44 protein-coding genes and 2 rRNA genes (1 of these 46 running past the window's edge) are annotated in these 57,671 nt (G+C 61.4%); 36 read left to right on the forward strand and 10 right to left on the reverse strand.

The window, feature by feature from the left end; translation table 11 throughout:
• Nucleotides 1–177: 177 nt before the first annotated feature.
• The 3 genes from rrf (AC0IYH_RS07335) to AC0IYH_RS07345 all read left to right on the forward strand — a co-directional run bounded on the left by rrf (AC0IYH_RS07335) (nucleotide 178) and on the right by AC0IYH_RS07345 (nucleotide 2,706).
• Nucleotides 178–293 (forward strand): 5S ribosomal RNA (gene rrf / locus AC0IYH_RS07335).
• 110 nt (nucleotides 294–403) lie between these two features.
• Nucleotides 404–519 (forward strand): 5S ribosomal RNA (gene rrf, locus AC0IYH_RS07340).
• 306 nt (nucleotides 520–825) lie between these two features.
• The gene (locus AC0IYH_RS07345; RefSeq protein WP_471833624.1) at nucleotides 826–2,706 is read left to right on the forward strand and encodes a methyl-accepting chemotaxis protein; all 1,881 of its coding nucleotides are present in this window, start codon (nucleotides 826–828) and stop codon (nucleotides 2,704–2,706) included.
• A gap of 12 nt (nucleotides 2,707–2,718) precedes the next feature.
• On the opposite strand, the gene AC0IYH_RS07350 is transcribed toward AC0IYH_RS07345, so the two are convergent.
• From AC0IYH_RS07350 to AC0IYH_RS07370, 5 genes are all read right to left on the reverse strand, one after another.
• Nucleotides 2,719–3,210, reverse strand: coding sequence for an SRPBCC family protein (locus tag AC0IYH_RS07350; protein ID WP_471833626.1), 492 nt, complete (start codon nucleotides 3,208–3,210; stop codon nucleotides 2,719–2,721).
• A 19-nt stretch (nucleotides 3,211–3,229) separates the two neighbouring features.
• Complete coding sequence (locus AC0IYH_RS07355) at nucleotides 3,230–6,607, reverse strand: amino acid adenylation domain-containing protein (protein WP_471833628.1); 3,378 nt, start codon at nucleotides 6,605–6,607, stop codon at nucleotides 3,230–3,232.
• On the reverse strand, nucleotides 6,604–7,551 hold the full coding sequence (locus AC0IYH_RS07360) for a diiron oxygenase (protein ID WP_116627672.1): 948 nt from the start codon (nucleotides 7,549–7,551) through the stop codon (nucleotides 6,604–6,606). Before AC0IYH_RS07360 ends, AC0IYH_RS07355 begins: the two co-directional genes overlap by 4 nt.
• Nucleotides 7,548–8,300: a DUF3050 domain-containing protein gene (locus tag AC0IYH_RS07365; RefSeq protein ID WP_116627671.1), complete on the reverse strand. Its 753-nt coding sequence runs from the start codon at nucleotides 8,298–8,300 to the stop codon at nucleotides 7,548–7,550. The genes AC0IYH_RS07360 and AC0IYH_RS07365 overlap by 4 nt, the downstream gene beginning before the upstream one ends.
• A gap of 344 nt (nucleotides 8,301–8,644) precedes the next feature.
• Nucleotides 8,645–9,343 (reverse strand): GntR family transcriptional regulator, encoded by a 699-nt coding sequence (locus AC0IYH_RS07370; protein ID WP_116627670.1) that lies wholly within the window; start codon nucleotides 9,341–9,343, stop codon nucleotides 8,645–8,647.
• A gap of 255 nt (nucleotides 9,344–9,598) precedes the next feature.
• Here AC0IYH_RS07370 and AC0IYH_RS07375 point away from each other — a divergent pair, with 255 nt between their 5' ends.
• The 8 genes from AC0IYH_RS07375 (at nucleotide 9,599) to AC0IYH_RS07410 (ending at nucleotide 18,452) form a co-directional block, all read left to right on the forward strand.
• Nucleotides 9,599–10,492 (forward strand): TauD/TfdA dioxygenase family protein, encoded by an 894-nt coding sequence (locus AC0IYH_RS07375; protein ID WP_116627669.1) that lies wholly within the window; start codon nucleotides 9,599–9,601, stop codon nucleotides 10,490–10,492.
• 14 nt (nucleotides 10,493–10,506) lie between these two features.
• Nucleotides 10,507–11,532, forward strand: coding sequence for an ABC transporter substrate-binding protein (locus tag AC0IYH_RS07380; RefSeq protein ID WP_116627668.1), 1,026 nt, complete (start codon nucleotides 10,507–10,509; stop codon nucleotides 11,530–11,532).
• A 1-nt stretch (nucleotide 11,533) separates the two neighbouring features.
• Nucleotides 11,534–12,385: an ABC transporter ATP-binding protein gene (locus AC0IYH_RS07385; protein WP_116627667.1), complete on the forward strand. Its 852-nt coding sequence runs from the start codon at nucleotides 11,534–11,536 to the stop codon at nucleotides 12,383–12,385.
• An 11-nt stretch (nucleotides 12,386–12,396) separates the two neighbouring features.
• A complete protein-coding gene (locus AC0IYH_RS07390; protein ID WP_116627666.1) occupies nucleotides 12,397–13,245 on the forward strand; it encodes an ABC transporter permease in 849 nt (282 codons plus the stop codon).
• A 60-nt stretch (nucleotides 13,246–13,305) separates the two neighbouring features.
• Nucleotides 13,306–14,226, forward strand: coding sequence for a LysR family transcriptional regulator (locus tag AC0IYH_RS07395; protein ID WP_471833632.1), 921 nt, complete (start codon nucleotides 13,306–13,308; stop codon nucleotides 14,224–14,226).
• A gap of 174 nt (nucleotides 14,227–14,400) precedes the next feature.
• On the forward strand, nucleotides 14,401–15,936 hold the full coding sequence (locus AC0IYH_RS07400; RefSeq protein ID WP_471833634.1) for an MFS transporter: 1,536 nt from the start codon (nucleotides 14,401–14,403) through the stop codon (nucleotides 15,934–15,936).
• Nucleotides 15,937–15,951: 15 nt separating this feature from the next.
• Nucleotides 15,952–17,010 (forward strand): HlyD family secretion protein, encoded by a 1,059-nt coding sequence (locus AC0IYH_RS07405; protein ID WP_471833636.1) that lies wholly within the window; start codon nucleotides 15,952–15,954, stop codon nucleotides 17,008–17,010.
• Nucleotides 17,007–18,452, forward strand: coding sequence for an efflux transporter outer membrane subunit (locus AC0IYH_RS07410; RefSeq protein WP_116627661.1), 1,446 nt, complete (start codon nucleotides 17,007–17,009; stop codon nucleotides 18,450–18,452). The genes AC0IYH_RS07405 and AC0IYH_RS07410 overlap by 4 nt, the downstream gene beginning before the upstream one ends.
• A gap of 28 nt (nucleotides 18,453–18,480) precedes the next feature.
• On the opposite strand, the gene AC0IYH_RS07415 is transcribed toward AC0IYH_RS07410, so the two are convergent.
• Both AC0IYH_RS07415 and AC0IYH_RS07420 read right to left on the reverse strand, forming a co-directional pair.
• On the reverse strand, nucleotides 18,481–19,185 hold the full coding sequence (locus tag AC0IYH_RS07415; RefSeq protein ID WP_116627660.1) for a DUF3142 domain-containing protein: 705 nt from the start codon (nucleotides 19,183–19,185) through the stop codon (nucleotides 18,481–18,483).
• On the reverse strand, nucleotides 19,182–21,347 hold the full coding sequence (locus tag AC0IYH_RS07420; protein WP_471833638.1) for a PA5441 family protein: 2,166 nt from the start codon (nucleotides 21,345–21,347) through the stop codon (nucleotides 19,182–19,184). Before AC0IYH_RS07420 ends, AC0IYH_RS07415 begins: the two co-directional genes overlap by 4 nt.
• 179 nt (nucleotides 21,348–21,526) lie before the next feature.
• Between AC0IYH_RS07420 and AC0IYH_RS07425 the strand changes: the two genes are divergently transcribed.
• From AC0IYH_RS07425 to AC0IYH_RS07540, 24 genes are all read left to right on the forward strand, one after another.
• Nucleotides 21,527–23,119 carry a glycosyltransferase family 39 protein gene (locus AC0IYH_RS07425; protein WP_471833640.1) on the forward strand — a complete coding sequence of 531 codons (1,593 nt, stop codon included), beginning with the start codon at nucleotides 21,527–21,529 and terminating at the stop codon, nucleotides 23,117–23,119.
• Between the two features lie 33 nt (nucleotides 23,120–23,152).
• Nucleotides 23,153–23,392 (forward strand): DUF2789 domain-containing protein, encoded by a 240-nt coding sequence (locus tag AC0IYH_RS07430; protein WP_116627657.1) that lies wholly within the window; start codon nucleotides 23,153–23,155, stop codon nucleotides 23,390–23,392.
• A 252-nt stretch (nucleotides 23,393–23,644) separates the two neighbouring features.
• A complete protein-coding gene (locus AC0IYH_RS07435) occupies nucleotides 23,645–24,055 on the forward strand; it encodes a winged helix DNA-binding protein (protein WP_116627656.1) in 411 nt (136 codons plus the stop codon).
• Nucleotides 24,052–26,130 (forward strand): FUSC family protein, encoded by a 2,079-nt coding sequence (locus tag AC0IYH_RS07440; protein WP_471833642.1) that lies wholly within the window; start codon nucleotides 24,052–24,054, stop codon nucleotides 26,128–26,130. Before AC0IYH_RS07435 ends, AC0IYH_RS07440 begins: the two co-directional genes overlap by 4 nt.
• Complete coding sequence (locus AC0IYH_RS07445; RefSeq protein WP_010214247.1) at nucleotides 26,127–26,336, forward strand: DUF1656 domain-containing protein; 210 nt, start codon at nucleotides 26,127–26,129, stop codon at nucleotides 26,334–26,336. Before AC0IYH_RS07440 ends, AC0IYH_RS07445 begins: the two co-directional genes overlap by 4 nt.
• Nucleotides 26,333–27,223 carry an efflux RND transporter periplasmic adaptor subunit gene (locus AC0IYH_RS07450; RefSeq protein WP_122774997.1) on the forward strand — a complete coding sequence of 297 codons (891 nt, stop codon included), beginning with the start codon at nucleotides 26,333–26,335 and terminating at the stop codon, nucleotides 27,221–27,223. The genes AC0IYH_RS07445 and AC0IYH_RS07450 overlap by 4 nt, the downstream gene beginning before the upstream one ends.
• Entirely contained in the window at nucleotides 27,220–28,662 is a 1,443-nt protein-coding gene (locus AC0IYH_RS07455) for an efflux transporter outer membrane subunit (protein ID WP_471833645.1), read from the forward strand. Before AC0IYH_RS07450 ends, AC0IYH_RS07455 begins: the two co-directional genes overlap by 4 nt.
• 81 nt (nucleotides 28,663–28,743) lie before the next feature.
• Nucleotides 28,744–29,376 carry an NADH:ubiquinone oxidoreductase subunit N gene (locus tag AC0IYH_RS07460; RefSeq protein ID WP_116627652.1) on the forward strand — a complete coding sequence of 211 codons (633 nt, stop codon included), beginning with the start codon at nucleotides 28,744–28,746 and terminating at the stop codon, nucleotides 29,374–29,376.
• 148 nt (nucleotides 29,377–29,524) lie between these two features.
• Complete coding sequence (locus AC0IYH_RS07465; protein ID WP_471833647.1) at nucleotides 29,525–31,021, forward strand: YdgA family protein; 1,497 nt, start codon at nucleotides 29,525–29,527, stop codon at nucleotides 31,019–31,021.
• Between the two features lie 298 nt (nucleotides 31,022–31,319).
• Nucleotides 31,320–33,800, forward strand: a complete 2,481-nt coding sequence (gene pgaA, locus AC0IYH_RS07470; protein ID WP_471833649.1) for a poly-beta-1,6 N-acetyl-D-glucosamine export porin PgaA — start codon at nucleotides 31,320–31,322, stop codon at nucleotides 33,798–33,800.
• A gap of 12 nt (nucleotides 33,801–33,812) precedes the next feature.
• Nucleotides 33,813–35,810: a poly-beta-1,6-N-acetyl-D-glucosamine N-deacetylase PgaB gene (gene pgaB / locus AC0IYH_RS07475; protein WP_122774993.1), complete on the forward strand. Its 1,998-nt coding sequence runs from the start codon at nucleotides 33,813–33,815 to the stop codon at nucleotides 35,808–35,810.
• 2 nt (nucleotides 35,811–35,812) lie between these two features.
• Nucleotides 35,813–37,153: a poly-beta-1,6-N-acetyl-D-glucosamine synthase gene (gene pgaC, locus AC0IYH_RS07480; RefSeq protein ID WP_116627648.1), complete on the forward strand. Its 1,341-nt coding sequence runs from the start codon at nucleotides 35,813–35,815 to the stop codon at nucleotides 37,151–37,153.
• Between the two features lie 2 nt (nucleotides 37,154–37,155).
• Nucleotides 37,156–37,638 (forward strand): poly-beta-1,6-N-acetyl-D-glucosamine biosynthesis protein PgaD, encoded by a 483-nt coding sequence (gene pgaD, locus AC0IYH_RS07485; RefSeq protein WP_471833652.1) that lies wholly within the window; start codon nucleotides 37,156–37,158, stop codon nucleotides 37,636–37,638.
• Nucleotides 37,639–38,091: 453 nt separating this feature from the next.
• Nucleotides 38,092–39,816, forward strand: a complete 1,725-nt coding sequence (locus AC0IYH_RS07490) for a ShlB/FhaC/HecB family hemolysin secretion/activation protein (RefSeq protein ID WP_471833654.1) — start codon at nucleotides 38,092–38,094, stop codon at nucleotides 39,814–39,816.
• 30 nt (nucleotides 39,817–39,846) lie between these two features.
• Nucleotides 39,847–48,297, forward strand: coding sequence for a two-partner secretion domain-containing protein (locus AC0IYH_RS07495; RefSeq protein ID WP_471833656.1), 8,451 nt, complete (start codon nucleotides 39,847–39,849; stop codon nucleotides 48,295–48,297).
• On the forward strand, nucleotides 48,297–48,572 hold the full coding sequence (locus AC0IYH_RS07500) for a YrhB domain-containing protein (RefSeq protein WP_116627644.1): 276 nt from the start codon (nucleotides 48,297–48,299) through the stop codon (nucleotides 48,570–48,572). The genes AC0IYH_RS07495 and AC0IYH_RS07500 overlap by 1 nt, the downstream gene beginning before the upstream one ends.
• Nucleotides 48,573–48,774: 202 nt before the next feature.
• On the forward strand, nucleotides 48,775–49,425 hold the full coding sequence (locus AC0IYH_RS07505) for a transposase (RefSeq protein WP_471833658.1): 651 nt from the start codon (nucleotides 48,775–48,777) through the stop codon (nucleotides 49,423–49,425).
• Nucleotides 49,426–49,608: 183 nt separating this feature from the next.
• Nucleotides 49,609–49,884: a hypothetical protein gene (locus tag AC0IYH_RS07510; protein ID WP_471833660.1), complete on the forward strand. Its 276-nt coding sequence runs from the start codon at nucleotides 49,609–49,611 to the stop codon at nucleotides 49,882–49,884.
• Nucleotides 49,884–50,282, forward strand: a complete 399-nt coding sequence (locus tag AC0IYH_RS07515) for an SMI1/KNR4 family protein (protein ID WP_471833662.1) — start codon at nucleotides 49,884–49,886, stop codon at nucleotides 50,280–50,282. The genes AC0IYH_RS07510 and AC0IYH_RS07515 overlap by 1 nt, the downstream gene beginning before the upstream one ends.
• Nucleotides 50,283–50,540: 258 nt before the next feature.
• A complete protein-coding gene (locus tag AC0IYH_RS07520) occupies nucleotides 50,541–50,711 on the forward strand; it encodes a hypothetical protein (protein ID WP_471833664.1) in 171 nt (56 codons plus the stop codon).
• A gap of 66 nt (nucleotides 50,712–50,777) precedes the next feature.
• Complete coding sequence (locus AC0IYH_RS07525; protein WP_471833666.1) at nucleotides 50,778–51,227, forward strand: SMI1/KNR4 family protein; 450 nt, start codon at nucleotides 50,778–50,780, stop codon at nucleotides 51,225–51,227.
• A 226-nt stretch (nucleotides 51,228–51,453) separates the two neighbouring features.
• Nucleotides 51,454–51,672: a hypothetical protein gene (locus tag AC0IYH_RS07530; RefSeq protein WP_116627639.1), complete on the forward strand. Its 219-nt coding sequence runs from the start codon at nucleotides 51,454–51,456 to the stop codon at nucleotides 51,670–51,672.
• A gap of 66 nt (nucleotides 51,673–51,738) precedes the next feature.
• Complete coding sequence (lepB, locus tag AC0IYH_RS07535) at nucleotides 51,739–52,488, forward strand: signal peptidase I (protein WP_471833668.1); 750 nt, start codon at nucleotides 51,739–51,741, stop codon at nucleotides 52,486–52,488.
• Nucleotides 52,489–52,516: 28 nt separating this feature from the next.
• On the forward strand, nucleotides 52,517–52,996 hold the full coding sequence (locus AC0IYH_RS07540; RefSeq protein ID WP_471833670.1) for an RDD family protein: 480 nt from the start codon (nucleotides 52,517–52,519) through the stop codon (nucleotides 52,994–52,996).
• A gap of 25 nt (nucleotides 52,997–53,021) precedes the next feature.
• Here AC0IYH_RS07540 and AC0IYH_RS07545 read toward each other — a convergent pair whose 3' ends face one another.
• From AC0IYH_RS07545 to AC0IYH_RS07555, 3 genes are all read right to left on the reverse strand, one after another.
• A complete protein-coding gene (locus tag AC0IYH_RS07545; protein ID WP_116627636.1) occupies nucleotides 53,022–53,609 on the reverse strand; it encodes a hypothetical protein in 588 nt (195 codons plus the stop codon).
• A 3-nt stretch (nucleotides 53,610–53,612) separates the two neighbouring features.
• Nucleotides 53,613–54,224, reverse strand: coding sequence for a hypothetical protein (locus AC0IYH_RS07550; protein ID WP_122774987.1), 612 nt, complete (start codon nucleotides 54,222–54,224; stop codon nucleotides 53,613–53,615).
• A 91-nt stretch (nucleotides 54,225–54,315) separates the two neighbouring features.
• Nucleotides 54,316–56,130, reverse strand: a complete 1,815-nt coding sequence (locus tag AC0IYH_RS07555; protein WP_471833672.1) for a M10 family metallopeptidase C-terminal domain-containing protein — start codon at nucleotides 56,128–56,130, stop codon at nucleotides 54,316–54,318.
• Nucleotides 56,131–56,455: 325 nt separating this feature from the next.
• On the opposite strand from AC0IYH_RS07555, the gene AC0IYH_RS07560 reads away from it, so the two are divergent.
• Nucleotides 56,456–57,671, forward strand: the 5' portion of a protein-coding gene (locus AC0IYH_RS07560) for a vWA domain-containing protein (RefSeq protein WP_471833674.1). Its footprint extends 431 nt past the window's final position; the window shows 1,216 of its 1,647 coding nt (coding positions 1–1,216); its start codon is at nucleotides 56,456–56,458; its stop codon lies off the right edge, out of view.

The following is a 57,671-nucleotide window of genomic DNA, read 5'->3' on the forward strand; positions in this document are numbered from 1 at the left end:
CTTGACCATATAACACCCAAGCAATTTGATGCTCCTCGTTGAAAAGACGAAAGAGACCAGATTGCGGTGTGTGAAGACGATACGAACCGAAAGTTCGATATCTCACAAAACACCTGGCTATCACATACCCAATTTGCTGAAGCGAGGCCAACTGGTCACGACTCAGTACCCGAATTTCTTGACGACCATAGAGCATTGGAACCACCTGATCCCATCCCGAACTCAGTAGTGAAACGATGCATCGCCGATGGTAGTGTGGGGTTTCCCCATGTGAGAGTAGGTCATCGTCAAGATTAAATTCCAGAACCCCTGTTTGCTAACGCAAACAGGGGTTTTGTTTATGTAGAAGTCCATGAATTTCATCGGCACGTTGCCTGACGCAGCGGTCCGATACACAGAATTTCTTGACGACCATAGAGCATTGGAACCACCTGATCCCATCCCGAACTCAGCAGTGAAACGATGCATCGCCGATGGTAGTGTGGGGTTTCCCCATGTGAGAGTAGGTCATCGTCAAGATTGAATTCCGAAACCCCTGTCTGCTAACGCAGACAGGGGTTTTGTCGTTTAGGGCTGTTATTACGCAGGCGCAGCGTTCAGCTGGATAGCCCGACAGCTCAGGTTCTTGTACGACAACCACTTATCGGTTTCCTACGTAAAATGAGGATCCATCCCACAACTTTCCTAAGTTTTGCCTCGGCTCGGCCGAAAGCCTGATGAGCCATGCGTGCACCGAAATAGAGCGGCCGGAGATGCTGCCTATACCGTTACATGGAATGTTCCACTCGGCACGCTCACCCCCCTTTGGCAAAAGAAGTCGATGAAATGAATCTCAAGTTCAGTCATAAAATTCTGCTGGCCGCGTCAGGCGTCGTGGTTCTAGCCTTCGCGTTATTCACCCTCTACAACGACTATCTGCAGCGCAGCACGATCAAGCAGAATCTGGAGTCGTCTATCCAACAATCCGGTGAACTCACCGCCAGCAGTGTGCAGAACTGGCTCAGTGGCCGAATACTGGTGCTCGAAAGCCTCACGCAAAATGTTGCCCACCAAGGCAGTGCTGCCGACCTCCCAGGGTTGGTTGACCAGCCAGCGTTCACCTCGAACTTCCAGTTCACCTATGTTGGGCAAACCAACGGCGTATTTACCCAGCGTCCGGACGCGAAAATGCCCGACGGCTACGACCCACGCCAGCGCCCTTGGTACAAGCAGGCAGTGACAGCTGACAAGCCCATGCTTACGCCGCCCTATATGGCTGCAGTGGGTGGCCAGATCGTGACCATCGCCATGCCGGTAAAAAAGAACGGCGAATTGCTCGGTGTGGTCGGTGGAGACCTGAGCCTGCAGACCTTGGTGAAGATCATCAATTCGGTGGATTTCGGTGGTATCGGCCATGCGTTCCTGGTCAGCGGCGACGGACAGGTCATCGTCAGCCCGGACCAGGACCAGGTGATGAAGAACCTCAAGGATATCTACCCGGGTACCAATGTCCGTATCGAGAGGGTTAACCAGGACGTCGTCCTCAATGGCCAGGATCGCATCCTGTCATTCACCCCGATCAGCGGCTTGCCAGGTGCAGACTGGTATATCGGCCTGTCGATCGACAAAGACAAAGCCTACGCACCGCTGGGCAAATTCCGTACTTCGGCATTGATTGCCATGTTGATCGCCGTGGTCGTGATTGCCGTGCTGTTGAGCTTGCTGATCCAAGTGTTGCTCCGGCCCCTGACGACCATGGGTGTTGCCATGCAGGATATCGCTCAGGGCGAAGGCGACTTGACCCGGCGCCTGGCTGTCACCAGCAAGGACGAGTTCGGCGAAGTCGGCAGTGCGTTCAATCAGTTCGTGGAACGTATTCACGCGTCGATTTCCGAAGTGTCGTCGGCTACGCGCCAGGTACATGATCTGTCCCAGCGCGTGATGGCTTCTTCGAACGCCTCGATCATCGGCTCCGACGAGCAAAGTGCACGCACCAATAGCGTGGCTGCAGCGATCAACGAGCTGGGAGCCGCCACCCAGGAAATCGCACGTAACGCTGCCGATGCATCGCAACACGCCAGTGGTGCCAGCGAGCAGGCCGATGATGGGCGCAAGGTCGTGGAGCAAACGATCCTGGCGATGTCGGAACTGTCGCAAAAAATCAGCCTGTCCTGCACCCAGATCGAAACCTTGAATGCCAGCACGGATAACATTGGCCATATCCTGGATGTGATCAAAGGTATCTCCCAGCAAACCAACTTGCTCGCGCTCAACGCGGCGATTGAGGCGGCGCGTGCAGGGGAGGCCGGGCGTGGTTTTGCGGTGGTCGCCGATGAGGTGCGCAACCTCGCTCACCGCACCCAGGAGTCTGCTGAAGAAATCCACAAAATGATTACTTCGCTGCAAGTGGGCTCGCGTGAGGCAGTGACGACTATGAATGCCAGCCAAGCCTCCAGCGAGGAAAGCGTAGAGGTCGCCAACCAGGCCGGTGAGCGCTTGGTCAGCGTGACGCAGCGGATCGTCGAGATCGATGGCATGAACCAGTCGGTCGCCGCCGCCACTGAGGAGCAGACAGCCGTGGTGGAAACCCTCAACGTGGATATCAACCAGATCAACCTGCTGAACCAGCAGGGCGTGACCAACCTCAACGAAACCCTGAAAGACTGCGATGCACTGTCGCAGCAGGCCAATCGGTTGAAGCAGCTGGTCGACAGCTTCAAGATCTGACCCGCTGACTGATCAGGCAGGAGCGAGGCGCTTCGCTCCTGCCGCTTGGCCAAGCAGCTGGCGCACATTCTCCAGGGCGCTGTCGGCAAAATTCTGCACAAACTGTTCAAACCCTGCCTGTGCCGCGTCTACGGGCTCGGCAATGATGGTCCAGGTCACCCTGGATCGCTGTGCTCCCAGTGCCTGCACGTGGATGGCTGCCCACAATCTCGCCACGCCGAGCGTGTTGTAGATTGTGGTCCAGGTCATGTGCATGGCCTGTTCGTCGTAGCTATTGAGTTGCTCCACGACACAGTTGCCATCGTGGAAAAATTTCGTGCGCAGGGCGCCCACGCCGCTACCGGTCATTTCGATACGCTTGAGGGTAGGAATGAACGCATCGAAGCCCGAGAACTTTCCTACCATGCTCCACAGGCGGGCAGCAGGGCAGCTGACCTCAACAGAGGCCATTATCGGCACGCCGTTAGGGTTGCGGATTAACGTATCGGGTTGCAGTGGTTTCATGAAATTGTCCTGAGGCGTTTCAAAGGAAGCCGATGGTCTTGAGGTAGCTACAGCCTTTGCTCAACAACGCTGGGTCTTTTCTGGGGTACTCCTCCCCCATCTGCTGAACACCCCGTCGCGCGTTGTCATGGCGGATTTTCGAGGTATCGCCGATGTCTTCATCCAGGTGATCGAGATAGAAGCCGAGTACGCCAAACAGGGCGTTGTCCTCGCCCACTGTGCGCAGCGCCTGTTGCCACTGCGCCAGGCTCACCCGCTCGAACCTGTGGCCGGCCTGGCTGAAGGCATCCAGGTAGTTATCCCAGCTCAGAGGTTGTGGGTTATGCAGGTTGAACACGCTGCTCTCGGCTCGAAAGCTGGCGCAGTGGAACGCAATGAAACCCGCCAGGAAGTCCACCGGCATCAGGTCGAAGTTCAACTCCAGGCGAGGTAGCAGGCCCAATTGCAACGAGCCCTTGAGCATCAGCATCAGGCGGTTTTTCTTCGGCTGGCAGACACCGTTGCGGCGGTTGAAGCTGATGTTGCCGGGACGATGGATATTCACCCAGGCGCCTTGTTTCACTGCATGGGTCAACTGTTGCTCGGCAACCCATTTGGAGAGGTTGTAACCATTCTTGATGTACAGCGGCAACGTGGCTGCAGCAGGCGCCTCAAGCACATAGCCCAACGAGTCGATGCTGCTTGCGGCCGACAGCGTCGAGACAAAATTGAAGACTTTTTTGCGCCGGCTCTCACACAAACGCAGGCACTCGAGTATGGGATCGACGTTGTCCCTGGCCAGTGTGGCGTACTCCATTACGTGGTTGACCCGCGCCGCGTTGTGCACCAGTACGCCATAGCCTTCGGCCAGGGTGTCATACACGTCGTTGGCCAAGCCCAATCGCGGCCGGCTGATATCGGCAGCGACAACCCGTACCCGGCGCATGTCCAGGTGTTGCAGGCGATACTCACTGAGTGCCTGGTTAAACCGCGCCATCGCCGTGTACCCCGGCGCCTCACGCACCAGGCACGCCACCTCAGTTGCACCCGCGGCCAGTAATGCTTCGACGATGTGCACACCGACGAAGCTATTGGCCCCCGTCACGATCACCCGCTGTGGGTCGCCGGCGCGGCCTTCGGGCAGTGTCGCGATTGTCCAGTCCGGTTGAGCATCCCGAATGGCCTGGGTGTAACGTGCGTTGGGCCGTTCGCCGTGCTCAAGAAGTGTTGCGAGCGCCCTGATCGTGGGCGCCTCAATAAAATGGCTCAATGCGAAACTGCGGCCGAATTGCTCGCGCACACGCAGTAACAGGGCCGACAGCAAAATCGAATGGCCGCCCAGTTCGAAGAAACCGGCATCAATGCACAGCGCATCCAGCGGCAGCGCCAACAGCTCGCTCCACAGCTGCATCAGACGTACTTCAAGCGCTGTGTGTGCCGTGTTGCGGGCGGGCTGCAATGCCGGCGGCGACGGTATCGCCAGCAGTGCCTCGCGGTCGACCTTGCCATTGCCGGAGTAGGGCATGCAGGGCAATTCGTTCCAGAAGCCCGGGCGCATGTAATCCGGCAGCTGTTGCCGGGCGTGCTGCTGCAGGGCCGCCAGTGTGGCGCCCGGTGCGGCCTGGGCGACAAAGCCGCGGATGCCGCCGTCGCGGTCGATAACCACCGCCGCCTGACGATACAGCCGGCTTTCGCGCAAGCATTGCTCGATTTCCCCTGGCTCCACCCGAAACCCTCGGATTTTTACCTGATCATCGCGCCGCCCGCCCAGCACGATGCCCTGCGCCGTCCACTTGGCCAGGTCACCGCTGCGGTAGGCCCGAAGGTTCTGGCCGCCAGGCACTACCAGTTCGACAAAAGGGCTGGGCGTCTGTTGCGGCGTGTTTACATACCCCAGGCTTACGCCTGGACCCACGATGTAAACCTCGCCCATCACCTGTTCATCCACCGGTTGCAGGGTGTCATCGAGGATCAGCACCTGGCTGTTCGCGATGGGTTGGCCAAGGTTGCGATTGCTGTCGCCGGGGCGCCACGTTCGGTGGGTGACCAGCACCGTGGCCTCCGTGGGGCCGTAGAGGTTGTGGAACTGGCACTGGCCCGCCAGTTGTTCGATCACACAGGGTTCGCAGACATCGCCACCGGTGAGCAGGTGCGTCAAACCCAGGGGTTGATCAAGTGGCAGGATGCTGAGCAGGGCGGGGGGTAAAAAGGCATGTGTGACGCGTTGCCGGCAGAGCAGGTCCAGCAGTTGCCGAGGGTCGCGCCGCTGTTCTTCGCTGGGGACGATCAGTTCTGCTCCGGCTATCAAGGCAGGGAAAATATCGACCAGTGAAGAGTCGAAGCTCAATGGCGAAAACTGCAGGACCCGGCTTTGCTCATCCAGGTCCATACACGACCGATACCACGTGGTGAAGTGCGCCAGGTTGCCGTGGCTGAGCAGCACGCCTTTTGGCTGGCCGGTGGTGCCCGAGGTATAGAGCGTCATACAAGGCGCTTCGGGGGCAGGGCGTTGGTGCATCAATGGGGACGTGGTATCGGTATCCAGCGCGTCGACAGTGCTGACATCCAGTGCAATGAACCCACCTCGTGCCGGATGCTGCCCGGCATCCAGCAGTACGCATGCCCCCGCGCTTTCGAGCATCACCTGATGGCGATGAGGTGGGTGCTCCGATCCCAATGGCAGGTACACCGCGCCACAGCCCAGTACCGCAAGAATGCTGGCGTATAAATCGATGGATTTTTCCAGGTACACACCCACCACCGGGGGGGCTTTATAAGCCTGCAGCAGCGGGCGCAATCGTTGTTGGATTGCCAGGGCGCGAGCCTGTAGTTGAAGGTAGCTCACCCGGCGACCGGCGATGTTCAATGCCGGCCGAGCAGCGAAGGTGTGGAGGCTGGCCTGCAGGCGTTCGATCACCGGTATCCGGGCGTGCTGCGTCAATGCGGGGTTTGCGGTGCAATTGAACCGATGCAGGAACGCCAGCGCATCCAGCGCTTGCAAGCCTTGCTCGGGCCAGTCATTGGGCTGTGTACGAGCCGAGAAATACCCAGGGTCCCGCGAGAAGCCGCTGACGTGCAGCGCGACCCATTCGACCAGCGTCTGCGTAACCTGTCGGCGCAGTCGCTGGCCGTTGCCACTGGGCTCATCGACGATGTCCATTACGGCCAATAACTGCCGGCCACGGTCATAGGCGCGCAGTTGCAAGCCGGGCAGCCCGCAGTGGCTTATCGGGCCAATCCCCACGCGCAGACTCAACCAGGGATTCTCTCCCGTGCAGGTCGGCAGCGATTGGCTGCCATCTTCAATCAGCAGGTCGATGGCCTCGTCCCCTGAGCGATGCCCGTACTGTTCCAGCTCGTCCCTGACGGCGCCAAGCGCGCTGCTGATACCGCTCCATCCGATCGTCAGGCACCTCATGTCGGCCTCCCGGACGCAGGCAGATAGTTGTGGAGCGCCTGCGCCACACTCGGCGTTTGCAACAAGCCGCTGTGTTGCAGGAAGGCTGCGATGTTGCCCATCAACGGATGCTGGCGGGTGATGGGAAACGCCAGCGCCGTGACTTCATCGCGCAATGCGCTGCGTACGCTATGGCTGACATCGAGGTGTTCGACCAACTGCAGGTCGAAGTTCTTCTGCAGGTCGTTGGTCAGGTAATGCGCCAGGAACGTCGGCAGTACCCTGGCAATGCTGTCGCGGTCATCCGGGCTGGCGGCTTGCCAATACAGGCGTACCAACCGCGTCCAGAATTGCGCGTGACGCCCTTCGTCAAACAGGTGATCGGCCATCAAGCCACGCACCGAGGCCTTGATACTGCCGTCCTTGGAAAACGCCGCTACATCGTGGGTTACGGTGTTTTCGGCGATGGCCACGCCAATCAGCTCCACGGCATCGTGCAGGTGGGCAGGGACCAGCGCCTGCGCCGCCGGCACTGCGCGGCTCAACTCGATCTGCTCCGGCAGGGCCAGCGGTTGTATACCGGTCATGGCCACGGCTTGTTGCAGGAAGTCGAGCGCGACCAGTGCGTGGTAGTCCTCGTCCACCACCACCGTCATCGCATCCACGCGGCAGGCAAGCGGGAAGGGCATGGCGAAGCGATTCTTGGCAATGCCGCGTGCAGTCCTGTCGACGATTTCGGTCTCGAAAATCACCACGTCGTTGATGAATTTGTAAAAGCTTTGTACCAGCACGAACTCGCGCCACTGGCGGCAGTGTTCTACAAAGGTGGCACTGAGTACCAAAGGTTGACGGCACAGCGGGTAGATCAGCTTGTCGTCGTTTTCCAGCAGGCGACGAGGGCGGGTGCGGATGGTTGCGCGGCGGTCCCAGTCGTCGGCAATGGGCAAGTAGTCGGCGCTGTTCATGGGTGCACCTCTTGCAGCGAGGCCTGCACCTCGTTCCAGAATGTGATCCGGGTTTCAACGGCGGCGAGGGCGGCCTCGTTGGCCTGTTGCGAGAAAGCCGGATCGGCGCCGACCAGGCGTTCAAGCAACTGCTGCGCTGCAGGGCCGTGATCCTGGGTGTCCAATTCGATGTGGCGCTTTAAATAGCCGTACAAGGTCGGTGCCTGGATGACCTGATCGACTTGCAGGATGCGCTCGAACATCGCGGGGATGATGCACTCGCGACCCTGCACAAACGCCGCCGCTACACAGTGCGTGGGCGCGTTCAGTGCAATGTGCAAAGTGGCACTGACGAAGCGGGCCACGCCGCGCGGCGGGCCGACCTGCTGCAAGGCCGTGGGCACCGCCTGGCCGTCACGCAACAGCGCGACGAAGCGGTTGATTGCCGAGGTACTGGCGCCGATTTCGGCCATGGCTTCCAGGTACAACTCGAAGTGGCTGCAATGGCCCAGGCGCGGATGCATGTCGGATTCTTCGCCCAGCACGATCTCGTTGATCAGGCGTGCGGCTTGCGTGTCGGCAGGTGGTAGCCAGGGCAATTGGGTGCAGGTCAGGTCCTGTTGCAGGCGCTTGGTGAGTGTCATGAAATCCCATACAGCGAATACATGACTTTCCATAAAAAGTTGTAACTTTGGAAGTGAAGTTATTTCCGCAAATAACGGATGGTTGAATAACTGCAATTTTGTTTTTTCAAGTAACGGTTGATGCATGGTTGATGCCTATAAGTTGTTGCGTCTGCTGTTGTAACAGCGATGGGCTTTTAAGGTCGGCAAAAAGAGTTGAGTCGATGTGAACCAAACCAGGCGCGCAGGGCAGCACACTTGCGGGTCGCGCCGGCGGGTGAAGTGTCTGGTTTAGTGATGAAAGATAATAAGCTGGTTAAACAGTTTGGCGAGCATATAAAAGTGTTAGATGTTTTTCCAAATAATATTGGATGTCAGTAAGTTGTTCTATTAGATGTGGGAAGTTTCTTCGGCGCGGGGCACTGCGTGATAGGCACGCCCCGCAGCACTTGAGGGCAGGGCGGGGGGAAGCGAGGTGTCTGTTGTATGACTTACTTACCGGCGGCCTCAAGGCCATTGAGGTAGGTCGTGATCACTTCCATCCCGCGCATCAAGTGATTGCGCAGCGTCAGGATGCTTTCATCGGTTTTCTTCTGTGCCACCAGGTTCAGCAATTCACGGTGGTCTTCCTGGGACGTCTCGCCCAGCCCCATCGCCTCCAGGTTGAACCGCAGGAAGCGTTCCTCTTCGTTCAACCCGTGCTCCACCAACTTGAGCAGCCGCTGGTTGGGAGCCTTGCCATAGAGCGCCATGTGAAACAGGCGATTGAGGCGGCCAATCTCGGTGTAGTCTTTTTCTTTCTCCAGCGCACAGATGAAGGCGTCGGCCTCGGCGATATCGGCGTCGGTGAGCAAGGGGATCGACAAGCGCAATGCTTCGGATTCCAGCAACATCCGCAGCGCATAGGTTTCGGCCGAGTTATCCTCGATCAACGGTGCCACCACGGCGCCCTTGTGCGTTACCACATGCAGCAACGACTGGGCTTCGAGCTGGCGCAAGGCTTCACGCACCGGCATGCGGCTAACACCGAAAAGGCTGGCCAGCTCCTGTTGACGCATGGCAGTGCCGCAAGGCAAACGCCCATCCAGGATGGCATTGCGCAAGGTTTCTTCAATCACTGAACGAGCGAGATGAGCCGCAATAGGGCCGCTGATCTTGATGCTGTTCAAAGGGTTCGGCTTCTGCGTCACGGTTACGCTATCCTCCTTATTGGGATAGGGTGGCTAATTGGATCCAATGCACACTAGAGGCTGCCCATAAGCTTGTCAAACGCCCACGGTTTCGGCTTGTAAGCGCTTCAACATGCTGCTCCAGGCGCCCACGAGCAGCCATTATGGCGTCTTACGTCGCCGGTACATTCCCGTATATCGATATTCACTAACGGTATTTAAAGTGCCGTTCTTATACCTATAAAGTCACTCTCCTGTCTGACCGGGAGTGACCTCATGTCCGCCACCTCTACTGTTCCAACAGCGACCCCTACCGCCCAAGCGTTTGAGATTCGTCCACTGCCCGGCAGCGTTGGCGCCGAGATCATTGGCCTGGACTTATCACGCCCGATCAACGACGAGGATTTCGCGCGCATCCACCGCGCGCACCTGGACCACCACGTCGTGGTGTTTCGCGATCAACGCATCACCCCCGAACAACAGATCGCCTTCAGCCGCCGTTTCGGCGTGTTGCAGATCCACGTGCTCAAGCAGTTCCTGCTGGCCAACCACCCGGAAATCCTGATCGTCTCCAACATCATCGAAAATGGCCAATCCATCGGCCTGGGCGACGCGGGCAAATTCTGGCATTCGGACCTGTCCTATAAAGAACTGCCGAGCCTGGGCTCGATGCTGCATGCCCAGGAACTGCCTTCCGAAGGCGGCGACACCTTGTTCGCCGACATGCACAAAGCCTGGGACCAGTTACCCGAGCACCTGCGCAAAGCGGTAGAAGGCCGCAGCGCCGCGCATTCCTACACCGCGCGTTACAGCGAAACCAAATTCGAGGGCAACTGGCGCCCAACGCTCACGCCGGAGCAGCTCGCCCAGGTCGCCGAAGTGGTGCACCCCATCGTGCGCACCCACCCGGAAAACGGCCGCAAGGCGCTGTTCGTCAGCGAAGGTTTCACCACTCGAATCGTTGGCCTGCCCGAAGACGAAAGCCGCGACCTGCTGGCCCAACTTTACGCCCACAGTGTGCTGCCGCAGAACATCTATCGCCACCAGTGGCAGCCCCACGACCTGGTGTTCTGGGACAACCGCTCGCTGATCCACCTGGCCGCCGGTTGCCCGAGCTACCTGCGCCGCAAGCTGTTTCGCACCACCATCCAGGGCGACGCGCCTTTCTGATTCGGAGCATGACCATGTCCAGGAAAATTCCATTTGCACGGCTGGCGGCAACCGTCGGCCTGGGTGTCAGCCTGTTGGCCGGCAGCCTCGTGGCCCCGGCGGCCGCGCAGGCCGAAGGTGAGATCCGCATCGCCGAACAATTCGGCATCGTCTACCTGTTGCTCAATGTGGTGCGCGACCAGAACCTGATCGAAAAATACGGCAAGCAGGAAGGCATCGACATCAAGGTCGACTGGACTCAACTGTCCGGCGGCGCAGCGGTCAACGACGCGCTGCTGTCGGGCTCCATCGACATTGCCGGTGCCGGCGTCGGCCCGCTCCTGACCATCTGGGACCGCACCCACGGCAAGCAGAACGTCAAGGCCGTGGCCTCCCTGGGCAACTTCCCCTACTACCTGGTGAGCAACAACCCCAAGGTTAAAACCATCGCCGATTTCACCGACAAGGACCGCATCGCCGTGCCGGCGGTGGGTGTGTCGGTGCAGTCGCGCTTCCTGCAATACGCCGCTGCCAAGCAATGGGGCGACAAGGAATTCAATCGCCTCGACAAGTACACCGTCGCCGTTCCGCACCCGGACGCCACCGCTGCATTGATCGCCGGCGGTACCGAGCTGACCGGGCATTTCTCCAACCCGCCGTTCCAGGACCAGGCCCTGGCCAACCCTAACGTGCACGTGGTGCTGAACACCTACGACCTGCTCGGCCCGAACTCGCCGACCGTGCTGTTCGCCACCGAGAAATTCCGCAACGACAACCCGAAAACCTACAAGGCCTTCGTCGAGGCGCTGACCGAAGCCGCGCAGTTCGCCCAGAACGACAAAGGCGCCGCCGCCGACACCTACATCCGCGTGACCAAGGCCAAGATCGACCGCGCCGCGTTGCTGAAAATCATCGACAACCCGCAGTTCGAATTCAGCGTCACGCCGAAAAACACTTACCCGCTGGCGGAATTTCTCTACCGCGTCGGCGCCATCAAAAACAAGCCTGAATCGTGGAAGGACTACTTCTTCCAGGACGCCAAGCCCCTGCAAGGAAGTTGAGATGAACGCGCCCTTGCAAGGCCACACGGCCAGCAACCTGCACACCACCGCCCCATTGCTGGCGGTGGACAAAGTCAGTCTGGAATACCGCACCCCCGAGCGCGTGGTGCGGGCCACCCACCAGGTCAGTTTCGAGATCGACCCGGCGGATCGCTACGTCTTGCTGGGGCCTTCGGGTTGCGGCAAGTCCACCTTGCTCAAGTCCATCGCCGGGTTTATCAAACCCTGCGAAGGCGAGATCCGCCTGCTGGGCCAGAAGGTCGAGCAGCCGGGGCCGGACCGCATCGTGGTGTTCCAGGAATTCGACCAGTTGCCGCCGTGGAAAACCGTCAAGCAGAACGTGATGTTCCCGCTGCTGGCGTCAAAGACCTTAGGCCGTCGCGAGGCTGAAGAACGTGCGCTGCACTACCTCGATAAAGTCGGCCTGAGCAACTTTGCCGACGCATACCCCCACACCCTCTCCGGCGGCATGAAAGCCCGCGTGGCCATCGCCCGCGCGCTGGCCATGCAGCCGAAAATCCTGTTGATGGACGAGCCCTTCGCCGCCCTCGACGCCCTGACCCGCCGCAAGATGCAGGAAGAACTGCTGCTGCTCTGGGAAGAGGTGCGCTTCACCCTGCTGTTCGTCACCCATTCCATCGAAGAAGCGCTGGTGGTGGGCAATCGCATCCTGTTGCTGTCGCCGCACCCGGGGCGCGTGCGCGCGGAAATCCACAGCCATCAATACGACCTGCACAGCCTTGGCGGTGTGGACTTCCAGGCGTCGGCGCGGCGCATTCATCGCCTGCTGTTCGATGAAGCGCAAGAAGCCGAACGTGAGTTGGGTTTTGCCGATATCCGCATCGCTTACTGAAGGGACAACCCATGCGCCAGGAATACGAAATCACCCTCGAACCACTGCTCAGCGTCCCCGTGGAACGCGAGCTGCCGCTGCGCCAACGCCTGTGGCAACAAGGCTGGCTGCGCAAGGGCCTGATCCTGATCGTGCTGGCGATCTTGTGGGAAGCGGTCGCGCGTTATCAGAACAATGACCTGCTGCTGCCGAGCTTCTTGCAGACCTCTGCCGCGCTGTACGACGGCCTGCTCAGTGGCGAGTTGTTGAGCAAAGTCAGCATCTCGCTGGCGGTGCTGATCAAAGGTTACCTGATCGGCATCGTGCTGGCGTTTGCGCTGACCACGCTGGCGGTGTCGACCCAGTTGGGCCGCGACCTGCTGAGTACGCTGACCTCGATGTTCAACCCGTTGCCGGCGATTGCCTTGCTGCCGCTGGCGTTGCTGTGGTTCGGCCTGGGGCAGAACAGCCTGATTTTCGTGCTGGTGCATTCGGTGCTGTGGGCGCTGGCGCTCAATACCTATTCGGGGTTTCTTGGCGTGTCCGAAACCCTGCGCATGGCCGGTCGCAACTATGGCCTCAAGGGCATGCGCTTTGTGCTGTTCATCCTGATCCCGGCGGCGCTGCCGTCGATCCTCGCCGGCCTGAAAATCGGCTGGGCATTTGCCTGGCGCACGCTGATCGCCGCCGAACTGGTGTTCGGCGCCACCAGCGGCAAGGGCGGGCTGGGCTGGTACATCTTCCAGAACCGCAACGAGCTGTACACCGACAAAGTGTTTGCCGGCTTGGCCGTGGTGATCCTGATCGGCTTGCTGGTGGAGAACCTGGTGTTTGACACCTTCGAGCGGCTCACCGTGAAACGTTGGGGCATGCAACGCTAAACCACCTAACCCTGCTAGGATTGCGCCCAGTTCACTCCTTATCGATCACGAGTGCTTGGCATGCAATTACCGGACATGAACCTGCTGGTCGCCCTCGACGCGCTGCTCGACGAGGGCAGTGTGGTCGGCGCGGCGCGGCGGATGAACCTCAGCCCGGCTGCCATGAGCCGTACCCTCACGCGTATTCGCGAGGCGGTGGGCGACCCGATCCTGGTGCGCGCCGGCCGCGGCCTGGTGCCGACGCCCAAGGCCCTGCAGTTGCAGGGTCAGGTGCGCAACGTGGTGGAGCAGGCCGCGCTGCTGTTTCGCTCGGCCGACCAGGTTGACCTGAGCACCTTGCGCCGCCGCTTCAGCGTGCGCGCCAACGACTTTTTTATCGGTGTTTATGGCGGGCGTCTGTTCGACACCATGGAGCGCATGGCGCCGCTGTGCGAGCTGTGTTTTGTGCCCGAGGGCGATACCGACGACGACGCGCTGCGCGAAGGGCGGCTGGATCTGCGGGTAAGCAATACGCTGCCGTCCAGCCCTGAGGTGAAGGTGCAGAACCTGTTCTCCACCACCTTCGTCGGCCTGGCGCGGGAAGACCACCCGCTGTTCGATGAAGAAATTACGGCGGCGCGGTTTGCCAGCTATTCCCACATCAGCATCTCGCGGCGCGGCATCGCCCGCGGGCCGATCGATACCGCGTTGAACGCCCAGGGCCTGGAACGCCGCGTGGCGATGATCGCCCCGGGCTTTCACGGCGCGATGTTCATGTTGCCCGATTCCGACCTGATCCTGCCGGTACCCAAGGAAGCGCTCCTGAGTGCTAACCGCCTGAAACTGCCGTTGCGCTCTTTCGCCCTGCCGATTTCGCTGCCCACCCTGGTGTTGGCCCAATCCTGGCACCCGCGTTTCGACAAGGACCCGGCCCACAAATGGCTGCGCGAAACCATGCGCGAGAGCTGCCACGCCACCTGGCTGGCAGCCCAGCCGACCTGATTCCCAAGTCATGCAAGGGTAGAAATGTGGGAGGGGCAAGCCCCCTCCCACATTTGACCTGCAGTGGATTTAGGTTTGCGTCCGGCGCACTTATAAGCTGCCAATAAGTAACTTTTTGTAATGTATGTGTCTGATTAAACTGCTCGGGTATTTATAATCCCGAGCTACCCGTACATGACTTCCCTCGCTGCCCCCACCCTCGAGGCCGCAGCCAAACCCGTCGCGATGACCCCTCCGGTATTCGGCCCGCGCATCATCATCGGCCTGGTCGGTGTGTTGCTGGCGGTGCTGGTGTCCGGTCTCAACGAGATGGTCACCAAAGTGGCCCTCGCCGACATCCGTGGCGCGCTGTACATCGGTTTCGACGAAGGCACCTGGCTGGTCGCTGCCTACACGGCCACCTCCGTGTCGGCCATGGCCTTTGCGCCTTGGTGCTCGGTGACCTTTTCCCTGCGCCGCTTCACTCTGTGCGCGATTGGCCTGTTCACGCTGCTGGGGATCCTGTGCCCGTTCGCGCCGAACTACGAAAGCCTGTTGCTGCTGCGCACCGTGCAGGGTTTTGCCGGCGGCGCGTTGCCGCCGATGCTGATGACCGTGGCGCTGCGCTTCCTGCCGGCCAACGTCAAGCTGTATGGCCTGGCCGGCTATGCGCTCACTGCTACTTTCGGGCCGAGCCTCGGCACGCCGCTGGCGGCGCTGTGGACCGAATACGTCGGCTGGCAGTGGGCGTTCTGGCAGATCGTCGGCCCGTGCCTGCTGGCCATGGCGGCCGTGGCCTACGGCTTGCCGCAGGACCCGCTGCGCCTGGAGCGCTTCAAGCAGTTCAACTGGCGCGGCCTGCTGCTGGGGTTTCCGGCGATCTGCATGCTGGTGATCGGCATTCTGCAAGGCAACCGGCTGGACTGGTTCGAGTCGGGCCTGATCACTTTCCTGCTGTGCGGCGGCGGCGTGTTGCTGGTGTTGTTCATGTTCAATGAATGGTCGCACCCGATGCCGTTTTTCAAGTTGCAGATGCTCGGCCTGCGCAACCTGTCGTTTGCCCTGATCGTGCTGGCGGGCGTGTTGATGGTGCTGACCTCGGTGATCATCATCCCGTCGAGTTTCCTCGCCCAGGTCCAGGGTTATCGCCCGCTGCAAACCGCGCCGGTGATGCTGCTGATGGCCCTGCCGCAATTGATCGCGCTGCCGCTGGTGGCGGCGCTGTGCAACCTGCGCTGGGTCGATTGCCGTTGGGTGTTGGGGGTCGGCCTCGGCATGCTGGTGCTGTGCTGCGTGGGCAGCTCGCAGCTGACTTCGGCGTGGATACGCAATGATTTCTATGGCTGGTATCTGCTGCAAATCTTCGGGCAACCCATGGCCGTGTTGCCTTTGCTGATGCTCTCAACCGGCAGCATCCAACCGACTGACGGGCCGTTCGCCTCGGCCTGGTTCAACACGGTCAAGGGCCTGGCCGCCGTGGTCGCCACCGGCGTGCTGGATGCGCTGACCACCCAGCGCCTGCATTTTCACTCGACCATGCTGGTGGACCGCCTGGGTAATTCGCCCCTGGCCGACGGCGACGCGCCAGGCCTGGCGCACCGCCTGCACGAGCAGGCCGTGGTGCTCACTTCTTCGGATCTCTATTACGTCATGGCCGGTGTCGCGGTGGCGTTGATCCTGCTGATTTTCTGGATGCCCACGCGGATCTTTCCGCCTCGCGCACCGACCTAGCCTCAAGGACTTCTCATGAAACGCAAAGACAAAATTGCCGTCTCCGTCATCGCCGTGTTTGCCGTCGGCGTGCTGGTGTACCTGGTCGCGCCGGGCATTCTGGGCAGCAAGCGCCAGAGCACCAACGACGCTTTCGTCGCCGCCGACTTCACCCTGGTCGCGCCGCGCGTGGCCGGGTTTATCAAGGAAGTGCTGGTGGAAGACAACCAGCGCGTCCAGGCCGGCCAACTGCTGGCGCTGATCGACGACCGGGATTTTCGCGCCGCCGCCCAGGCCGCCGATGCCGACACCCTGGTGGCCCGCGCCCAGCTGAAAAACGCCACTGCGACGCTGGAGCGCCAAAGCTCGGTGATCGCCCAGGCCCAGGCCACCGTGGCCGCAGACCGCGCCGAAGTGGCCTTTGCCGAGCACGAACTGAACCGCTACAACCACCTCGCCGGCGTCGGCGCCGGCACGGTGCAAAACGCCCAGCAAGCCAAGACCCGCATCGACCAGGCCACCGCGCGCCTGGCCAATGCCACGGCGGTGCTGGCGGCTGAACGCAAACAGGTCGAGATCCTCACCGCCCAGCGTGATGCGGCCGAAGGCGGGCTCAAACGCGCCCAAGCGGCGTTGGAACTGGCCAGCTTTCAGCTCTCCTACACGCGCATCGTCGCGCCGGTGGATGGCATGGTCGGCGAGCGCGCGGTGCGGGTCGGCGCCTATGTGACGCCGGGCAGCAAGATCCTCGCCGTGGTGCCGCTGGCCGAGGCCTATGTGGTAGCCAATTTCCAGGAAACCCAACTGTCCCACATGCACGCCGGCCAAGCGGTGCAAGTGCGCGTCGACAGCCTCGACGGCGAGTTGCTCAACGGCCATCTGGAAAGCCTGGCGCCGGCGACCGGGGTAACGTTTGCCTCGGTCAAACCCGACAACGCCACCGGTAACTTCACCAAGGTGGTGCAGCGCATTCCGGTGAAAATCGTGCTGGAGCCTAACCAGCCTTTGACCGAGCGCCTGCGGGTGGGCATGTCGGTGGAAGCCAGCGTCGACACCCAGCCGGTCGCGCAGCAGCGTGAGGTGGCGCAGCAATGAAACAGTTCGCCTGGCTCACCTTGAGCCTGATCAGCCTGAGCGCCTGCACGGTCGGCCCGGATTTCCACAAGCCCCAGGGCCCGCAAGTGACGCAATGGGCCGAGCCCCAAGGGCGTCAGGCTGCCAGCCGCGCGGTCAGCGACCCGCTGCAAGAGCGCTGGTGGGACGTGTTCCACGACGCGCAACTCTCGGCCCTCACACGCCGTGCGCTCAGCGATAACCTCGACCTCAAGCTGGCCAGCAGCCGCCTGGAGCAAAGCCGCGCCGTGCGCCAGGTGACCACCGCCGAGCGCTACCCGACCGTCAACGCCAGCGGCGACTACGCGCGCCAACGCAACAGCGGCAAAGGCTTGAGCGACCCGTCCGGCAACAACGGCCGCGCGGCGTTCAACCAGTGGGACGCGGGTTTCTCCGCTTCCTGGGAGCTGGATTTCTGGGGCCGCGTCAAACGCGAAACCGAAGCCGCCGACGCCACCCTGCAAGTCGCCGAAAACGACCGCCGCGCCGTGCTGTTGTCGGTGCTCGCCGAAACCGCCCAGGACTACATCCAGCTGCGCGGCGTGCAAAACACCCGTGCCGTTACCGAGCAGAATCTCGACGTCGCGCGCCACAGCCTCAAGCTCTCGCAACTGCGCCTGGCCGACGGCGTAGCGACGGATCTGGACGTGGCCGAAGCCGCCGCCCAGGTCGCCGCCATCGAGGCGCGCCTGCCGGATCTGCAGCAGCGTCAGGACCAGTTGATCAACGCCCTCAGCCTGTTGATGGGCGAGCCTCCGCAAGCCCTGCACGCGCAGCTGTCCAAGGACGCCGGCGTGCCGCAGACCCAGCGCCAGGTCGCCATCGGCCTGCCGTCGGAACTCGCCGAGCGGCGCCCGGATATCCGCCAGGCAGAAGCGCGTTTGCACGCCGCCACCGCCAGCATCGGCGTGGCCAAGGGCGATTTTTACCCGCGCATCACCCTGTCGGGCAGCCTTGGTTCCCAGGCCATGCAGTTGTCGGATTTCGGCTCGTGGGGCTCGCGCGCGTTTGCCTTCGGCCCGCAGTTCAGCCTGCCGCTGTTCAACGGCGGGCGCCTGCAAGGCATGTTGAACCTGCGCGAGGCCCAGCAACAGGAAGCGGCCCTCGCGTACCAGCAAACCGTGCTGCGCGCCTGGCATGAAATCGACGACCAGTTGACCCGCTACAACGCCAGCCAACTACGCCGCGACAGCCTCGCCGAAGCCGTGCGCCAGAACCAGATCGCCCTGACCACCGCGCAACATCAATACGTCGAAGGCGTGGTGGATTTCGTCAATGTGCTCACCGTGCAAAGCGCGCTGCTGGCCACGCAGGAGCAGTGGGTGGAGAGTTCTACCGGCGTGTCGCTGGCGATGGTCGGGTTGTATAAAGCGTTGGGCGGCGGTTGGCAGTCGGTGTACCCGCTGCAGACAGCCGTGAAATAACACGGTCAAAAATGTGGGAGGGGGCTTGTTAAGGGTTTTGCAAAAACACCACATACCCCCGAAACCACTCCCCCTCCTTCAAATACCCCGGCTCCTGCCACTCCCCACCCTGAATCAACCCAATCTTGAACGGCAGCCCCAACCGGTTCATGCGCGGCAGGTACGCCGCGTAATCCGGGATGCTGTGCCGGCCCTGGTACGTCTGCACCACCACTTCATCGACCACGCCCTTTAGCTGGGCGATGGCGGCGGGGTCGGCGTTGCTGCTCCAGTCCATCAGGCCGGTGATGCTCAGGCGCAAGTCGGCGGGCAGGCGTTGGCGCAGGTCACGCAAGAAGTCGGCGTATTCGTGCAGGTATTGGGTGCGGGCGTCGAAGTCGATCTGGATGCCCACCACCGGGTTGCCGGCGTCGCGCCAGCGTTGCACCTGGCCGAGCAGTTGGGTGTAGACGCGCTCTGGCCAGTGCAGGGTGTGGGCGCGGTACACCACCCAGATTTCGCCTTGGGTAATGCGCGGCACGCTGATGCCCTGGGCGATCATCTGCACGCCGCGTTGGGGTGCGCGGCGGGTGGAGTTGATCTGGCCCTGGAGGATGTACAGGGTTTTGGCCTGCTTGAGCACCGGTTGTGGCGCCACGCCGCTCCACAGCCAGAAGGCGTCATAGTCGCGGGCGTCGACGGCGGCGAAGGCCGGGCTTGCCAGCAACAGCAAGCCTAGCCACAGGTGTTTCACCAGTAGTACTGCAGGGATTTGCCCCACTGGGTGTCGGCAAAACCGCTCTTGAGCTGGCGGAACCAGGCCTTGCGCACCGCAGGCTCGACGTCCTGCCCACCGCAGCTGTTGTAGCCGGCGGGCGCGTAGCAGTTGATCGCGCGGAATAGAGCGTAGGCCTTGTCGTTCTTTGGCGCCTTGGCGTTGCCGATCACCTGTTTGTAGCCGTCGAGGCGCGAGAAGGTTTCACCTTTGAAGTCGGACGCGGTGCTGCCCAGGCTGCCGGCTGCGCGGGCTTGCTCCAGGGGCATGCCGTCGAGGTTGTTGCGCAGGATGAATTCACCGAAGCAGTTCAGGCCTTGCGGGTTTTTGGCGTCGTTCTGCAAGGTCGCGGCGGTTTGCGCGATGCTTGGGCAGACGTAGCCGGATTCGGCTTTATCGCCGTTCCACTGGAACAGTTTCAAGGCCTGGCCGCCGCTGTAGACGTAGCCCAGGCTGGTGCCCAGCTTGTCCTCAGGCGCTGCGGCGGGCAGTTGCTTGAAGTCGTCGGCGAAGGTGGCGAACTGGCTGCGCAGCAAGTCTTTATAGAGCAACACGAATTGCGCGGTCTGACGCTCCAGCGGGTCGCTGGCCTGGGCGATCTGCTGGCGCAGCAACTCAGGCCCGGCGACGTTGCGCAGCAGGATGTAACGCACCTGCTTGGCGCTGATCGGCGAGTCGGCGGCGAACACCTTGGCCAACTGGCCGCTGCGCTCGTAGTTCATCGCCAGGGCCAGCTCAAGCTGGTCGCGTTGCAGGGGTTGCCTGGCAAGTGGCAGCAGTTGCAGCCACAGCGCTTCGGCGCCTTTCCAGTCTTGCTTGGCTTCCAGCGCCAGGGCGCGCAGGGTCTGCTGGCTGAAGGCGAAGTAATCCAGGCTCGACGGCACGTCCTTGGGCAGGTGCTTCAAGGCGGTGTCGGGTTGATGCTCGACGTACAGGGCGAATGCGGCTTGCAGGTAGTCGTACAGGGCCGGGTCATTGGCGAACACGGCTTTCTGCGCGTCGAGGTCGGCGCGGGTCAGGCTCGGTGGGGTGTGGGCGCGCATCGACATCAAATCGGTGACGAGCTGGATCATCGGAGTCGGAATGGTCCCGCGGTAGATCATCAACAGCTTGAGGTCGGCTTCTTCCACCAGCTCATCCTGGCTCACGTTGCGCTCGGCCTCGGTAGCCTGGGTCAGTTGCCAGGCGTAGGCCTCGGCGAGTTTGTCGGCGTCGTCGGCCAGCCAATACACGCGGCGCAGCAGGCCGCGCGCGGAGGCGGCGTACTCGCCCTGTGGATAAGTTTTCAGGTAATGGAGGAAGCCCTGTTCGGCAGCGGCCAGGGCGGTTTTATCCACATGTTCGAGCTGCGGCATGTCGTATTGGTCGAACGCTTCGGCCTGGGCCTGATTGAGTGATGTGCGCGCGGCCATGTACAGCGCGGTTTCCTTGAGCCATGGCAACTCGCTGCTGCTGGCGGCGGCAAAACCGCGTTCGGCCTCATTGAAGCGCCCACTGTAGAAATCGGCGGCGGCTTGCAAATACGTGCGCAGCAAGCGGCCGTTGGAGGAGTCGATCGGCTCGGCGACGACCTGGCCGTCCGAGTTGCAGGTGGTGAGCAGCTGCAGGCGCGCCTTGACCAGCGCATCGCGCTCGGCGGCCGGCACGTCGGCCTTGATTACCTGGCTGATAAACGCGGTGGCGCTGTCGTCGTTGTTGCTGCGGCAGCGGCTGCCTTCGCCACTGAGGAAGGCGTCCCCGGCGGCCTCGGCGCTGTCGCGCTGGATGCCCAGGGGTTTGAGCAGGGCGTCGAGCTCGGCGGTGCGCGAGGTGTCCGGCTGGTTGTCGGGCTCATCGTTCGTCGCGGGCACAGGCGTCAGGCGATACACCGGAAACGGCACCGGGCCAAAGCCCTGGGCCAGGTCGTCTTCGCTCAAGGCATTGGGGGTCAGCGCGGCTGCCTTTTTGTCGGCCAGCAGCAGGCGCAGGTTCACGCGGCTGTCGTTGCCCGGGCTGAGAAAGGGTTGGTTGCTGCAGGCGTCGAGGCTGTCACGCGAGACTCGCCAGTCGGGGTAGCACGTGTCGTCGGAACTGGCCTGGGCCGGTAGGGAAATGCCGGCGAGCAGTGCCAGTGCCAGAGGTGACAGAAAACCGATGCGCATGACGTGTCCTTGATCCTGAGTCCTTGGAGGGCGGCAATAATAGCGTGTTCCTGCTGACGCTTCGGTGAAGCCCTACACAAATTGCCGATTTGTCCGATTCCAGAGGCGATCGGGGGGCTTTTGTCCTAGAGTGGCGATGTTTGCACTGAGGCAGTCAGGGCAGTGGCAGGGGAAGTGAAGTGCGTCGGTCTGTGGTCGAGCCAAACGAAAAGGTCGGGGCGTTATCCGCCTTCAATCCCCTTGCGTGGGAGGGCGGCGGTTGGGTCAGCCGCTTGTGGTGGGTGCCGATCCTGGCACTGGCCACGGCCTTGCGCTTTTATCACCTGACGTCGGCGGCGATCTGGGGTGACGAAGGCTCCAGCCTGCTGCTCAGCGAGTACGCCACGGCCGACCTGTGGTTTCACGCGGGCCATGATGTGCATCCACCGCTGTATTTTTTCATGCTGCGTGGCTGGATCGAACTGTTCGGCGACGGCATCTGGTCGATCCGTGGCATGAGCGCTCTGCCCGGCGTGATTGCCGTGGGCCTGGGCATCTGGCTCACGCGGCAACTGTCCACCCGGCGCGCGGCCTTGCTGGCGGGGGTACTGCTGGCGCTGCTGCCGACGGCGGTGCGCTACAGCCAGGAAGTGCGTATGTATTCGCTGCTGGGCGTCTGGCTGCTGGGCGCCACGCTTGCGCTGGTGTATTGGGTGCGTCAGCCTGAGCGCACACGCTATCTGGCAGCTTATGTGCTGTTGATGAGTGCCGGGTTCTACACCCATTACTTCACCGCACTGTGCGTGCTGGTGCATTGGGCCTACCTGGGGCTGTTGAGTACGTCGCGCACGCCAGGGCCGCGCCTGATCACCCGCCCTGCGTGGTGGGTGGCGAACGCGGTGATTGTGCTGCTGTACCTGCCGTGGCTGCCGAATCTGCTGGACCTGGTTCAGCATGTCGATCAACTCAAAGTGGGCGGGGATATCGGCTGGGAAGAACCGGTCAACCTGCTGTCCCTGCCGTCGATGATCTGGCAGTTCGTGCTGCAGGATGAAGGCGTGGGTTTCTGGCCGCCGCTGTTCTGGTTGTTTCCACTGTTATTGGTTGCGGTGGTCGTGGTGACCGCTTGGCGCGATCGCGAGCCCTATCGGCCGGCCAGGCTGCTGGCGCTGTTTTTGCTGCTGCCGCTGTTGCTGGTCTACGCGGTGTCGTTCATTTCCCCGGTGTTTATCGAGCGATATCTCACGGTTTATGCCTTGGCCTTGCCGATCCTCCTGGCGCTGGCCATCGACCGTTTGTCATGGTTGGGCGCGGCGTTGTTCGTGCTGTTTGCAGGCGTTGAACTGGTGGGTTTGAAAAACAATTTCGCCGTGGATGAGCACGACCAATTCAACGTGCCCGTGGAGTTCGTCAATCGCAATTATCAGGAAGACGACCGCATCGTGTTGAGCGACATGATGTGGTACCTCAGCTACGTGTATTACGACCAGACCGACGCCCAACTGCAGCTCTACACCCCGCCCAAGCCGGACGGCACCCCGACCCGGCCGAATGCCTACGGTTTCGGCACCCTGGTGGACCAGGACGGCGGGCGCATCTACCTCGACCAGCTGTCGGCATTGCCTGCCGGCACCCGCCGGGTGTGGCTGATCAGCAGCGACGAGGCGGCGGATGACTTCGCTCCGTTGCCCGGCGGCTGGCGCGAGCTCAGTCGCCAGGACGGCGGCGGCGCGCGTGCGCGTTTGTTTGCGCTGTGCAACGTGGCGCCGCCGCAGCCCGATGGCTGCCACTAGACTCACTTAAACCTTATTCATCTGGAGCCCACCATGGAATCGCCCGTGCACAACCTGCCCTCCCTGTTCAAGCAACTGGGCCTGCCGGATGATCCGGTCAGCATCGAACAGTTTGTCGCGGTGCATTCCCCGCTCAAAGCTGACCTGAAATTGGCCGATGCGTTTTTCTGGACGGACAGCCAGCGCGCGTTTTTGCGCGAGGAGATTCTGGAGGATGCGGATTGGGCGGAAGTGGTGGATGAGTTGAATCTGATGTTGCGGGGTGGGCGATGACTGAACAACAGGCCTGAAGCCAACTCGGTCTAAATGTGGGAGGGGGCAAGCCCCCTCCCACATTTACTCCTCGGTGTTGCAGCTATTGCTGAAAATCCTGCACCTGCCGCCGAATCCGCTTTACTTACCTCTCCCACCCATCCGCGAAATTGTTTCAAAACTTGACGCATCTGGATCCATCCACCATATTGATAGTTAGCAAACTAACTGTATGCGAACTATCCAGTGTCCCAGACCCTCGAACAACTCCAGATGAACCTCAGCAGCAGCATGGTGGTGGGCGCCCGTAACTGGCGCAAAATCTGCCAGACCACGCTGGTGAGCTACGGTATTTCCGAAGCCTGCGCCGTGCCGTTGTTGATGATCGGCCGTTTGGGCGATGGTGTGCATCAGGTCAAAGTGGCCCACGCAGCGGGGATGGAAAGCCCGTCCCTGGTGCGTTTGCTCGACCGGCTGTGCAATGACGGCTATGTGTGCCGCACCGAAGACGTCCACGACCGCCGCGCCAAGGCCTTGAGCCTCACCGAGCGCGGCCGTGAACTGGTGCAGGCGGTGGAAGAGCAATTGGTGCGTTTGCGTAAGGAAGTGCTGGCAGATATCGCACCCACCGATATGGAAGCCGCGCTGCGAGTGCTGCGCGCTTTCGAGGCGGCGACGCTTTGAACGGATTTTTTACCGGCATGCCGCCGGCCCGCGACTGGTTCTACGGCGTGCGTACCTTCGCCGCGTCGATGATCGCCCTGTACATCGCCATGCTTATGCAGATGCCGCGTCCGTATTGGGCGATGGCCACGGTGTATATCGTCTCCAGCCCGTTCGTCGGCCCCACCAGCTCCAAGGCCCTGTACCGAGCCATCGGCACGCTGATGGGCGCGGCGGCGGCGGTGTTTTTTGTGCCGATGTTCGTGCAGTCGCCTTACATTCTGGTGGTGGTGATTGCGTTGTGGACGGGCACCTTGCTGTTCCTCTCGATGCACCTGCGCACCGCCAACAACTATGCGCTGATGCTGGCCGGCTACACCTTGCCGCTGATCGCCTTGCCGGTGGTGGATAACCCGCTGGCGGTGTGGGATGTGGCCGAGGCGCGCACCGAAGAAATCTTCCTCGGCATCGCCGTGGCCGCCGTGGTGGGTGCGATGTTCTGGCCGCGCCGGCTGATGCCGGTGTTCGACGGGTCGGTGGCCAAGTGGTTTGCCGATGCGCAGGTCTACAGCCTGCGTTTTCTCACGCGCAACGTGGACCCCGAAGAGGTCAGCAGCCTGCGTGGCGGCATGGTCGCCACTTTCAACACCCTCGAATTGATGATCGGCCAACTGCCCCACGAAGGCGCGCGGCCGCAGACGGTGCGCAACACCAAGGAACTGCGTGGACGCATGATCCACCTGCTGCCGGTGGTGGATGCCCTCGACGATGCCTTGTATGCCCTCGAGCACCGCGCGCCAGAGTTTGTCGAGCGCATCACGCCGATACTCGACGCCAGCCGCCAGTGGCTGGAAGACACCCAGGACAGCGCCCCACTGGAACGCTGGCGCACCCTGCGCGATCAACTCGACGCCCTGCAACCCCAGGGCGAAGCGCTCGACGACCGTCATACGCTGCTGTTCTCCAACGCCCTGTACCGCCTGAGCGAATGGATCGACCTGTGGCAAGACTGCCGCAGCCTGCAAGCCGCCATCCAGTGCGAAAGCCAGGACACCTGGCGCGCCGTCTACCGCCACTGGCGCCTGGGCCGGCTCACGCCATTCCTCGACCGTGGCCTGATGTTCTACTCGGCGTTTTCCACCGTCAGCGCGATCATTGTCGCCTCGGTGCTGTGGATTTTGCTGGGCTGGACCGACGGCGGCAGCGCGGTGATCCTCGCGGCCGTGGCCTGCAGCTTTTTCGCGACCATGGACGACCCGGCGCCGCAGATTTACCGGTTCTTTTTCTGGACCGCCATGTCGGTGCTGTTCGCCAGCCTGTATCTGTTTCTGGTACTGCCCAACCTGCACGATTTCCCGATGCTGGTGCTGGCGTTTGCCGTGCCGTTTATCTGCATCGGCACGCTGACGGTGCAGCCGCGTTTCTACCTGGGCATGCTGCTGACGCTGGTGAACACCTCGTCGTTCATCAGCATCCAGGGCGCCTATGACGCCGACTTTTTAAACTTCGCCAACGTCAACCTGGCCGGGCCGGTGGGCTTGCTGTTTGCGTTTGTGTGGACGCTGATCGCGCGGCCGTTCGGCGCCGAGCTGGCGGCCAAGCGCCTGACCCGTTTCAGCTGGCGCGACATCGTCAGCCTCACCGAGCCCGCGACCCTGGCCGAGCACCGGCACATGGCCGCGCAGATGCTCGACCGCCTGATGCAGCACTTGCCGCGCCTGGCCCTCACCGGCCAGGACACCGGCATCGCCCTGCGCGACCTGCGCGTGGCGCTCAACTTGCTCGACCTGCTGGCCTACTCGCCGCGCATCCTTGGTGTGCCGCGGGTGCTGCTCAACCAGGTGGTGGAGGGCGTGGGCGGGTACTTCAAGGCCTGCCTCAAGGCGGGTGAACGCTTGCCCGCGCCGAGCGGTCTGCTGATGACCCTCGACCGCACGCGCCGCGCCCTCAACGGCCAGGGCCTGCAAGACGAAGACGACACCCGCGTGCACCTGCTGCACGCCCTGGCCGGTTTACGCCTGGCGCTGTTGCCCGGCGTGGAATTTATTGGTGGCACGGAGATGGAAGCGCCGCTGCCGGATGGAGCGCCTTTATGATCGGTGATCTGGATATCAGCGGGGTGTTCCTGCCCACGCTGCTGGTGCTGATGGGCATTACGTACGTGTTGTTTCTGGTGGTGCACGGGTTGTTGACCCGTCTCCACTTCTATCGCCTGGTCTGGCACCGGGCATTGTTCAATGTGGGGCTCTACGCGCTGTTGCTGGGTGCGGTGGACTCACTCAGTCGATACCTGATGACATGAAAAAACCTTTTTTGACCATCGGCCGTGTAGTTCTCACGTTGTTGATCGTGACGTTTGCGGTCGTCGTTGTGTGGCGCATGGTCATGTACTACATGTTTGCGCCCTGGACCCGTGACGGGCACATCCGTGCCGACATCGTGCAGATCGCGCCGGACGTGTCCGGGCTGATCCAGCAAGTGGACGTGCGCGACAACCAGTTGGTGACCAAGGGCCAGGTGCTGTTCGCCGTCGACCAGGACCGCTTCAAGCTGGCGCTGCGCCAAGCCCAGGCCGCCGTGGCCGATCGCCAGGAAACCCTGGCCCAGGCCAGCCGCGAGTACAAGCGCAACCGAGGCCTGGGCAATCTGGTGCCCAGCGAGCAACTGGAAGAAAGCCAGTCCCGCGTGGCCCGCGCCCAATCGGCCCTGGCCGAAGCGCAGGTGACGGTGGACGCCGCCCAGTTGAACCTGGACCGCTCGGTGATCCGCAGCCCGGTGGACGGCTACGTCAACGACCGCGCGCCGCGTAATCAAGAGTTCGTCACCGCCGGGCGCCCGGTGTTGTCGGTGGTGGACAGCAATTCGTTCCACATCGACGGCTACTTCGAAGAGACCAAGCTCGACGGCATCCATGTCGGCATGGCCGTGGACATCCGCGTGATCGGCGACAACGCCCGCCTGCGCGGCCACGTGCAGAGCATCGTCGCCGGCATCGAAGACCGCGACCGCAGCAGCGGCTCCAACCTGCTGCCCAACGTCAACCCGGCGTTCAGCTGGGTGCGCCTGGCCCAGCGGATCCCGGTGCGCATTGCCTTTGATGACGTGCCGGCGGACTTTCGCATGATCGCCGGGCGCACGGCCACGGTGTCGATCATCGGCGATCAGGTCAAAGACGGAGACAAGCCATGAAGCAGCTTCTGGCAACCGCTGCGCTGGGGTTGTTGCTGTCAGCCTGCCAAGTGGTTGGGCCGGATTACACGCTGCCGGAAAAATCCGCCGTCAACCGTAGCGACCTGCAAGGGCAGCTGGCGGGCGAGGGCAACAACGTGGTGTCGGCGCCGGTGCCCGCCGACTGGTGGAAGCTGTACAAAGACCCGCGCCTGGATGAGCTGGTGCGCCAGGCCATGGCCTCCAACACCGACCTGCGGGTGGCTGCGGCCAACTTGCAGCGCGCGCGCTTCCAGACCGACCAGGCCAAGTCTGCCGGCGGTTGGAGCCTTGGCGCCAAGGCTGAGGCCCAGCGCCTGCAGGAATCGGGCGAAGCCTTTTTGCTGACGGAAAAAGTTCCGGTGGGCAACATCGGCGCCGCGAGTATCACCACGTCTTATCAATTCGACCTGTTCGGCACCTTGCAGCGCGGCATCGAGAGCGCCCAGGCCAGCGCCGACGCCGCCCAGGCTGCCGCCGACATCGCGCGCATCACCCTGGTCGCCGATGTGGTGCGCTCCTACACCCAGGTGTGCGCGGCCAACGAAGAGCTGGCGATTGCCAACGAGTCCCTCGACCTGCAAGCCCAGAGCACCAAGCTCACCCAGCGCCTGCGCGACGCTGGCCGTGGTGATGAAACCCAGGTGACGCGCTCGCAAACCCAATACAAATCCTTGCGCGCCGACATGCCGCGCTACGAAGCGGCGCGCCAGGCGGGGCTGTTCCGCCTGTCGATGCTGCTGGCCAAGCCGCTGGTCCAACTGCCGGCGGGCACCGCCAGCTGCGCCGAGCTGCCGCATATCGCCCAGCTGCTGCCCGTGGGCGACGGCGCCGCGCTGCTCAAGCGTCGCCCCGACATACGCCAGGCCGAGCGCCAACTGGCCGCCGCCACCGCGCGTATCGGCGTTGCCACTGGCGCGCTGTACCCGGACATCAGCATCGGTGCCACCGTCGGCACCGTTGGCCTGCTCGAGAACCTGGGCACGCCGGCCACCAACCGTTGGGGTTTTGGCCCGCTGATCAGCTGGACGGTGCCGACCAACGGCGCCCGCGCGCGCATCCACGAAGCCGAAGCCGCGACCCAGGGCGCGCTGGCGCACTTCGACGGCGTGGTGCTCAACGCCATCCGCGAAACCCAGACCGGCCTCGCGCAGTACACCGCGCAGTTGCAGCGCCGCGACGCGCTGGCCGACGCCGGCGAGTCGGCCAAGGAAGCTGCCGACCAGACCCACCGCTTCTTCCAGGCCGGCCGCGCCTCGTTTTTGGCCGACTTGCAAGCCACGCGCACCTACACCGATGTGCGTGCGCAGCTGGCCGCCGCCAACACCCAGGTTGCCATGAGCCAGATCGATCTGTTCCTGGCCTTGGGCGGCGGTTGGGAAAGCGGACGAACGCAACCTGCGCAGGCCAGCAAACCCTGAAGCGATAGCTATGCTTTGTGAGGTGGGGCGCCGTGATGCCTCACCAGACACTGCTCGCGTTTGCTCATGGGGATTCCAATAATGAAAAACCCTTATGCTCCCGCTTTCTGGTGCGTATGTTTCGCACTGGTGTTGTTATCGGCGACCTATTTCTACGGCGTCATGCTGGCTCACCAACTCGACAAGGCCATGGTGTTTCTCGACAGCGCCTGTCTGGTGATCGGCACCTTGTCCATCGGCGTGGTCGCCTGGGCGTCCTATCAGAATCAACGGGTCAAGAAAAAACTCCTCGAACAAGGCAAGACCCGCGTGGCCATCTGGGACACCAAGGTCGCGCTGCGCCGCGTCGAAACCGTGTTCGACCGCTATTTCTGGGGCAGCTACTGGCAACCCGGGCGCACGTTTCAGGAAGTGATGGGCGACCTCACGGGGACGCCGCTGGAAAAAAGCCTCGAAGTCCTGAAAAAACAGTGCGTACTGCTCGACCAACAGGTCGCCGAGGGTAGGCATTGGCTGAATAACGCGCGGGAATTGTCCGACGTGGCCACACAAATGGCCCGTGAGCGCTACCAGCTGGACTTCTGTGATCCCAAGTCCGACACCCCGGGCAACGCCGTGATCCACCGCGAGTTCGAGGTGCTGGTATACACCTGGACCGCACGCTTGAAGAGTTTTGATCACCAGCTCGACGAGATCGAAACCGAATACTCGTGAACCAACTGCACACCTGACCCCTCTGAGAAAGCTGGGCCGTTCGTGGCCGCCAGTGCTAATCTTCCCCCGCTTTCGGCGGGCTTGAGCCAACCCCTTTGGGGTTCAAGGAAGACAGCCCACTTCTCACAGGATTTGATCAGGTCACTTCATGAATAAGCCAGTAGTCGTTCTTTTGGGTTTTGTGGTCGCCGTTGGCGTCGTCAGTGCAGGCGGCGCCTGGTACACCGGTAAGCAACTGGAGCCCGTGCTGCAAACGGCGGTCCAGGATGCCAACAAGGAACTGCAACGCTCCATGGCCGGCACCGACGGCACCCTGGACCTGGAACTGGTCTCCCTGGATCGTGGCTTGTTCAGCAGCACCGCGCACTATCGCCTCAAGGCACAAGGCTCGTTCTTCGGCGAACAGAACCCCAACCCCGAGTTGCTGTTTGTCGACCATATCGAACACGGCCCGCTGCCGTTCTCGCGTCTGGTATCGCTGAAATGGCTGCCGGTCATGGCCACCAGTCACTTTGCGCTGGAAAAGAACCCCACCACCGAAAAATGGTTCGCCGCCGCCAAAGACGTGTCGCCGCTCAAGGGCGTGGCCAACATCGGCTACAACCGTTCGGTCAACGGCAACGTTGAGCTGCTGCCCCTGGAGTTCAAGGACGACACGTCCTCGGCGAGCTTCTCCGGCGCCAACCTGGACTTCGACAGCACTGCCGAAGGCAAGAAGGTCAAGGCTGACGGCTACATGAACAACCTCAAAATCAGCGTGGTCGACGCCAATGGCCAGCCATTCGCCGCTGAGTTTGCCGGCTTCACCGTCGCCAGCAACCTGGAAAAATCCACCTTCGGCTTCTATACCGGGCAGAACACCGTTGAACTGACCGACGCCAAGTTCATCTACGGCCCGCAAAAGGCCGTAGTGACGCTCAAGGGCTTCGAGCAGAAAGACACCAGCGAAATCAAAGACAACAACATGGACGGCCGCGTCGATTACAAGATCGACGAGATCGGCTACCAGGGCAAACCTGTCGGCTCCGCTGCCATGGCGGTGAGCTTGAAGAACCTCGACGTGCCGTCGAGTCTGGTGCTGACCAAGCTGTACCAGGACAAGATGCAACCGGTGCAAGCCGCGGCCGCCGCCGGCCAACCGGTGCCGGAACTGCAACTGACCGAAGCCGAGCAGACCCTGGCTGAAGCCAACGTCAACCAGCTGCTGGCCGCCAAGCCGCATGTGGCGCTGGAAAACCTGTCCCTGAAAACCACCCACGGCGAAAGCAAGTTCAACCTCTCTGTTGACCTGACCAAGCCTGCGTCGATGGAACTGCCGCCAGTTGAGCTGGGCAAGCAGATGGTGTCGTTGCTGGACGCCAACCTGGTGCTGTCCAAGCCGATGATCGCCGACGTTGCCGCCCTGCAAGCGCAGGCCGGTGGCGTGACCGACCCGAAAGCCATCGAGCAGCAATCCCAGATGGCCAGCGAGATGGTCAGCGGCATGGCCGTGGGTACGCAACTGGCGACCCTGGTGGGCAGCGATGTGGTGTCCAAACTGCACTACGCCAACAATGAAGTGACGTTTAATGGCCAGAAGATGACCGTTGAACAGTTCATTGGCTTTGTCATGGCCAAAGTGGGTGCGGTCAGCGGCGCGCAGTAAGATTTCAGCCGCGCCCGAAAATAAATAATGGGGGAGCGGGGTTGCCCGCGATAAAGGTCAAACGCCCGGCGCACGTGCCGGGCGGCGGGCTGTTATCGCAGGCAACCCCGTTCCCCCATTCACATTTCAGATTCTCATGCAATTCTGAACAATTGTTCTGACTTGTACTTTTGCACACGCGTGTCGGGGATAGTTCCTACAGGAAAGCTAGGCCGGGTCATTAGACGTCGGCACCCTGAAGCGAATCGCTCAGGACCACCTATCGTTACAGCTTTCCGTGTGTAAGGAAGCTCACGATATGTTGCGAAACCTACCACTCAGTGCATCAGGCCGGTTGCGACTGCTCGTCGGGGTCGCCTTGTGCAGCCAGTTGCTGATGCCCACTTTCGCCATGGCCGACGCGGCCTATGACGCCCTGATCATTCAGGCGCGCAATGGCAACTTCACCCCCGCCCTCACCCAATTGCGCCAACTGCCCGCCGAGCGCCAGACGCCCGGCCAGATCAGCGACCATGTGGTGATCGCCGGTTGGGCCGGCCAGGACGCCGAAGTGCTGAAGGTGTATGAGGCCCAGGGCACGCACCGCGACTTGACCTCCCAGGCATTGGCCACCGTCGCGCGTACCTATCGCAACCAGAAGCAGTGGGCGCAGGCCGAGGCGGTCTATCGCCGCGCGCTGCTGCGTGAACCGAATAATGTCGACCTGCAACTGGGTCTGGCCCTCACCCAGGCCGACGGCGGCAAGGCCAACGAAGCCGTGCAACGCACCCGCGCGCTGGTGGCCGCCAAGCCCGATGACCCGAACCGGCGCATGGCCCTGGGCTACGCGCTGGCCCGCGCCGGCCTGAACTACGACGCACTGTTCGAGTTCGACCAGGCGTTTATCCGCGCCGGCGACAAACCGGACGTCGCCCGCGAATATATTGTTGCCCTGCAAAAAGCCCGTTTGCCGGAGGCCGCGTTGCGCCTGTCGGCCAAGCGCCCGGGCCTGGTGGACGCGGTGACCCAGCGTCGCCTCGAAGGAGACTTGGCTGCCGAGCGCGTGCGCATGGCCGAATTCGCCACGCGCACCGAGCAAGAACGCTACGTGATCGCCGACCGCGCGCTGCAGGACTACGACCGCTTGCTTGCGCGCTGGACTCCCGACGCCAGCGCCCACGACGACGTGGTGGGCTGGCGCATCGACCGCCTCGGCGCGCTCAAGGCGCGCGCGCGGACCGCCGAAGTGATCCGCGAGTACGAAACCCTCAAGGGCGAAGGCGTGCAATTGCCCACCTACGCCGTGCGCTGGGTGGCCGCCGCTTACCTCGACCAGCGCCAGCCGGAGAAGTCCGAACCGCTGTATCGCCAGGCCATCACTGCCCCGGACGCCGACCCGGCTGACCATGTAGAAGACAGCACGGCGCTGTTTTATGCCTTGCTCGAAAGCGACAAGGTGACGGAGGCCCGCGAGGTCGCCAACGGCCTGGCCAACAGCCAGAACCCACGGGTGGAACTCAAGGGACTGCCGATCGGCAACCCCAACGACAGCTGGATGGACGCGCAACAACTGTCGGCGCAGGCCGGTACCTACGGCGGCGACCTGGCGGGCAGCGAAGCCGGCCTCGAAGCGCTGGTGGCAAAAGCCCCGGGCAACGTCGGCCTGCGCCTGGCCCAGGCCGACATGTACCGCGCCCGCGACCTGCCACGGCGCGCTGAAGGCCTGCTCAAGGAAACCGAAGCCCAGGCCCCGCGCGATATCGGCCTGGAAGTGAGCCAGGCCTACACCGCCCTGGACCTGCAGGAGTGGCGCCAGCTCGACGTGCTCACCGATGACGTGGTGGCGCGCAACCCCGACAACCGCCAGGTGCAGCGCCTCAGCCGCCTACGCGATGTGCATGAGATGGCCGAGCTGCGCGTGGAGGCCTACACCGGCAAAAGCTTCGGCGGCGGTAACGGCGGCGATGCGGGTGCGGTCTCGGGGAGCCGTGACTGGGGCATCGAAACGCGTGTGTACACGCCGCCCATCGACGAAGACTGGCGCGTGTTCGCCGGTGCCGGTTATGCCCGTGCCGACTTCGAAGAAGGCACCGGCCAGCACCGTTGGCAGGTGGTCGGCGTGGAGCGGCGTACCCGTGACATGACTATCGAAGCCGAGGTGTCCAACCACTCCTACGGCGATGGCACCAAGCAAGGCGCCGCCGTGTCGATTGCCCGCGACATCAACGATAACTGGCAATACGGCGGCAGCCTCGGCTACCTGCTCAGCACCACGCCGCTGCGCGCGCTCAACGATGGCGTCACGGCCAACGGTGGCAGCGGCTTTATCCGCTGGCGCGCGAATGAAAGCCGCGAGTGGAAACTGACCCTCAGCCCCTCCCATTTCAGCGACGGCAACGACCGCTTCGAAGCCTTGCTCAGCGGCCGCGAGGGCATCTACAGCTCGCCGGGCGTGCAAGTGGACCTGGGCCTGGAAGTCGGCGCGAGCAAAAACAGCAAGGAAGACACGGTGTACTTCAACCCGAAGTCGGACTTCACCGTGTTGCCGATCATCAACATCAACCACGTGCTCTATCACCGCTACGAAACCGAGTGGAGCCAGCAGTTCCAGGTCGGTGCGGGTACCTATAAGCAGCAGGACTACTCCACCGGCGGTATCGGCCTGGTCGGTTACGGCCAACGGTATCGCTGGAACGACGTACTGGACGTCGGCGCGAACCTGAGCCTGATCAGCCGACCCTACGACGGTGATCGCGAACGCGATCTGCGCCTGCTCGTCGACCTCACTTACCGTTTCTAGAAGAGCCTGACCATGACCGTCCTCAGCCGTTGCTTGTTGGTCCTGGGTGTATTGCTGGCCAGTGCCTGCGCCCAGCAACCCGCGCCATTCACTCCACCCGCCGAGCGGCCGACACCGGCCAACGAAGCGCCGTGGCCGAAGAACCACTTCCTGGGCATCGCCTATCACGACGTCGAGGACCGCGACCCCGACCAGGCCGTGGTGGCCGTGCGCACCGAGCGCCTGATCGAGCAGCTGGCCTGGCTGCGTGAAAACGGCTACCAGGCGGTCAGCGTCGACCAGATCCTGGCCGCGCGCCGTGGCGGCCCTGCGTTGCCGCCCAAAGCCATCATGCTCAGCTTCGATGACGGCTATTCGAGCTTCTACACCCGTGTGATGCCGATCCTGCGTGCCTACCATTGGCCGGCGGTGCTGGCGCCGGTGGGCTACTGGATCGATACGCCGCTGAACAAACCGGTGGACTTTGCCGGCTCGCCACGGCCGCGCGGGGAGTTCCTGACCTGGCAGCAGATTCGTGAGGTGTCGCAGTCGGGCCTGGTGGAAATCGCCGCGCACACCGACGCCAGCCACACCGGGATCCTCGCCAACCCCCAGGGCAACATGGAGCCGGCGGCGACGTCGCTGCGCTATGACCCGGCCACCGGGCGCTATGAAACGCAGGCCCAGTTTCAGGCGCGGATGCGTGCGGATGTCACGGCGATCACGCAAAAAATCCAGAGCGTGACCGGCAAGAAACCACGCGTCTGGGTGTGGCCATACGGCGCCGCCAAAGGTACCTCGCTGGCGATCGTCGGTGAGCAGGGCTACCAGATGGCCCTGACCCTGGAAGACGGCCTCGACAGCTCCAGTGACTTGATGAACAGCCCGCGCTTCCTGGTGGCCTCCGACCCGGATGGCGAGCACTTCGCCAACAGCATCGTCGCGGTGCAAACCCCGGCGCCGCTGCGGGTGCTGCATGTGGACCTGGACAACGTCTACGACCCGGACCCGGCCCAGCAGGCACGCAACCTCGACCAGCTGGTACAACGGGTGGTCGACATGGGCGCCGGTACCGTGTTCCTGCAAGCCTTCGCCGACCCCAAGGGCGACGGCCTGGTGCATGAGCTGTACTTCCCCAACCGCCACCTGCCGGTGCGTGCCGACCTGTTCAACCGTGTCTCCTGGCAGTTGCACACCCGTGCCCATGCCGCCGTCTATGCGTGGATGCCGGTGCTGAGTTTCGCCCTCGACCCCAAGCTGCCACGCGTGACCCGTTGGGACCCGGAAACCGGCAAGATCGGTACCGACCCTGACCAGTACAAACGCTTGTCGCCGTTCGACCCGCAGGTGCGCAAGATCATTGGCGAGATCTACGAAGACCTGGCGCGCAACAACGCTATCGACGGCGTGCTGTATCACGACGATGCGGTGCTCTCGGACTTCGAAGACGCCAGCCCCGCCGCGCTCAAGGCCTACGCCGCCAACGGCCTGCCGAACACCATCCAGGCCCTGCGCGCCGACCCGGCGGTGATGCAACGCTGGACGCGCTTCAAGAGCCGCTACCTGATCGACTTCACCCACGAGCTGACCGCCAAGGTCCGCGCCATCGGCGGGCCGCAGGTGCAGACCGCGCGCAATATCTTCGCCGAGCCGATGCTCAACCCGGCCAGTGAAGCCTGGTTCGCGCAGAACCTCGATGATTTCCTCCAGGCCTACGACTGGACCGCGCCCATGGCCATGCCGCTGATGGAAGGCCAGGAGTACAGCACGTCCAATGCCTGGCTGGAGAAACTGGTGGCCACGGTCAAGGCGCGCCCCGGCGCCCTGCAGCGCACGGTTTTTGAACTGCAAGCCAAAGACTGGCGCACCCAGGCCGCGCCGGATATCGACGCCAGGCAAATGGCTGAATGGATGGGTGTGCTCAAACGCCAGGGGGTCACGAGTTTTGGTTACTACCCGGACAACTTCCTGGAAAATTCCCCGGACCTGAAGACTGTGCGTCCGGCCCTTTCCAACCAATGGAACCCTTGACCATGTTCGACAGAATCCTGGCTTTATTTGTGTTGGCTCTGGTCCTGGGTGTGCCCTTGGGCCTGATCTTCCTGGTCACCGGGCAGTTCCTGATGGACTTCGTGTTCTTCTACCCGTTGTTCATGTCGGCGCTGTGGATCGCTGGCGGCCTGTACTTCTGGCTGCACTGGGAGCGCCACTGGCCGTGGGAAGAAGACACCCCGGCGCCGATCCTGGCCGGCAACCCGCTGATCTCGATCATCATCCCTTGCTACAACGAAGGCGATAACGCCGCCGATACCATTCACGCGGCGCTGGACCAGCTGTACCCGAACATCGAAGTGATCGCGGTGAATGACGGCTCCAAGGACAACACCGCCGCCGTGCTCGACGCCCTGGCATTGGAACACCCACGCCTGCGCGTGCTGCACCTGGCGCAGAACCAGGGCAAGGCCGTGGCCCTACGCATGGGCGCCGTGGCTGCGCGCAGCGAATACCTGGTGTGCATCGACGGCGATGCGTTGCTCGACAAGAATGCGGCGGCCTACATGGTCGCGCCGATGCTCGACAACCCGCGCCTGGGCGCCGTCACCGGCAACCCGCGCATCCGCACGCGGTCGACCTTGATCGGGCGGGTGCAGGTGGGTGAGTTCTCGTCGATCATCGGCTTGATCAAGCGTACGCAACGGGTATTCGGGCGGATCTTCACGGTATCGGGTGTGGTGGTGGCGTTTCGCAAGAAAGCCCTGGACCGCATCGACTACTGGAGCACCGACATGATCACCGAGGACATCGATGTCAGTTGGAAGCTGCAGCTCGATCACTGGAGCATTTTCTATGAGCCCCGCGCGCTGTGCTGGATCCTGATGCCGGAAACCGTCGGCGGCCTGTGGAAGCAGCGTCTGCGCTGGGCCCAGGGCGGTGCTGAAGTGCTGTTCAAGAATATCCGTGGCATCTGGCAATGGCGTCATCGCTACCTGTGGCCGCTGTTGTTCGAGTACTGCCTGTCCACCGGCTGGGCCTTTACGTTCATGTTGTCGGTGATCTTCTGGGGCGTGGGCAAATTTATCCCGCTGCCGCAAGCGATCGCCGTCGAGTCCCTGATGCCGCCGGCGTTTACCGGGCTGGTGCTGGCGATGGTGTGCCTGTTGCAGTTTGCGGTGAGCATCCTGATCGACCGCCGCTACGAGAAAGACCTGTGGAAAACCCTGTTCTGGACCGTGTGGTACCCGATGGTGTTCTGGCTGGTGAGCCTGTTCACCACCCTGGTCAGCTTTCCCAAGGTGCTGTTCAACCAGCACCAGAAGCGCGCGCGCTGGGTCAGCCCGGATCGCGGCATCAAACCTGTTGAAGAGGAGGCGTGATCATGAAACTGATCAGAACCCGCCAACGTTCCGTGATGTGGATCATCGATGTGCTGTTGACCCTGCTGGCCTGGGCCGGTTTGATCTGGCTGCTGGCCCGCGGGATCACCTCGATGCTGGAAACTCACGGTGGCCCGCGTCTGGAGGCGCCGATTTTTGCGGCGCTCAACACGCTGCAGGTCTACCTGTGGATTGCCTTGTTCAACGCCGTGATCCTGATCAGCTGGGCGCGTTACCAGCAACGCCGGGGCCGCAAGTTTGCCCAGCGCCGCGCCGAGGCCATGGCGCTGAGCGACAAGAACCTCAGCGAGAGTTTCAGCCTGGGTGAAGGCGACCTTGAGCAATTGCGCCGGCCAGGCGTGTTGGTGATCCACAACGACGAGGAGGGCGGCGTGTCGGAAGTGAAGTCCCATGTTTCCCGCGATGTGGAAAAGCCGGGGTTGAGCCTGGTGCCCGGCCATGATCGCGACAAAGACGCGAGCTAGAGCTGTAAATCACAATCCAATGTGGGAGGGGGCTTGCCCCCGATGGTGGTGGGTCAGTCAAAGAGATATTGACTGATATACCCTCATCGGGGGCAAGCCCCCTCCCACATTGGTTTGCATTCTGCCCAAGAAGGTGAATACCCATAAATGGGACCTGATTCACAAAACCCCCGCGAACTTATCGGACTTTTAGGGTACTAACTTATCTCGGTTAGAACTTGATGGCCAACTAGTGGCAACTTCCAAGTCATCCGACGAATCGCTATCAAAACAGCTGCCGCTTGTCGGAATAATAACTCCGATAATAGGTCTGGCACCTTTTTGATAGTTTTTTGTTGTTAATAATCAATATGTTGAGCGATTAACAAGTGCGAACGTGCAACTAATTCAGTTTCTTGGGTTAAGCGAAGTTCGATGTTAGTTTGCCGACCGTTGATTTTCGATGGATCGAACATGCCTTTGTTATTGCCACGGACTCGGTATTTCCTGTGCTCTTTGCTGCTCGCTTATTTGAGCCTCAACAGTGCCATGGCCGCCCCTACGCCAGGGGATCAGGACCTTATCCGCGACCGGCAGAACCGCCTGCTCGAAGAGCAGCGCCGGCGCCTGGAAGAACTCCAGGACCTGCCCGGCAAAGGCACCACGCCCCAGGCCCCGGCAGCACCTGCCGATACCCGTTGTTTCCCGATCAAAGACATCGAGCTCAAGGGCGCCGACAGCCTCTCTGCCGCCGACCGCACGCGTCTGCTCAAACCCTATGTGGGCGAATGCCTTGGCGTTGCGCAGCTCAATGAACTGCTCAAGGTCATCACTGACTATTACCTCGCCAAGGGCCGGGTCACCAGCCGCGCCTACTTGCCGCAACAAGACCTCTCCAGTGGCCATCTGCAAGTGCTGGTGGTGGAAGGCAAACTCGAAGGCTTGAAGGGCGCCCAGGGCAGCACGGTCACCGACCGCGAACTGGCCATGGCGTTTCCGGGCAAGGTCGGCGAGGCGCTCAACCTGCGGGAGGTCGAGCAACTGGTGGACCAGCTCAGCCGTTTGCCGTCCAAACAGGCGCAAATGGAGCTGACCCCCGGCAGTGAAGTGGGCGGCAGCGAAGTGCTGGTCAGGAACCAGCCGCAAAAGCCCTGGCGCGCGAGCCTGTCGCGCAATAACGACGGCCAGAAAAGCACCGGCGAACAGCAATGGGGCGCGGGCCTGGAGTGGGACAGCCCGCTGGGCCTGGCCGATCAACTGATACTGCGCGGCGGCCATGACGCCGTCAGCGACCACCAGAAAACCTCGAAAAACAGCATGCTCTATTACAACGTGCCGTGGGGCTGGTGGAACTTCAGCTACACCTACAGCGAGAGCGAATACCGCACCTTCGGCACGCTCAATGGTTTCAAATTCAAGCAGAACGGCGACAGCCAGAACCACCAGCTGCGTGCCGAACGCGTGATCCACCGCGACGACGTGAGCAAAACCTCGGTCAACGTCGGCCTGACGCACCTGCGCACCAACAACTACCTGCTCGACGCCAAGCTGGGCACCAGCAGCAACCGTCTCAGCGAACTTCAGGTTGGCCTCAACCATGGGCGGCGCATCGGCAGTGCCTTCGTCAACCTGGATGTGGGCATGCAAAACGGTATTGGCGCGTTTGACGCGCAAAGCAACCGGCAAGAGCGCGACGCCCAGGGCAACCTGACGGCCACGCCGCGCTATCGCAAATACACCGCCACCCTGAGCTACCTGCAGCCGTTCACGCTGTGGGGCGAGTCGTTGAGTTTTTCCAGCCTGGCCACCGGGCAGCGCAGCGAAGATGTGCTGTACGCGCCGCAACGCATGAGCCTCGGCGGTTCGTACTCGGTGCGTGGCTTCAAGGACCAGCAACTCAACGGCGACAGCGGCGGTTACTGGCGCAACGAAGTGCGCTGGGCGCGCCCGGTGACCCTCGACTGGCTGCGCCCGGCCTTCGCCGAATACGGTGCCAGCGTCGGTTATGACCAGGGCGTGATTCGCAACGACCGCTACAACGATAACGAGCACGGCCGTGTGTCGAGTAACTCTGTCGAGCTGTTCGCCCGCGGCAAGCACGTGAGCACCAGCGTGACCTTTGCCCATTCCCTGGAGCGACCTGGCGTGGTCACCGAGCGCGAAGCGCCGGTGTATTTCCACGTGGATTTCTTCCTGTAATTCAATGCCCGCTGCCCTGAGATTTTGAATATGGACGTTCGCCCTGTTTCTGCCCTGAAAACCCTGAGCCAACGCGGCCTGGCCTTGATCCTGGCCAACGCGCTGTTCTGGCAGCCGCTGCTGGCGCAGGCTGACGGTATCGTGGTCAGCGGCCCCGGCACCACCCTCGGCCAGGCAGGCAACGGCGTGCCCGTGGTGAACATCGCCACCCCCAATGGCAGCGGGCTGTCCCACAACCAGTTCAAGGACTACAACGTCGGCGCCAACGGCGTAATCCTCAACAACGCCACCGGCGCGGTGCAGAACACCCAGCTGGGCGGGATCATCGTCGGCAACCCGAACCTCAAGGGCCGCGCCGCGAATGTCATCCTCAACGAAGTCAACGGCGGCAGCCCCAGCCAGTTGCGCGGCTACACCGAAGTGGCGGGCCAGTCGGCCAAAGTGATCGTGGCCAACCCCTACGGCATCAGCTGCAACGGTTGCGGTTTTATCAACACGCCGAATGTCACGCTGACCACCGGTAAGCCGGTGATCGATAAAGTCGGCCGCCTGGACCACTACCAGGTCGATGGCGGCGCGGTGACCATCGACGGCAAGGGTTTGAACGCGAGTAACGTCGACCGCTTCGAGATCATCACCCGCTCGGCCAAGATCAACGCCGAGATCAACGCGCGTCAGCTCACGGTAATTGCCGGGCGCAATGACGTCGACGCACAAAGCCTGAAAACCACCGTGCGCGCCGACGATGGCAGCGCCAAGCCGGAGTTGGCCATCGACTCGTCGGCACTGGGCGGCATGTACGCCGGCGCAATCAAACTGGTAGGCACCGAAGCCGGTGTGGGCGTGAAGCTCGACGGCAAGCTGGCGGCCAGTGGCGGCGATATTCAACTCGATGCCAACGGCCACTTGAGCATGGCCCAGGCTGCCGCCAGTGGCGCGGTGGACATCAAGGCCGCGAGCCTCGAAACCAAGGGCGCGGTGTACGCCGGTACCCACATCAAGGCGCAAACCAAGGGCGCGCTGAAAAATAGCAAGACCCTCGCCGCCCGCGACAGCATCACCCTGGCCAGCAACGGCCAGTTGACCAACAGCGGCATCATCGAAGCCGGGGTCAACGCCGACAACACACGCAATGCCGGTGGCGACGTCACTCTCGACGGCCAGCAGATCACCAACACCGGTACCGTCATCGGCAATCGCAACCTCACGGCTACAGCCGCGCAAAGCCTGGACAACCAGGGCGGCACGCTGAGCGCGAAACAGTGGCTGACCCTCACCGCCGGTAGCGTCGACAACCGCAACAACGGCCGGCTGCTCAGCGACGGCGTACAGACCCTCAACGTCATCGGCCTGCTGGATAACAGCCAGGGCGGCATCATCGACAGCACCGGCGCGTTCACGCTGCACGGCAATACGCTGAACAACAGCGACGGCAACCTCACCGGCGCCAGCACCATCACCCTGGATCTGCTCGGCGACCTGATCAACCGCAACGGCAAGCTGGCGAGTGCCGGCCCGTTGCTGATCCAGCGCGCCGCGCACATCGACAACCAGGGCGGCAAGCTCGCCAGCCAAGGCCTGCTGACCGTCTTCGCCAACAGCCTCGACAACCGAAACAACGGCACCCTGGCCGCCAACGATGGCCTGAGCCTCACCGCCGGCGGCCTGGTGCAAAACGGCGCGAATGGCCTGATCCACAGCGAAAAAGCCGACGTCACCATCATCGCCGGTACCCTCGATAACGACGGCGGGCGCATTGCGGCCAAAGCCGGCAACGCCGTGGTCGACGCCACCGCCTTCAACAACGGCCGCGGTGCGCTGTTCGCCCGTGATCGCGTGGGCCTTACGGGTGTGAATGTGGACAACGGCGGCGAGATCGCCGGCAACCAAGTCGACTTCACATTACGCGGCAACCTGACCAACCGTGGCCTGATCGAAAGCGCCACGACCCTGGATGTGAGCACCGCCAGCCTCAGCAACAGCGGGCAAATGCGCGCGCTCGGCACCACCGGCAAAACCCGCTACGCCATCGGCGGCCTGCTGAATAACAGCGGCAGCCTGGAAACCGCCAACGACCAGTTGAGCCTCGCTGCCACCACCTTCCAGAACACCGGCGGCAAGGTGTTGCACGTGGGCACCGGTGTGCTTGACCTCAGCGGCATCAGCCTCGATGACGTCGGCGGCAGCCTCGTCACCCACGGCGACCTGACCCTGGACAAAACCCAGTGGACCAACAGCACCGCCATCGAAGCCGGGCGCTTGACGGTCAACGTCGACAACCTGCAGCAGACCGCCACCGGCCGATTGCTCGGCACCCGCAGCCTGGTTGGTAAAGGGCTGGACTGGACCGTCGGCGGCACCGTCGCCAGCCAGGGCAGCGTCGATTTGACTGTGGGCAACCTGCTCAATGACCACGGCCTGATCTTCAGCGGCGGCGACATGAGCCTCAAGGTCGACCGTCTGAAAAACCTCGGCGCGGCTATCTACGCCATGGGCAACCTGCAGGTCGACCGCGACGGCCAGGGCGGCCTGGCCACCAGCATCATCAACAGCTCGGGCACCCTCGAAAGCGAACGCAACCTGATGCTGGCCGCCAGCACCATCGACAACATCCGCACCGTGCTGACCACCCAATCCGGCATCTACAGCGCCTCGATCACCCCCACCGCCTGTATCGAAGGCGTGACCGGCGGCGACTGCAGCGGCGGCAAGCAGAACCGGCCGTTCGAGATCACCCAACGCGATCACTTTATCGTCAGCGATGCCTCGGCGGCGTCCGGCATCACCTCGGCCGGCGACATGCTGCTGACCGGTGGCGAGCTGCTCAACAGCAGCAGTAGCATCGCCGCCGGCGGCGCCATGACCCTGCGCCTCAACCAGCTGACCAACGTCGGCCTGGTGACCCATGACACGCAATACACCCGTATCTTTACTTCGCCCCGCGAGCGCAAGCCCGGGGGCTGGAACCGCTACGCCGCAGACTTCAACCAGCAGTATTCGGTCGGTGGCGCCAAGTACGACGCCAACAACCTTGGCGGCCTCGAAGCCGGTCTGGCCACGTTTATCGGCGTGATGGAGTCCGAGCGCACGGCACTGGCCACCACCACAGAGCTGGCGCCGTCCGATCAAAGCTTCGCCGCCGTGATCCAGGCCGGTGGTGCTGTGGATGTGAAGGCCCAGGACGGCATCGATAACCGCGTGGTGAGCCGTGGCTACACCTACGTCGGCAGTGGCGCGAACGCCAACGCGCCGGGGTACTCGACTGAGGTGCACCTCAACCCGCAATTGCCGCCGGACGTGGCCCAGCAACAGGTCAACCCGCTGGGCCTGCCGGGCTTCGACCTGCCCACCGGGCCCAACGGGCTGTTCCACCTCAACGATGGCAATGGCGCGAGCAACCTGCCCACCAGCCAGTTCGCCGCCAGCCCGCACAAGTACCTGATCGAAACCAACCCGGCACTGACCGATATGCGTCTGTTCCTGGGTTCGGACTACCTGCTGACCAAGCTCGGCTACGACCCCGACACCGCGCAAAAGCGCCTGGGCGATGGTTTCTACGAGCAACGGCTGATCCAGCAAGCCGTGCTCGCCCGCACCGGCCAGCGTTTTATCGACGGCCAGACCAGCGACGCCGACCTGTTCAAGCACCTGATGGACAACGCCATCGGCAGCAAGGACGCCCTCAGCCTGTCGGTGGGCGTGAGCCTCACCGCCGAGCAAGTCGCGGCCCTGACCCACGATATCGTGTGGCTGGAAAACGCCACCGTCGCCGGGCAACAAGTGCTGGTGCCGGTGCTGTACCTGGCCCAGGCGAATGACCGCCTGGCCCCGAGCGGCGCGCTGATTTCCGGCAGCGACGTCAGCCTGATCACCGGCAGCACTCTCAACAACGCCGGCACCTTGCGCGCCACCGGCAGCCTGTTGGCGAACGCCGGCAGCAACCTCACCAACAGCGGCTTGATGCAAGCCGGCGGGCGTCTCGACCTGCTCAGCGGCAGCAACCTGACCAACCGCGCCGGGGGTGTGATTACCGGGGGCGACGTCAACCTCGCCGCCGGTGCCGAGCTGCTCAACGAACGCACGGTCACCACCCATGAAAGCGCCAGCGCCTACCGCACCGAGCGCAGCGACTTTGTCGACAGCGCCGCGCGCATCGAATCAGCCAACGCGCTGACCCTGCAAGCCGGCGGCAATTTCAACAACGTCGGCGGCGTGCTCAAAAGTGGCGCCGACACCAGCGTCCAATCGGTCGGCGACGTCAACATCACCGCCTCGAAAACCCTCGACAGCGGCGCCATCGGCAACCGCTCGAACTTCACCACCATCGCTCAACAAGGCTCCGTTGTGGACGCTGGCCGTGACCTGCACGTGGTCGCCGGCCGCGACATCAGCGCTGTGGCCAGCCAGGTGGATGCCAAGCGCGATATCAACCTGATCGCCACCCGCGACCTCACCGCAGGCGCGGCGGCCAACGAACAGCACTTGGCGTACAACTCGAAAAAGATCAAACGCATCGAGGACCACGTCCAGCAAGTCGCCAGTGTGATCAAGGCCGGCGGCGACGCCACCCTGAGCGCCGGGCAGGATCTGCAACTGGTGGCCAGCCAGGTCAACGCCGGCACCGAGGCCTACCTGGTGTCCGGTCGCAACCTCAGCCTCAAAGCGGCCGAAGACCAGGACTACAGCTTCTACAGCAAGACCAAGAAGACCTCCCAGGGCAAGAAATTCCGCCTGGATGAAACCGACGCGGTGAACAACGTCGGCAGCCTCGTCAGCGCCGGGACCAACAGCACCGTCGTTTCCGGTGCGGACCTGCTGCTGGCCGGCAGTGCCGTGACCGCTGAAAAAGGCGCCACGCAACTGGTGGCCGCGCAGGACGTGAACATCCTGGCCGTGAGCAATTCCGACAGCGCCCGCCATGAACGCAAAGAGAGCAAAAGCAGCTGGGGCGGGCTCAAGTCGAGCAAAGTCCAGGACAAGGTCGACGAAAAACGCACCACCGCCATGGGCAGCATGGTCTCCGGCGAAACCGTCACCGTGGCGGCCAAGCGCGACGCGACCGTCACCGGCTCGTCCCTGGTCAGCACCGGCGACCTCGCCGTACAGGCCGGCCGCGACCTGACCGTCGACGCGGCGCAGAACACCTTCGCGCGCACCGACATGCACAAGGAAAAAAATCGCAACCTGACCGGTGTGCTCACCGGCAACAAGCTCGGTCTGGATGACATGACCGGCAACCAGAAGCTGTACATCAACAGCTCGAAACACAACGGCACGGCCAATGAAATGACCCTGACCGGCAGCACCATTGGCTCCAGCGCGGGCAATGTGTCGCTGACCGCCGGGCGTGAGTTGGCGGTGATTGCCAGTGATCTGGTGAGCACCAAAAACATGGCGTTGAGCGGTGCCAATGTCACCGTCAGCTCCGGCATGGAGACCGCCAGCCAGACCAGTAAAGACAGTTCCAAGAGCCTGGCCGTCGGCCGCGTGGTTGCCGGTACCGTAGTCGATACCGCCACCAGCATCCGCGACGCGGCCGAAGCGGCCCGCAGCTCTGACGACCCGCGCCTCAAGGCGGTGAAAATTGCCCAGGCGGCGCTGGCGACCTACAACCTGAATAATCAGTTGGGCGAGCTGGCCGACCAGAGCACTGATTTCAAGGACAAAAAAGGTGGCTCGGCCGGCAACGGCTCGCTGATCAAGATCGGCACCGAGCTGGCTAACACGCGCACCAAAAGCAGCAGCGAATACACCGCGCAAACCGCTCACCAGAGCAGCCTCAACGCCGGCGGAAATCTGTCGATCATCGCGGCCGGTGATGCACCGGGCACCCTGGGTGACCTGACGATCACCGGCAGTTCGTTGAAGGCCGGCAGCACGTTGTTGTCCGCGAAAAACAACATCCTGCTGCAAAGCGCGCAGAACACCACTGACCGTAAGAATGACGGTTCGCGCAACAGGACCGCCATCGGTGCCAGCTTCAATGTTGGCGAGCAAAACGGCTTCACCCTCGACCTGGGTGCGCAAACCGCCAAGAACCTGGGCTCGGGCGGCTCCGTAACGCAGGTCAACACCACGCTGGACACTGGCGCGTTGGTACTGCGCAGCGGGCAGGACACCCGCCTGATCGGGGCGCAGGTGCGCGCCGACCGCATTGACGCGGACATCGGCGGCAACCTCGATATCGTGTCGCTGCAGGACAGTGAAACCTCCAAGAGCAAGCAGGACAGCGCCGGCTTTGGCGCGAGCATCTGCATTCCGCCGTTCTGCTACGGCTCCACGGTTGCAGCGTCCGCCAACCTGGCGGCGTCGAAAATGAACAGCGACTACCAGGCCGTGACCGACCAGAGCGGCTTCTTCGCCGGCAAAGGCGGCTACACCATCGACGTGGCCAGGAACACCACCCTGCAAGGCGCGGTGATTGCCAGTGAGGCCACGGCCGACCGGAACCTGCTGTTGACTGACCGCCTGTTGGTCAGCGACATCAAGAACAAGAGCGAGATCGAGAGCAAGTCGGCGGGCTTCAGTGTTTCCGGCTCCTATGGCGGCGGCGTGGGCACCCTCAAGCCGGGCGCCCCGTACGGCATGGCGCTCGACGATTCGGATCACAGCCATACCCGCAGCGCGGTCAGCGAAGGCACGATCGTGGTGCGCAACCCCGCAGGCGCCAACGACCTGGTGGGCTTGAACCGCGACACCGCCAACGCCAACCAGCGCCTCGACAAACCCGATGAAAAGGCCATGCAGGAACGCATGGACCTGATCAAGAGCTCGATGGAATTGACCAAGGGCATTGGCGACGCGATTGCCGCCGCGAAAATCCGCGATGCCCAGGACCCCAGCACCGAGGCCGGCAAGGCCGCACGCCAGAAGCTGATGGACGATGGGATTGCCAACCCGTCGCGCGATCAGATCCTTCAGCAGGCGCAAAACGACTACGGCGTTGGCAGCAGTTTCCAGAAAGCCAGCCAGGCGGTAACCGCCGTGGTGCAGGCGGCCATGGGCGGCAGTGTGGGCGGTGCGTTGGCGGGTGCGGCGGCGCCGTATCTGGCAGAGCAAGTCAAGGACCTGACCAAGGGCGACCCGAATGCCAACCTGATGGCCCACGCGGTGTTGGGCGCCGTACTGGCCCGGGCCAGCGGCAACTCGGCGCTTGCGGGCGCGGCGGGCGCTGTCGCGGCGGAAGAAACCGCCAGGCTGATCAAGGAGCACCTGTATGGCGTCATCAGCAATGAAAGCCTGACCCAAGAGCAAAAGCAGACGATCTCCAGCCTTTCGACGTTGGCGGGTGGCCTTTCCGGTGCGCTGACCGGCAAGGGCGCGCTGGACGCGGTAGCAGGGGCGCAGGTTGGGAAAAATGCGGTTGAAAATAACCTGTTGAGTCCCGCAAACGAGTCGGCGCTGCAACAGGCGCGCGATGCGCTTAACCGCAATAAGTACACCACCAAGGACGCGCAGACACTTATTGCGCTTGATCAGCAGGATCAGATTTCCGACGCATTGGTTGAGCGCCTGCGCCGTAATCCTGGTTCCATGTCGCAGGCTGATAAAGCCGCCGCAGAGGCGTATCTCGGGGATTACGCTAACGCACTCTACGCGGTGTATGGGAAGGATGAAGCTGATCGTCGTATCAACGCGTTGATACGGCCAGGTCCGTTGCTGCAAAGCAACGAGGTGGCTTATGCGGCCCGGTATCCCGACAAGATGGCGTCGCTGGATCGCCTCTATCCGGAAGGTGTGCTGGCGCAGATCAACCGCCCCCTCAGTGAAAACGAACAGCTCTACTACAAGGCGCAAGGCGTATTACGCATCGACCAGACGTATCAAGGCGAGGCCGCTATCGGTACGCCGGCCTTGTATGTGCTGGGCGGGCCGGTAGGCCTGGCGGTTCGGTTGGCGACGGCAGAAAGTGGGGTATTCCAGATCACTTACGGTGGCGTGCAGGCTTACAATGGTGATGGCGCCGCCGGGGCTCAGAATATTTTCCTTGGGGCGTTGAACGCGTCGGCGGCTGGCTTGCCGAGTGTGTTGAAAGGCCAGTCGGCCGGCAGCGGTGCAAAAGCGGCAGGGGTCGCGGACGAAACTGCGGGTTCAATAAGGAACGTCAATCCAGGTTATCCAGACGCTGGGCGAACTCATAACTGCGTTAATTGTTCAATTGCTACTGATGCAACACTGGCAGGTAATCCAGCATCTGCATTGCCGATAAACTCCACCAAGGGGGTTCCGTTGACCGTGCTGGAGAAGCAATATGGAGCTAAGTTTAGCGGTGTGTCTTCACCCGAAACCATCACCCAGCACATGATTGGTGGTGGGGACGGCGCACGTGGGATTGTGTTTGGCTCCTATGGTCCAGGTCAGCCAGGCCATGTATTCAACGTGGTTAATCAGAATGGGGCTATTCGTTATCTCGATGGGCAGACTGGAAAGCCGGCGAATATGAGTAATTTTAAGACATTGCAGTTACTGAGAACTAACTAATGATTACCTACGAATACGCTTTGGAAAGAGCTAAGGAATATTTGAAAGACTCTGAGATTGCTTTGCAGCTAACACATGAGGGCGAATTCTCTGAGGGATGGTTTTTTTGCTATCAATCTAAAGAGTATTTGGAGACAGGTAGCCTGTCGGCTCAACTGGCTGGAAATGGACCATTCCTGATTGATAAGGAAACTGGAGAGCTTCATGTTTTAGGGACCGCCAAGCCGCTGAAAGAATATCTTGATCAATATGTAATCAGTAAGTCAAAAAAATAAGATTGGTTTTCAGAGAAATAGGGGTCAGACCACGTTTTTGCGCTTTTTTGAGTTCAGAAAAATTGCTCTTTTAAGATATGATTTATTTTTTGTAATTATTCGATTTTGTTGGCCTAGTGATGTGCGGCTAAGCTGTAAGCTCCTTATCCATTTAGGGGTTTATATGGCTCGCCGTCCTAGGGTTATACTGCCGGATATCCCGGTGCACATTATTCAGCGGGGAAACAACCGGTCTGCGTGTTTTTATTCAGACGAAGACTATATTTTTTACGTTGATAAATTAGACCTGCTTGCTGAATTGTATGGCTGTAAAATTCACGCAATGTGCTTGATGACAAATCACGTTCACTTGTTGTTGACTCCCACCTGCTTCGCAGGGGCTGGTCTATTTATGAAAGGGCTGGGGCAGCGCTACGTTCAATACATCAATCGAACATATCAACGAACGGGCACGTTGTGGGAAGGACGTTTCCGCTCTTGTCTGGTTCAACAAGACAACTATGTTTTAGATTGCTATCGATATATCGAAATGAACCCGGTTAGAGCGGGCATGGTTGCTCATCCGGGCGACTATCGCTGGACCAGCTACAGGGCAAATGCACTGGGCGAGCCATCAAGCTTTTTAAGCCCACATGCGGTCTATAAAGAGTTAGGTAGCAGCACCGTGCAACAAGCCGAATCCTACCGGTCTTTATTCAAGGATCGGCTCTCACATGAGTTGATAGAGCAAATTCGATTTTCTACAAACGGTAATTACGTTTTGGGCGATCAGAAGTTTGCGGCCGAGATTGAGCAGGCATTAGGCAGACGAGTTTCGCAGGGTGTGTCAGGACGCCCAAAAAGTGTGAGCTAAAAGAATAGAAGAATAGTGGTCTGACCCCTATTTTCCCTCTCCAGCGCCGAAAGAGCCATTGCCGCCAACTCTTCGGAGCGTGCGAGCCTTCAAGCGGCTGCGGAGCTTCCATCAGGCAGCTTCTCGATTTCAGATTGGGCGGGTTACCCTGCCGGAGTAGTGCAGCCTGCCGGGCCTTTCAGATTGCTGGAAGGGGCAGAGTATAATGCCCGGCCTTTCAGATTGCTGGAAGGGGCAGAGTATAATGCCGCCCGAAATGCCGCCAACAAAGCCAACCGCGAAATTCGCAAAGACCAAGGGCTTGTCGGTGTGCGCGTGGATGTACATGAATCCAATCCGGTCAAGTTTGGTGGTAGTCCGACGGACATCAACAACAAAGAGATCCTGCCGCGCGATGTGCATCGGCAGCAAGTGACGCCCTGGTGGAACAAACTGCAAAAAGACTTGGGGAAATTGTGATGAAATATGACCTGACACAGGGGCAACTCAATCCTCCAGCCGAATCGGAGGTAGTAGGCAGGCTGTCGAAGTCCTTAGGTTTTTCGCTGCCTGAAAGCTATATCGATTTTTTGCAAAATCACAATGGTGGTGAAGGCTTTATCGGTGATAACTACATCATTCTTTGGGCGGCTGAGGAACTGGCCGATTTCAACCGGGAATATGAAGTAGCAACCTACGCTCCAGGCGTTTTTTTGTTCGCTTCTGATGGCGGCGGTGAGGGGTATGGTTTTGATCTGGAGGATGCGGCCATGCCGATAGTGCGCCTCCCCTTCATCGGTATGGAGCGCCAATATGCCGAGCGCGTAGCGGGCAACTTGCCTGAGCTGTTTACCCGGTTGGCAGATTCAGATGAATGATCAAAAACGGCCAATGCGTCCCAAAGGTATGGAGCTATTCGAAATCACTCCGGTCATCCTGGGGGGGGACCCATCCAGCCCCGACAACAAGACCTGGTTGACCCGGCAACAGCATTTTGAAGCGGTGCGCTATTGGAATCGGATCATCAAGGATTTGCGTAAGGAGCGGTAGTGAGCACGCATCGCAGGCACCTGGAAACCCGTTTTAAATAAAGGGTGGCCCGATTCCTGTTATTCGTCCTTTTATACTGTGAAGTTATGAATACCAGGAAGACATTCGAAGCACTCGGATTGCCCGCCGTGCTAGTGGCCCGCGCCGATGCGCGGCAGGCGCTTGTGGCGTTGCAGGCTCAGGCCAGCGATGAAGCGTTTGACGCGGTGGTCGCCTACTGGCTTTCGATTGCGGACTTGAGTGCCGGAGGCTATTGAGTCATTCGCGACGTGAAGCACCCACACAGCCCAGGGGTTTGCAGAGAAAACATTCGGAAAATGATCATGGAAAACGCACTTGAGATTCGTGAGTTCATTAGCCATATCACCTGCGCTGAACTGTACGAGGGCGATTTCGGACGTTGCGTGACTGATCGTGAAGCTATCTTGAGCGGAGTCGATGCAGCGGACCGCGACAGTGTTCCCGCTGACTATCTGGCATTTCTAGGTACCTTTGGATTTGGCGATTTAGACAGCGCGCTTTATATCGAAGACGGTCCGGATAAATACGCTGCTGTCGCCGGGTGTGAGGTGGATGCGTGTAGCCGGATGTATGTTTTTGCGAGTACTGGCGCTGGTGTGTTTTATGCTTTTGACGCGGCCAATACTTGGTCGATAGTAGAGATAGATCCGGAGATCGATGAGGTGAGTGTGGTGGCCGATAACTTCTCACGCTTCATCCTTAATCAATTGATTGAGGTGAAAGGTTATGTCGATTGGCGTGCGCAGCAATAAGGCGCCGTCAGCGGGTAGCTAAGATTGATTGAGTCCGTCAAAAAGCCCCCGAGTTACGGTGTTCACCGACGTCCCTCAGTCTATTTTGGATGCTGCCAATAGCGTGGAGGAAGCCCAGTCAACGTATGATCCGCTTGAAAATTACGAAAGGGCGCCGGCGTTTGGTGATTATTCGGGCGTAATAAGGATCAGTCGGTGATGGGCGGAAATTGATGATTCAGTGGTCATGAAAAAAGACGAACCTTGGTGGGTCGCTATTTATCTTCCTTGTGCCTGTGCGTTGGCCCTGGTGGTGATGTGCGTGTTCTTTCAGGTTGCCGGGTATTGGTTGAGTGGTGGTGAGGATATTGCCGAGCTCATGAACGCGTATGTGCCGTTCTACCTGCAAATGGCCGGGGCTGGCTTTGTCATGGGTGTTGTTCTGTGGTTTTTTAATGTTCGTTAATTTCCGCTTATGCCTCTTCAAGGATGACCAATGAAACCCATAAAACTCCCCCTCCAGGCCTTCCTGATGTCTTGTCTGATGCCCGGCTGGGGCCTGGTCTATGTCGGCCGCATCAATTGGGGCATTCGCGTTGCGGCGCTGCTACTCGCTGGCATTGTGCTGATGGGGCTGTGCGGCCTGGTCACCACGCCCGTCGGTTTGTATCTGTTCTTCGGCTTCATCATCGTTGTCAAACTTGCCTCGGCGGTGACCTCGGCCGTATTGGCCCGTCGCTACACCGGCCCGGCCAATGTGCCGCGCAAACGTTTCCATGCCCTGTACGTCGGCGTGCTGGTGATCCTGGTGCTGATGCTCGATGTCTTTCGGGTGCCGCTGCTGGGCTTCAAAAACTATTTCATACCGTCGGGCTCGATGGCGCCGACGCTGTCCATTGGCGACTACATCATGTCGGACCTGCGTCCAGGCGCGCCCAAGGTCGGCGATATCGTGGTGTATCGCTGGAATGGCACCGAGGCGGTCAAGCGTGTGGCGGGTGTAGCGGGGGATACGCTGACCATCGTGAATGGCGAGTTGATCCGCAACGCTGAAAACCTGGGGCTGTTTCACGCACCGGCCGACCGGGTGAAAGGCCCTGAGTCGCTGGCGATGGCACCGGTCAAGGTTGAGCCAGGGCACGTGTTTCTGCTGGGCGACAACCGCTACAACAGCAATGACAGCCGCTTTATGGGGCAGGTTGCGCTTGAGGATGTGGTGGGCAAGGTCACCGGTATCTGGTTCTCGAATGAACGGGCGCGCATCGGCACGACATTTCCGTGACACTTAATTTAAATTGGAGAGACCCCGCATGGACGCAAATAATATCGCTGCACGCCCGACCATCCTGGCCAGCATCGGCCGGCGTCTGGCCGCGCGTCTCATCGACTGCGCCTTCGCGGTGCTGATCTTTTTCGTTGTCAAATTCTGCGCCGGCGTGCTGGCGGCCTACGTGCCCGCCGTGACGGCCAAGGCCAGCTTTCTCTGCGCGTTTTTTGCGGCCTTTGCCTACTTCCTGCTGGCCGACGCGCTGCCCAACGGCCAAAGCCTGGGCAAGCGCCTGCTGAGCATCGCCACGGTCGACCGCAAAACCCGCAAGGGCTGCACGCTTTCGCAGTCGTTCACCCGCAACTCCGGGGCGCTGGTGGTGATCGATTGGGTGTGGATCTTCCTGGAGTCGCGCACGCGCCTGGGGGATATGTTCGCCAAGACCATCGTGATCCAGACCGGCAACCTGACGCAGGTGCGCGGCCTGTCGGACATTTTTGATGATGGCAGATCCCGTGGCTGAGGGTGCCCCGGCAGCCTGAACCGGCTTACAGCAGCTTGCGCTGCACCGCCTCATCCAGTGTGCTGCGCGTCAACGCCTCGACCACTTCGCGCGAATCGGCCTGGAACGGGATGCCCACGATCAGCACCAGTTGCATCCAGGTGCGCACGGACTCGCTTTTTTTAACGCGGCCCAGCTCCTTGCCGTCCTTGTCCTTGAACACCGTTTCCAGGGTGAAGGTGTTCTTCGCCGTGGTCGGGATGATGAAGAACGTCACCCCGGTGATGATCGCCGAGGCCATGCTGAACTGTTCGTTGTTGTACAGGGTGGCATCGGCATAAATATCCGAATCGACCTTGTCGGTGCTCACTCGCGAAAAGCGGTTGGACTGGCGAAACGAATCGGCCACGGCCTTTTCCCACAGCACGGCTGGGGCGCCGGCCGCCGCGTTGCCTGGGCCGCCGTTGACCTGGTTCAGCGCCGTGGTGCGAACGTAGGCCGTAGGCTTCTGCGCCGGGGCGTTGGCGGTCGGCGGCCAGGTAGTTACCGCGGGCAATTCGTGTTGCGAGTAAGAGACGCAACCGGTCAGCAAGACTGCTGCGAAGACCAGGCTACGTTTGATCAATCCTTTCATGAGTTACTCCTTGGGCAGTTTTGTCGTGGCGGAATCGAGCAATTGGGATACCAGCTCGTTCAGCTGTTTGGCGCCCATGGTCGGCGCCCAGTATTCGCGGCCGTAGAGGCCCACGTTGCGTTCGAACTTGACCTCTTCCTTGGCGCTGGACAGCACTTTGCCGTCGCGGTTTACGATCGTCAGGTCACCGGCCACGTCAAAGGTATCGACGTAAATCGGACCGTTGACCCAGATCCAGATCGTCAGTGTCAGCAAGGCACCCGGGAAGTAGGCCGGGTGTACGCCACGGTGGCCTTTGAGGGAGGTCATGGTGAACTTGAGCGTCACATCGTCTTCGCCCAGGCGCACGGGGTATTCGGTGACCTGCTTGAAGTAGCCTGCGGTGCGCACGTATTGATTGAGCTGCACGGTGAGCGAGCGGCTGATCGCGGTCTTGTTGGCGTCGTTGATGTCGACGGCTGTTACGGCCACGTCCGCTATTTGCGCGCTGCGCTGGCTGCTGACGGAGGCTGGGTGGAGCGGGGCGCCGACGGGGCCGGTGACGGTATAGGACACGCAGCCGGTCATCGACAATGCGCCGATCAGCGCCGTCGCCCGGAAGAGGTTTTTCAGCACGAAATTTCCCTATAAATGAACGAACCAAGTGATTGTCTCGACCCGGCGGCGCATAACTTGAGCGTGCAGTTTCTTATCTCGCCAAAGAGCCTCAGCCCGCAATGACATCCCCTGGTCTAATCAACCCCGTGCTTCTCACCAGGAAGTCCGTTCTGCGGTTGCCGGTCAGGTCCACGGCGATAAAGTAGCGTTGTGTGTGCCTGTTGAACGTCACCACGGTATCGCCAATTCGTCCGGTAAAGGCCTTGACCAGGGTGAAGCGAACGTTGGTCTCTTGCTGCACCCCTCTTAAATCAATTTTGTCTGTACCGCTGATGAAATTCGTCAACAGTCGGGAGTTGGTCATGTCCGATTCGCTGGCCTTGTTGAAAATGAAGCGAGGTCGTGGCTCTGTTGTATCGACGTGTGGCGTGATGGACGGCGTGGCGACGCGGGGTATTCGCCTGGAGGCATGGGCGTGGACGATATCGTCGGGTTTGACTTGCCCGTGGGTTGTGATTTGCAGGGTCGCTTTTCCATCACCCGTCGTGTCGATGGACACCGAACCTTTACCGGTTTTTTCGTCATAGGTGAGCAGCGTCTCGCCGGCTTTACCGCTAAAGGCGCTGACGAAGGCAAGGGACGAGAGGCCAGCATTTCTCAACGCCTGCGACACATCGACTGTGTCGGTACCGCTGGTGAAATCCATGATTTCATCGGGGTTTTCCGGCGTGGAATCGCTGGCTCGGTTGTAGACAAAGGTATTTGCGCCGCTCCCTCCGCGCAGACGGTCACCGCCGCCCCCACCGGTGAGTCGGTTATCGGCTTCATTTCCTATCAGCGCATCATTGCCCGCCCCGCCAATGGCATTTTCAATCAGGCAATTGCGGGCGATGGAGACATTGCCCTGATCGCCACCGACATCGGAAAACGAACCGGCCCTGAGATTGATCACCTGCTTGTGCTGGTAACCCGAGACATCCAGGGTGTCGTTGCCGGCGCCATCCCATATGCAGAACACCGCGGCGTCGCGGTTGCTTCTCAGCGAGTAGTAATCCCTCCCGGTATTGGAGTTGAAACCGTAGGTGTTGTCTTCCCGCCGGGTTTGATGATTGACTCCGTACTGGCGCTGAATCGCGCTGATGTCATCCATCATGGGCGCCAACGGGTTGCCACTTATCTTTTTGCCACTGGGTTGAGCGCTGTAATAGCTCATGACGGTGTGGGCTTTGGAGTCCTGGGCATAGATTCGTTTGGTATCGTCAGGGCGACCGTCGTAATCACCAGGATGGCTCAGGCCGAGGGCGTGGCCGATTTCGTGGGTTATCGTGTGACGCTTCACATGATTTGGGTTGTAGCGGGTATCACCGCCCCTGTTATGTCCGTGATGAGCGTGAGGGTATGTGCCGTCGGCAACGCCGATGCTGCCGTTCACGCTGAAGCTCAATTGCCCTTCGGCCGGGCCGCCGTTCTCGGTGAAGGCCAGATTGGCCACATCGCCCCACGACTCTATAGAGCGCCGGGCTGATTGTTTCTGCTGTTCGTTGAACCCCGCGCCGAAGCCCTGTTTGAAAGAGTAGGAAATCTCCGTCTGGTTGTTTTGGTTTGAATCCCGCCACTTGGCTGCCGGCCGTGTGAGCTGCTCGATGGCCCGCTGTTTATTGAAGGATTGCCGGTTGGCTTTGTGTATGTACGGATCGTCCGGGCGCTGAGTGGCGTCATGATTGCCCGCATGGGTGTGGGTGGCAGGGCCGTCCATGCGGCGATCTGGTCGTATGTTCGACTGTATGGCCGGGCGCACGAAGCGGTGTTGAATGAAGGGCTGAATAAACGGTCGGAAGATCGCCCGTAAAGGAGAGGACCCCTTGAGCTGCGGGCCCACGTGCGGGAGGGGAAAACCGTAAGGCGTCGTATGATTTATTTTCATTGTAATAATTCCTGCTCGTTGGTGGCGCTTTTCCTTCCTTGATTTAGTACGCAGACTCCCTATTGCGAAGAGCGAAACTGCCAGTGTCAGAAGAAATTTCCAAAGGCTGATATGTGTCTGAATCAGTCCTCATCGCGACGTCCGAAAGTGGCTGCAAACATTGGTTTTTTATACGAAGTGTTTGATTTTGACCTTTGCGCCCGGCACCGTTGGGTCAGCAACCGCATAGCACATTTCCCCACCGCGTCTGCCGGGTATTAACCCGAACCTCTGAAGGCTTACGTCTGACCTTTTGAACGGATTATTCACTCATGAGGTTAAGTCAATGCCCTGCCCTTACTTTCGCCCTGCTACCCAGGGTTTCATGGCTACCTTGCTGGTGACGCTGGCCGGTTGTGGGCTGCCTTCCTCCCATGATGTGGCCACGCCTGCTGACGCCGCGCCGGTGTCGCAGCTACAAAGCGAAGCCGTACCAGGCGCCCTGAGCAAGCGCATGCCGCTGCCCGCGCCCATGACTACGCGCCTGGTGATGCAGGATTCAGCCGCCACGCAATACCGCAGCCAACCGCGTGAGCACTACGAGAACCTGCCGGACAACCCGGTGCACCGGGTGGCCGAAACGCCGGTTTCGACCTTCAGCGTCGATGTTGATACCGGCAGCTATGCCAACGTAAGGCGTTTCCTCAACCAAGGCAGTCTGCCGCCTGAGGGCGCTGTACGACTGGAGGAAATGGTCAACTACTTCCCTTACAACTACGCGCTGCCCAGCGATGGCTCGCCGTTTGGTGTAACCACCGAAGTCGCGGCCACACCGTGGAACCCACACACGCAGTTGCTGCGCATCGGCATCAAGGCCTCGGACCGCGCTGTGGCAGAGCTGGCGCCGGCCAACCTGGTGTTTCTGGTGGATGTGTCCGGCTCCATGGACCGCCGCGAAGGCTTGCCGCTGGTGAAAAGCACCCTGAAGCTGCTGGTGGACCAACTGCGTGACCAGGACCGCGTGTCGCTGGTGGTCTACGCCGGGGAGTCCCGTGTGGTGCTCAAGCCTACGTCCGGCCGCGAAAAAACCAAGCTGCGCAATGCCATCGACCAACTCACCGCCGGCGGCTCCACGGCCGGCGCATCCGGCATCGAACTGGCCTACCAGATGGCCCGCGAAGGCTTTATCGACAAGGGTATCAACCGCATCCTGTTGGCCACCGACGGTGACTTCAACGTCGGCATCAGCGACTTCGACAGCCTCAAGCAAATGGCCGTCGACCAGCGCAAAAGTGGCGTCTCCCTCACCACCCTCGGCTTTGGTGTGGATAACTACAACGAACACCTGATGGAACAACTGGCCGACGCCGGCGACGGCAACTACGCCTACATCGACAACCTGCGTGAAGCCCGCAAAGTGCTGGTGGACCAACTCAGCTCGACCCTGGCGGTGGTGGCGCGGGATGTGAAGTTGCAGGTGGAATTCAACCCGGCCCAGGTCCGCGAGTACCGCTTGCTCGGCTATGAAAACCGCGCCTTGAAGCGTGAGGATTTCAACAACG

Source organism: Pseudomonas sp. AC463 (assembly GCF_979253585.1).

Excerpts from the sequence above, each read along its gene's own strand:
- AC0IYH_RS07455 (WP_471833645.1), top strand. The coding sequence starts at position 27,220 with ATGAAGCAGCTTCTGGCAACCGCTGCGCTGGGGTTGTTGCTGTCAGCC.
- AC0IYH_RS07530 (WP_116627639.1), top strand. The coding sequence starts at position 51,454 with ATGAAAAAAGACGAACCTTGGTGGGTCGCTATTTATCTTCCTTGTGCC.
- AC0IYH_RS07435 (WP_116627656.1), top strand. The coding sequence starts at position 23,645 with ATGAACCTCAGCAGCAGCATGGTGGTGGGCGCCCGTAACTGGCGCAAA.
- AC0IYH_RS07405 (WP_471833636.1), top strand. The coding sequence starts at position 15,952 with ATGAAACGCAAAGACAAAATTGCCGTCTCCGTCATCGCCGTGTTTGCC.
- AC0IYH_RS07430 (WP_116627657.1), top strand. The coding sequence starts at position 23,153 with ATGGAATCGCCCGTGCACAACCTGCCCTCCCTGTTCAAGCAACTGGGC.
- pgaD (WP_471833652.1), top strand. The coding sequence starts at position 37,156 with ATGAAACTGATCAGAACCCGCCAACGTTCCGTGATGTGGATCATCGAT.
- AC0IYH_RS07445 (WP_010214247.1), top strand. The coding sequence starts at position 26,127 with ATGATCGGTGATCTGGATATCAGCGGGGTGTTCCTGCCCACGCTGCTG.
- AC0IYH_RS07500 (WP_116627644.1), top strand. The coding sequence starts at position 48,297 with ATGATTACCTACGAATACGCTTTGGAAAGAGCTAAGGAATATTTGAAA.
- AC0IYH_RS07515 (WP_471833662.1), top strand. The coding sequence starts at position 49,884 with ATGAAATATGACCTGACACAGGGGCAACTCAATCCTCCAGCCGAATCG.
- AC0IYH_RS07375 (WP_116627669.1), top strand. The coding sequence starts at position 9,599 with ATGTCCGCCACCTCTACTGTTCCAACAGCGACCCCTACCGCCCAAGCG.
- AC0IYH_RS07555 (WP_471833672.1), bottom strand. The coding sequence starts at position 56,130 with ATGAAAATAAATCATACGACGCCTTACGGTTTTCCCCTCCCGCACGTG.
- AC0IYH_RS07545 (WP_116627636.1), bottom strand. The coding sequence starts at position 53,609 with ATGAAAGGATTGATCAAACGTAGCCTGGTCTTCGCAGCAGTCTTGCTG.
- AC0IYH_RS07460 (WP_116627652.1), top strand. The coding sequence starts at position 28,744 with ATGAAAAACCCTTATGCTCCCGCTTTCTGGTGCGTATGTTTCGCACTG.
- AC0IYH_RS07465 (WP_471833647.1), top strand. The coding sequence starts at position 29,525 with ATGAATAAGCCAGTAGTCGTTCTTTTGGGTTTTGTGGTCGCCGTTGGC.
- AC0IYH_RS07520 (WP_471833664.1), top strand. The coding sequence starts at position 50,541 with ATGAATACCAGGAAGACATTCGAAGCACTCGGATTGCCCGCCGTGCTA.
- pgaC (WP_116627648.1), top strand. The coding sequence starts at position 35,813 with ATGTTCGACAGAATCCTGGCTTTATTTGTGTTGGCTCTGGTCCTGGGT.
- AC0IYH_RS07420 (WP_471833638.1), bottom strand. The coding sequence starts at position 21,347 with ATGCGCATCGGTTTTCTGTCACCTCTGGCACTGGCACTGCTCGCCGGC.
- lepB (WP_471833668.1), top strand. The coding sequence starts at position 51,739 with ATGTCTTGTCTGATGCCCGGCTGGGGCCTGGTCTATGTCGGCCGCATC.
- AC0IYH_RS07380 (WP_116627668.1), top strand. The coding sequence starts at position 10,507 with ATGTCCAGGAAAATTCCATTTGCACGGCTGGCGGCAACCGTCGGCCTG.
- AC0IYH_RS07540 (WP_471833670.1), top strand. The coding sequence starts at position 52,517 with ATGGACGCAAATAATATCGCTGCACGCCCGACCATCCTGGCCAGCATC.
- pgaB (WP_122774993.1), top strand. The coding sequence starts at position 33,813 with ATGACCGTCCTCAGCCGTTGCTTGTTGGTCCTGGGTGTATTGCTGGCC.
- AC0IYH_RS07360 (WP_116627672.1), bottom strand. The coding sequence starts at position 7,551 with ATGAACAGCGCCGACTACTTGCCCATTGCCGACGACTGGGACCGCCGC.
- AC0IYH_RS07450 (WP_122774997.1), top strand. The coding sequence starts at position 26,333 with ATGAAAAAACCTTTTTTGACCATCGGCCGTGTAGTTCTCACGTTGTTG.
- AC0IYH_RS07400 (WP_471833634.1), top strand. The coding sequence starts at position 14,401 with ATGACTTCCCTCGCTGCCCCCACCCTCGAGGCCGCAGCCAAACCCGTC.
- AC0IYH_RS07390 (WP_116627666.1), top strand. The coding sequence starts at position 12,397 with ATGCGCCAGGAATACGAAATCACCCTCGAACCACTGCTCAGCGTCCCC.
- pgaA (WP_471833649.1), top strand. The coding sequence starts at position 31,320 with ATGTTGCGAAACCTACCACTCAGTGCATCAGGCCGGTTGCGACTGCTC.
- AC0IYH_RS07385 (WP_116627667.1), top strand. The coding sequence starts at position 11,534 with ATGAACGCGCCCTTGCAAGGCCACACGGCCAGCAACCTGCACACCACC.
- AC0IYH_RS07365 (WP_116627671.1), bottom strand. The coding sequence starts at position 8,300 with ATGCATCAACCGTTACTTGAAAAAACAAAATTGCAGTTATTCAACCAT.
- AC0IYH_RS07350 (WP_471833626.1), bottom strand. The coding sequence starts at position 3,210 with ATGAAACCACTGCAACCCGATACGTTAATCCGCAACCCTAACGGCGTG.
- AC0IYH_RS07410 (WP_116627661.1), top strand. The coding sequence starts at position 17,007 with ATGAAACAGTTCGCCTGGCTCACCTTGAGCCTGATCAGCCTGAGCGCC.
- AC0IYH_RS07395 (WP_471833632.1), top strand. The coding sequence starts at position 13,306 with ATGCAATTACCGGACATGAACCTGCTGGTCGCCCTCGACGCGCTGCTC.
- AC0IYH_RS07345 (WP_471833624.1), top strand. The coding sequence starts at position 826 with ATGAATCTCAAGTTCAGTCATAAAATTCTGCTGGCCGCGTCAGGCGTC.
- AC0IYH_RS07525 (WP_471833666.1), top strand. The coding sequence starts at position 50,778 with ATGGAAAACGCACTTGAGATTCGTGAGTTCATTAGCCATATCACCTGC.
- AC0IYH_RS07355 (WP_471833628.1), bottom strand. The coding sequence starts at position 6,607 with ATGAGGTGCCTGACGATCGGATGGAGCGGTATCAGCAGCGCGCTTGGC.
- AC0IYH_RS07495 (WP_471833656.1), top strand. The coding sequence starts at position 39,847 with ATGGACGTTCGCCCTGTTTCTGCCCTGAAAACCCTGAGCCAACGCGGC.
- AC0IYH_RS07490 (WP_471833654.1), top strand. The coding sequence starts at position 38,092 with ATGCCTTTGTTATTGCCACGGACTCGGTATTTCCTGTGCTCTTTGCTG.